Source organism: Roseisalinus antarcticus, from assembly GCF_900172355.1.
Taxonomy (GTDB): domain Bacteria; phylum Pseudomonadota; class Alphaproteobacteria; order Rhodobacterales; family Rhodobacteraceae; genus Oceanicola; species Oceanicola antarcticus_A.
The window spans coordinates 1-54,030 of the sequence record NZ_FWFZ01000004.1 but is presented as its reverse complement, the minus strand read 5'-3'; the positions used below and the strand labels follow the sequence as shown (position 1 = coordinate 54,030).

General features: G+C 66.3%; 55 protein-coding genes and 1 tRNA gene (1 of these 56 only partly in view). 22 read left to right on the top strand and 34 right to left on the bottom strand.

What is annotated here, in order from left to right; genetic code table 11:
* A protein-coding gene (mutS, locus tag ROA7023_RS05310) for a DNA mismatch repair protein MutS (RefSeq protein ID WP_085877981.1) crosses the window boundary here: on the top strand, positions 1-1,335 show its 3' portion. It extends 1,311 nt beyond the left edge of the window; 1,335 of the gene's 2,646 nt are visible here — the last part of the coding sequence; its start codon lies beyond the left edge, outside the window; the stop codon is at positions 1,333-1,335.
* A 34-nt stretch (positions 1,336-1,369) separates the two neighbouring features.
* Here mutS and ROA7023_RS05305 read toward each other — a convergent pair whose 3' ends face one another.
* Together ROA7023_RS05305 and hrcA are read right to left on the bottom strand one after the other, a co-directional pair.
* Complete coding sequence (locus ROA7023_RS05305) at positions 1,370-1,948, bottom strand: nucleotide exchange factor GrpE (protein WP_085877980.1); 579 nt, start codon at positions 1,946-1,948, stop codon at positions 1,370-1,372.
* Positions 1,949-1,960: 12 nt separating this feature from the next.
* The gene (gene hrcA / locus ROA7023_RS05300) at positions 1,961-3,004 is read right to left on the bottom strand and encodes a heat-inducible transcriptional repressor HrcA (RefSeq protein ID WP_200812460.1); all 1,044 of its coding nucleotides are present in this window, start codon (positions 3,002-3,004) and stop codon (positions 1,961-1,963) included.
* Between the two features lie 143 nt (positions 3,005-3,147).
* Between hrcA and rph the strand changes: the two genes are divergently transcribed.
* From rph to hemW, 3 genes are read left to right on the top strand one after another with little or no spacing between them, the layout of a single operon-like run.
* Positions 3,148-3,858: a ribonuclease PH gene (gene rph / locus ROA7023_RS05295; RefSeq protein ID WP_085877978.1), complete on the top strand. Its 711-nt coding sequence runs from the start codon at positions 3,148-3,150 to the stop codon at positions 3,856-3,858.
* Positions 3,858-4,466 carry an RdgB/HAM1 family non-canonical purine NTP pyrophosphatase gene (gene rdgB / locus ROA7023_RS05290; protein ID WP_085877977.1) on the top strand — a complete coding sequence of 203 codons (609 nt, stop codon included), beginning with the start codon at positions 3,858-3,860 and terminating at the stop codon, positions 4,464-4,466. Before rph ends, rdgB begins: the two co-directional genes overlap by 1 nt.
* Entirely contained in the window at positions 4,444-5,610 is a 1,167-nt protein-coding gene (gene hemW, locus ROA7023_RS05285) for a radical SAM family heme chaperone HemW (protein WP_234992041.1), read from the top strand. Before rdgB ends, hemW begins: the two co-directional genes overlap by 23 nt.
* Here hemW and ROA7023_RS05280 read toward each other — a convergent pair.
* Genes ROA7023_RS05280 through rho form a run of 6 tightly spaced genes read right to left on the bottom strand, consistent with a single transcriptional unit; the run spans position 5,607 to position 12,390 of the window.
* Positions 5,607-6,506 (bottom strand): ParB/RepB/Spo0J family partition protein, encoded by a 900-nt coding sequence (locus tag ROA7023_RS05280; protein WP_085877976.1) that lies wholly within the window; start codon positions 6,504-6,506, stop codon positions 5,607-5,609. The two genes, hemW and ROA7023_RS05280, sit on opposite strands and share 4 nt — an antisense overlap.
* Before the next feature lie 16 nt (positions 6,507-6,522).
* Positions 6,523-7,320: a ParA family protein gene (locus ROA7023_RS05275; RefSeq protein ID WP_085877975.1), complete on the bottom strand. Its 798-nt coding sequence runs from the start codon at positions 7,318-7,320 to the stop codon at positions 6,523-6,525.
* The gene (rsmG, locus tag ROA7023_RS05270; RefSeq protein ID WP_085877974.1) at positions 7,313-7,921 is read right to left on the bottom strand and encodes a 16S rRNA (guanine(527)-N(7))-methyltransferase RsmG; all 609 of its coding nucleotides are present in this window, start codon (positions 7,919-7,921) and stop codon (positions 7,313-7,315) included. The genes ROA7023_RS05275 and rsmG overlap by 8 nt, the downstream gene beginning before the upstream one ends.
* An 8-nt stretch (positions 7,922-7,929) precedes the next feature.
* A complete protein-coding gene (mnmG, locus tag ROA7023_RS05265; RefSeq protein WP_085877973.1) occupies positions 7,930-9,804 on the bottom strand; it encodes a tRNA uridine-5-carboxymethylaminomethyl(34) synthesis enzyme MnmG in 1,875 nt (624 codons plus the stop codon).
* Positions 9,805-9,806: 2 nt separating this feature from the next.
* On the bottom strand, positions 9,807-11,087 hold the full coding sequence (gene mnmE, locus ROA7023_RS05260) for a tRNA uridine-5-carboxymethylaminomethyl(34) synthesis GTPase MnmE (protein WP_085877972.1): 1,281 nt from the start codon (positions 11,085-11,087) through the stop codon (positions 9,807-9,809).
* Between the two features lie 28 nt (positions 11,088-11,115).
* Positions 11,116-12,390: a transcription termination factor Rho gene (rho, locus tag ROA7023_RS05255; protein ID WP_085877971.1), complete on the bottom strand. Its 1,275-nt coding sequence runs from the start codon at positions 12,388-12,390 to the stop codon at positions 11,116-11,118.
* 521 nt (positions 12,391-12,911) lie between these two features.
* On the opposite strand from rho, the gene ROA7023_RS05250 reads away from it, so the two are divergent.
* Genes ROA7023_RS05250 through dnaQ form a run of 4 tightly spaced genes read left to right on the top strand, consistent with a single transcriptional unit; the run spans position 12,912 to position 15,625 of the window.
* The gene (locus tag ROA7023_RS05250) at positions 12,912-13,511 is read left to right on the top strand and encodes a Maf family protein (RefSeq protein ID WP_085877970.1); all 600 of its coding nucleotides are present in this window, start codon (positions 12,912-12,914) and stop codon (positions 13,509-13,511) included.
* Entirely contained in the window at positions 13,508-14,341 is an 834-nt protein-coding gene (locus tag ROA7023_RS05245) for a shikimate dehydrogenase (protein WP_085877969.1), read from the top strand. The genes ROA7023_RS05250 and ROA7023_RS05245 overlap by 4 nt, the downstream gene beginning before the upstream one ends.
* On the top strand, positions 14,338-14,940 hold the full coding sequence (gene coaE, locus ROA7023_RS05240) for a dephospho-CoA kinase (RefSeq protein WP_085877968.1): 603 nt from the start codon (positions 14,338-14,340) through the stop codon (positions 14,938-14,940). Before ROA7023_RS05245 ends, coaE begins: the two co-directional genes overlap by 4 nt.
* Positions 14,933-15,625, top strand: coding sequence for a DNA polymerase III subunit epsilon (dnaQ, locus tag ROA7023_RS05235; protein ID WP_085877967.1), 693 nt, complete (start codon positions 14,933-14,935; stop codon positions 15,623-15,625). Before coaE ends, dnaQ begins: the two co-directional genes overlap by 8 nt.
* Positions 15,626-15,628: 3 nt before the next feature.
* Here dnaQ and secB read toward each other — a convergent pair whose 3' ends face one another.
* Positions 15,629-16,177, bottom strand: coding sequence for a protein-export chaperone SecB (secB, locus tag ROA7023_RS05230; protein ID WP_085877966.1), 549 nt, complete (start codon positions 16,175-16,177; stop codon positions 15,629-15,631).
* 77 nt (positions 16,178-16,254) lie between these two features.
* Entirely contained in the window at positions 16,255-16,743 is a 489-nt protein-coding gene (locus ROA7023_RS05225) for an FxsA family protein (RefSeq protein ID WP_085877965.1), read from the bottom strand.
* A 128-nt stretch (positions 16,744-16,871) separates the two neighbouring features.
* On the opposite strand from ROA7023_RS05225, the gene ROA7023_RS05220 reads away from it, so the two are divergent.
* The 3 genes from ROA7023_RS05220 to ROA7023_RS05210 are packed head-to-tail and all read left to right on the top strand — an operon-like array spanning position 16,872 to position 19,167.
* Positions 16,872-17,534, top strand: a complete 663-nt coding sequence (locus tag ROA7023_RS05220) for a Tim44/TimA family putative adaptor protein (protein ID WP_085877964.1) — start codon at positions 16,872-16,874, stop codon at positions 17,532-17,534.
* Positions 17,531-18,559, top strand: a complete 1,029-nt coding sequence (mltA, locus tag ROA7023_RS05215) for a murein transglycosylase A (protein ID WP_234992040.1) — start codon at positions 17,531-17,533, stop codon at positions 18,557-18,559. The genes ROA7023_RS05220 and mltA overlap by 4 nt, the downstream gene beginning before the upstream one ends.
* Positions 18,556-19,167 (top strand): Smr/MutS family protein, encoded by a 612-nt coding sequence (locus ROA7023_RS05210; RefSeq protein WP_234992039.1) that lies wholly within the window; start codon positions 18,556-18,558, stop codon positions 19,165-19,167. The genes mltA and ROA7023_RS05210 overlap by 4 nt, the downstream gene beginning before the upstream one ends.
* Here ROA7023_RS05210 and ROA7023_RS05205 read toward each other — a convergent pair.
* Genes ROA7023_RS05205 through hslV form a run of 3 tightly spaced genes read right to left on the bottom strand, consistent with a single transcriptional unit; the run spans position 19,150 to position 22,302 of the window.
* Positions 19,150-20,373, bottom strand: a complete 1,224-nt coding sequence (locus ROA7023_RS05205; protein WP_085877962.1) for an MFS transporter — start codon at positions 20,371-20,373, stop codon at positions 19,150-19,152. The two genes, ROA7023_RS05210 and ROA7023_RS05205, sit on opposite strands and share 18 nt — an antisense overlap.
* 45 nt (positions 20,374-20,418) lie before the next feature.
* On the bottom strand, positions 20,419-21,723 hold the full coding sequence (hslU, locus tag ROA7023_RS05200) for an ATP-dependent protease ATPase subunit HslU (protein WP_085877961.1): 1,305 nt from the start codon (positions 21,721-21,723) through the stop codon (positions 20,419-20,421).
* 18 nt (positions 21,724-21,741) lie between these two features.
* The gene (hslV, locus tag ROA7023_RS05195; RefSeq protein ID WP_085877960.1) at positions 21,742-22,302 is read right to left on the bottom strand and encodes an ATP-dependent protease subunit HslV; all 561 of its coding nucleotides are present in this window, start codon (positions 22,300-22,302) and stop codon (positions 21,742-21,744) included.
* A gap of 84 nt (positions 22,303-22,386) precedes the next feature.
* Between hslV and ROA7023_RS05190 the strand changes: the two genes are divergently transcribed.
* Positions 22,387-23,292 (top strand): hypothetical protein, encoded by a 906-nt coding sequence (locus ROA7023_RS05190; protein WP_085877959.1) that lies wholly within the window; start codon positions 22,387-22,389, stop codon positions 23,290-23,292.
* 72 nt (positions 23,293-23,364) lie between these two features.
* Here ROA7023_RS05190 and trxA read toward each other — a convergent pair whose 3' ends face one another.
* From trxA to regB, 8 genes are all read right to left on the bottom strand, one after another.
* On the bottom strand, positions 23,365-23,685 hold the full coding sequence (gene trxA / locus ROA7023_RS05185; RefSeq protein ID WP_085877958.1) for a thioredoxin: 321 nt from the start codon (positions 23,683-23,685) through the stop codon (positions 23,365-23,367).
* 59 nt (positions 23,686-23,744) lie between these two features.
* Entirely contained in the window at positions 23,745-27,077 is a 3,333-nt protein-coding gene (gene addA / locus ROA7023_RS05180) for a double-strand break repair helicase AddA (protein ID WP_085877957.1), read from the bottom strand.
* The gene (gene addB, locus ROA7023_RS05175; RefSeq protein WP_085877956.1) at positions 27,074-30,004 is read right to left on the bottom strand and encodes a double-strand break repair protein AddB; all 2,931 of its coding nucleotides are present in this window, start codon (positions 30,002-30,004) and stop codon (positions 27,074-27,076) included. Before addB ends, addA begins: the two co-directional genes overlap by 4 nt.
* Positions 30,001-30,678: a nucleotidyltransferase family protein gene (locus tag ROA7023_RS05170; protein ID WP_085877955.1), complete on the bottom strand. Its 678-nt coding sequence runs from the start codon at positions 30,676-30,678 to the stop codon at positions 30,001-30,003. Before ROA7023_RS05170 ends, addB begins: the two co-directional genes overlap by 4 nt.
* Positions 30,669-31,634, bottom strand: a complete 966-nt coding sequence (locus ROA7023_RS05165) for an aminoglycoside phosphotransferase family protein (RefSeq protein ID WP_143535450.1) — start codon at positions 31,632-31,634, stop codon at positions 30,669-30,671. Before ROA7023_RS05165 ends, ROA7023_RS05170 begins: the two co-directional genes overlap by 10 nt.
* A complete protein-coding gene (gene tsaE / locus ROA7023_RS05160) occupies positions 31,627-32,109 on the bottom strand; it encodes a tRNA (adenosine(37)-N6)-threonylcarbamoyltransferase complex ATPase subunit type 1 TsaE (protein ID WP_085877954.1) in 483 nt (160 codons plus the stop codon). Before tsaE ends, ROA7023_RS05165 begins: the two co-directional genes overlap by 8 nt.
* Positions 32,110-32,159: 50 nt before the next feature.
* On the bottom strand, positions 32,160-33,782 hold the full coding sequence (locus tag ROA7023_RS05155) for a PAS-domain containing protein (protein WP_085877953.1): 1,623 nt from the start codon (positions 33,780-33,782) through the stop codon (positions 32,160-32,162).
* A 96-nt stretch (positions 33,783-33,878) separates the two neighbouring features.
* Positions 33,879-35,267, bottom strand: a complete 1,389-nt coding sequence (gene regB / locus ROA7023_RS05150) for a sensor histidine kinase RegB (protein WP_085877952.1) — start codon at positions 35,265-35,267, stop codon at positions 33,879-33,881.
* A 76-nt stretch (positions 35,268-35,343) separates the two neighbouring features.
* Here regB and ROA7023_RS05145 point away from each other — a divergent pair, with 76 nt between their 5' ends.
* Together ROA7023_RS05145 and ROA7023_RS05140 are read left to right on the top strand one after the other, a co-directional pair.
* The gene (locus ROA7023_RS05145) at positions 35,344-35,964 is read left to right on the top strand and encodes an SCO family protein (RefSeq protein ID WP_085878151.1); all 621 of its coding nucleotides are present in this window, start codon (positions 35,344-35,346) and stop codon (positions 35,962-35,964) included.
* A 72-nt stretch (positions 35,965-36,036) separates the two neighbouring features.
* Positions 36,037-36,588 carry an ActR/PrrA/RegA family redox response regulator transcription factor gene (locus tag ROA7023_RS05140; RefSeq protein WP_085877951.1) on the top strand — a complete coding sequence of 184 codons (552 nt, stop codon included), beginning with the start codon at positions 36,037-36,039 and terminating at the stop codon, positions 36,586-36,588.
* 101 nt (positions 36,589-36,689) lie between these two features.
* On the opposite strand, the gene ROA7023_RS05135 is transcribed toward ROA7023_RS05140, so the two are convergent.
* Positions 36,690-37,565, bottom strand: a complete 876-nt coding sequence (locus tag ROA7023_RS05135) for a LysR family transcriptional regulator (protein WP_085877950.1) — start codon at positions 37,563-37,565, stop codon at positions 36,690-36,692.
* Positions 37,566-37,666: 101 nt separating this feature from the next.
* Between ROA7023_RS05135 and ROA7023_RS24360 the strand changes: the two genes are divergently transcribed.
* Positions 37,667-38,071 (top strand): hypothetical protein, encoded by a 405-nt coding sequence (locus ROA7023_RS24360; RefSeq protein ID WP_159458446.1) that lies wholly within the window; start codon positions 37,667-37,669, stop codon positions 38,069-38,071.
* 73 nt (positions 38,072-38,144) lie between these two features.
* Here ROA7023_RS24360 and ROA7023_RS05130 read toward each other — a convergent pair whose 3' ends face one another.
* The gene (locus ROA7023_RS05130; protein ID WP_085878150.1) at positions 38,145-38,735 is read right to left on the bottom strand and encodes an HD domain-containing protein; all 591 of its coding nucleotides are present in this window, start codon (positions 38,733-38,735) and stop codon (positions 38,145-38,147) included.
* Positions 38,736-38,908: 173 nt separating this feature from the next.
* On the opposite strand from ROA7023_RS05130, the gene ROA7023_RS05125 reads away from it, so the two are divergent.
* The 3 genes from ROA7023_RS05125 (at position 38,909) to ROA7023_RS05115 (ending at position 41,190) form a co-directional block, all read left to right on the top strand.
* Complete coding sequence (locus tag ROA7023_RS05125; RefSeq protein WP_143535449.1) at positions 38,909-39,124, top strand: hypothetical protein; 216 nt, start codon at positions 38,909-38,911, stop codon at positions 39,122-39,124.
* 171 nt (positions 39,125-39,295) lie between these two features.
* Positions 39,296-40,684: an adenosylhomocysteinase gene (gene ahcY, locus ROA7023_RS05120; protein ID WP_085877948.1), complete on the top strand. Its 1,389-nt coding sequence runs from the start codon at positions 39,296-39,298 to the stop codon at positions 40,682-40,684.
* Between the two features lie 164 nt (positions 40,685-40,848).
* Positions 40,849-41,190, top strand: coding sequence for a DUF2853 family protein (locus ROA7023_RS05115; RefSeq protein WP_085877947.1), 342 nt, complete (start codon positions 40,849-40,851; stop codon positions 41,188-41,190).
* Between the two features lie 213 nt (positions 41,191-41,403).
* On the opposite strand, the gene ROA7023_RS05110 is transcribed toward ROA7023_RS05115, so the two are convergent.
* From ROA7023_RS05110 to tsaD, 4 genes are read right to left on the bottom strand one after another with little or no spacing between them, the layout of a single operon-like run.
* Entirely contained in the window at positions 41,404-41,799 is a 396-nt protein-coding gene (locus ROA7023_RS05110) for a DUF1761 domain-containing protein (RefSeq protein WP_085877946.1), read from the bottom strand.
* Between the two features lie 34 nt (positions 41,800-41,833).
* Entirely contained in the window at positions 41,834-42,256 is a 423-nt protein-coding gene (locus tag ROA7023_RS05105) for an EVE domain-containing protein (protein WP_085877945.1), read from the bottom strand.
* On the bottom strand, positions 42,256-43,212 hold the full coding sequence (locus tag ROA7023_RS05100; protein WP_085877944.1) for an NAD(P)H-dependent glycerol-3-phosphate dehydrogenase: 957 nt from the start codon (positions 43,210-43,212) through the stop codon (positions 42,256-42,258). Before ROA7023_RS05100 ends, ROA7023_RS05105 begins: the two co-directional genes overlap by 1 nt.
* Positions 43,209-44,291 carry a tRNA (adenosine(37)-N6)-threonylcarbamoyltransferase complex transferase subunit TsaD gene (gene tsaD / locus ROA7023_RS05095; protein ID WP_085877943.1) on the bottom strand — a complete coding sequence of 361 codons (1,083 nt, stop codon included), beginning with the start codon at positions 44,289-44,291 and terminating at the stop codon, positions 43,209-43,211. The genes ROA7023_RS05100 and tsaD overlap by 4 nt, the downstream gene beginning before the upstream one ends.
* Positions 44,292-44,357: 66 nt before the next feature.
* On the opposite strand from tsaD, the gene ROA7023_RS05090 reads away from it, so the two are divergent.
* From ROA7023_RS05090 to ROA7023_RS05080, 3 genes are read left to right on the top strand one after another with little or no spacing between them, the layout of a single operon-like run.
* Positions 44,358-45,083 carry a uroporphyrinogen-III synthase gene (locus tag ROA7023_RS05090; RefSeq protein WP_085877942.1) on the top strand — a complete coding sequence of 242 codons (726 nt, stop codon included), beginning with the start codon at positions 44,358-44,360 and terminating at the stop codon, positions 45,081-45,083.
* A gap of 54 nt (positions 45,084-45,137) precedes the next feature.
* Entirely contained in the window at positions 45,138-46,451 is a 1,314-nt protein-coding gene (locus ROA7023_RS05085; protein ID WP_085877941.1) for a COG4223 family protein, read from the top strand.
* 10 nt (positions 46,452-46,461) lie between these two features.
* A complete protein-coding gene (locus ROA7023_RS05080) occupies positions 46,462-47,907 on the top strand; it encodes a heme biosynthesis protein HemY (protein WP_085877940.1) in 1,446 nt (481 codons plus the stop codon).
* A gap of 194 nt (positions 47,908-48,101) precedes the next feature.
* Here the strand turns inward: ROA7023_RS05080 and socB are convergent, their stop codons facing one another.
* The 4 genes from socB to ROA7023_RS05060 all read right to left on the bottom strand — a co-directional run bounded on the left by socB (position 48,102) and on the right by ROA7023_RS05060 (position 50,059).
* Complete coding sequence (socB, locus tag ROA7023_RS05075; RefSeq protein WP_085877939.1) at positions 48,102-48,734, bottom strand: type VI toxin-antitoxin system SocB family DNA replication inhibitor toxin; 633 nt, start codon at positions 48,732-48,734, stop codon at positions 48,102-48,104.
* 61 nt (positions 48,735-48,795) lie between these two features.
* A complete protein-coding gene (socA, locus tag ROA7023_RS05070) occupies positions 48,796-49,344 on the bottom strand; it encodes a type VI toxin-antitoxin system SocA family antitoxin (protein WP_085877938.1) in 549 nt (182 codons plus the stop codon).
* Between the two features lie 81 nt (positions 49,345-49,425).
* Positions 49,426-49,501: transfer RNA gene (locus ROA7023_RS05065), tRNA-Thr, on the bottom strand.
* A gap of 48 nt (positions 49,502-49,549) precedes the next feature.
* The gene (locus tag ROA7023_RS05060) at positions 49,550-50,059 is read right to left on the bottom strand and encodes a hypothetical protein (protein WP_085877937.1); all 510 of its coding nucleotides are present in this window, start codon (positions 50,057-50,059) and stop codon (positions 49,550-49,552) included.
* A 230-nt stretch (positions 50,060-50,289) separates the two neighbouring features.
* On the opposite strand from ROA7023_RS05060, the gene ROA7023_RS05055 reads away from it, so the two are divergent.
* Entirely contained in the window at positions 50,290-51,291 is a 1,002-nt protein-coding gene (locus tag ROA7023_RS05055; protein WP_085877936.1) for a DNA cytosine methyltransferase, read from the top strand.
* Here the strand turns inward: ROA7023_RS05055 and ROA7023_RS05050 are convergent.
* The 3 genes from ROA7023_RS05050 to ROA7023_RS05040 all read right to left on the bottom strand — a co-directional run bounded on the left by ROA7023_RS05050 (position 51,268) and on the right by ROA7023_RS05040 (position 53,848).
* On the bottom strand, positions 51,268-52,074 hold the full coding sequence (locus ROA7023_RS05050; RefSeq protein WP_085877935.1) for a hypothetical protein: 807 nt from the start codon (positions 52,072-52,074) through the stop codon (positions 51,268-51,270). The two genes, ROA7023_RS05055 and ROA7023_RS05050, sit on opposite strands and share 24 nt — an antisense overlap.
* A gap of 395 nt (positions 52,075-52,469) precedes the next feature.
* Positions 52,470-53,177 (bottom strand): hypothetical protein, encoded by a 708-nt coding sequence (locus ROA7023_RS05045; protein WP_143535447.1) that lies wholly within the window; start codon positions 53,175-53,177, stop codon positions 52,470-52,472.
* Complete coding sequence (locus ROA7023_RS05040) at positions 53,174-53,848, bottom strand: terminase large subunit (RefSeq protein WP_085877933.1); 675 nt, start codon at positions 53,846-53,848, stop codon at positions 53,174-53,176. Before ROA7023_RS05040 ends, ROA7023_RS05045 begins: the two co-directional genes overlap by 4 nt.
* Positions 53,849-54,030: the final 182 nt, after the last annotated feature.

Sequence of the window (54,030 nt, the reverse complement as noted above, 5' to 3'; positions counted from 1 at the left end):
GACGAGGAGCTCGACGACGCGCGGCGCCTGCGGGACGAGGGCCGCTCGGTCATTGCCGGGATGCAGGCAGGGTTCGTCGCGGACACCGGCATCCAGAGCCTCAAGATCAAGCACAACAACGTGCTGGGCTACTTCATTGAAGTGACCGCGACCCATGCCGACAAGATGCACGGGTCCGAGCAGTTCATCCATCGGCAGACGACCGCGAACCAGGTGCGGTTCACGACCGTGGAACTCTCGGAGCTGGAGACGCGGATCCTGAACGCGGGGTCGCGGGCGCTCGAAATCGAAAAGCGGCTCTATTCCGCCTTGCGAGAGGCCATCCTGGCCGAAGCCCCCCGGCTTATGGCGCTGGCGCGCGGTCTGGCGGAGATCGACGTCGCCATGGGCCTCGCCGATCTGGCGCGACAGCGGGATTGGTGCCGGCCACTTCTCGACGACAGCCGTGCGTTCGGCGTGGCCGGCGGGCGGCATCCGGTCGTCGAAGAGGCGCTGCGCAGCTCGGGCGCGGCTTTCGTCGCCAACGATTGCGACCTCACCGACGCCCCCGTGCATCTGCTGACAGGCCCGAACATGGCGGGCAAATCGACCTATCTTCGGCAGAACGCGCTGATCGCCGTGCTGGCGCAGATGGGCGCCTGGGTGCCGGCCGAGACAGCGCACCTGGGCATCGTCAGCCAGCTTTTCAGCCGGGTCGGCGCGTCCGACGATCTGGCGCGGGGAAGGTCGACCTTCATGGTCGAGATGGTCGAGACCGCCGCGATCCTGAACCAGGCCGACGACCGTGCGCTGGTGATCCTCGACGAGATCGGGCGCGGGACGGCGACCTATGACGGCCTGTCCATCGCCTGGGCGACGCTGGAACATCTGCACGCGGTCAACCGCTGCCGGGCGCTCTTTGCGACCCATTACCACGAGATGGCCGCGCTGGCCGGCAAGCTGGACGGAGTCGAGAACGCCACGGTCGCGGTCAAGGAATGGGACGGCGACGTGGTCTTCCTGCACGAGGTGCGGCGCGGGACGGCGGACCGGTCCTATGGCGTGCAGGTCGCCCGGTTGGCGGGGCTGCCGTCGTCGGTCGTAGAGCGCGCCCGCGTCGTGCTGGAGGCGCTCGAGAAGGGAGAGCGGGAGGGCGGCGGATCCCGGGCGGCGGTCATCGACGATCTGCCGCTTTTCGCCGCGGCACCCCCGCCGGCGCCGGCCCGGTCACACGTGAAACCCTCAGGGGTCGAGGAGCGGCTGAGCGAGGTGCTGCCCGACGAACTGTCCCCGCGCGAGGCGCTGGAGCTGATCTATGAGCTGAAAGCGGTGTCGCGCGGGGAAGGTGCGCATTGAACGCGCACCGTTCGGGTCATGGCAGATGACGGGCTCAGGAAGCCGGGGTTGAGCTGACGCCAACCTGCGCGGGACGCAGCAGACGATCGTGAAGCATGAACCCGGTGGCCGCGACCTGGATGATGTCGCCGGCCTTGGTGCCGGGCAGGGGCGCCTCGAACATCGCCTGGTGCTGCTGCGGGTCGAATCGGTCGCCGACTTCGGGGGCAATGGGCTCGATCCCGTGCTTCTTGAAGACGTTCAGAAGCTCTCTCATGGTCAGCTCGACACCTTCGAGCAGCGCCTTGGAGACCTCCTTGGTCTCGTCATTCGCGGTCTCAAGCGCCCGGGCCAGGTTGTCGTAGACCGGCAGCATGTCGCGGGCCATCTTCGAGCCGCCGTAGGTCTCGGCCTCGCGGCGGTCACGCTCGGCGCGCTTGCGGGTGTTCTCGGCATCGGCGAGGGCACGGACGAAACGGTCCTTCATCTCGTCGCGCTCGGCCCGCAGGGCCTCGAGCTCTTCGGAGGGCTCCGGTGTCTCGGACTCATAGACCTCGTCGGCGGCCTCGCTGTCGCCGCGCAGCTCGGCGGCCACTTCGTCCATGAAATCCTGCTCGCTCTTGGGCTTGGCCATTCTCTACTTCCTTCAACTCCGGTCGGAAATCAGGCGACCGACCAGCTGTGCTGTATAATCCACGATGGGCACGATCCGCCCATAATTCAGACGGGTCGGGCCGATGACGCCAACGGCGCCGATGATCTTACGGTCAGCGTTCATATAGGGACTCACCACCAGAGAGGAACCCGAAAGTGAGAAAAGCTTGTTCTCTGACCCGATGAAAATGCGCACGCCTTCGCCCTCATCGGCCAGTTCGAGGAAATCCGCGATGTCCCGCTTGCGCTCCAGGTCGTCGAACAGCTCGCGGATGCGGTCGAGGTCCTCTGCGGGGCCGCCTTCGGACAACAGGTTGCCGCGACCGCGGACGATCAGGCGCTCTGTCGATTCGCCCTTGTCCTCCCAGAGGATCGTGCCGGATTCGACCAGCTCGGCGGCCAGGCTGTCGATTTGCTGACGCCGCGTGGTGATCTCGCGTTGCATGATCCCGCCGAGCTCGGACAGGGTGCGGCCCTCGGCCAGCGAATTCACGAAATTCGCCGCTTCGCGCATGGAGGAGGGGGTCTGACCCGGAGGCGGGGTGAAGACACGGTTTTCCACGTGGCCGTCGGCAAAGACCAGCACCACGAGAGCGCGGTCGGCGGCGAGGGACACGAATTCGATATGCTTGACCGCGGCCTCGTGCTTGGGCGCAAGGACCAGGCTCGCCCCGCGCGTGACCCCCGAGAGCGCGTTGCCGATACTGTCGAGCATGCTGCCCACGTCGTTGCGGTTGCTGCCCATGGTCTCGTCGATCTTGGCGCGGTCAGCGCCGTCGAGATCGCCGACCTCCAACAGGCCGTCCACGAACATCCTCAGGCCAAGCTCTGTCGGGATGCGGCCGGCGCTGACATGGGGCGAGCCGAGCAGGCCGAGGTATTCGAGATCCTGCATCACGTTGCGGATCGTCGCGGCCGAGACCTTTTCGGTCATGGTCCGGGTCAGCGTGCGCGAGCCGACGGGCGCTCCGCTGTCCAGATAGCTTTCGACCACCCGGCGAAACACCTCGCGGGAGCGTTCATTCATCTCGTTCATCAGGGCGCCTCTGTCGGCCAAGGTCTTTGGTCCTCCGCGAGAAAGCGGGCCAATTAAAACCACGTGATGGCGGAGGTCAATCGGGGTTGGAAAAGCAGGGGGCCGGGATTAGGGGTGGATCGCCAAGACATCAGGAGAACACCATGCGGCCATCTGGGCGTGCCCTCGACGAAATGAGACCGGTGAGCATCGAGACCGGTGTGACGAAACATGCCGAGGGATCCTGCCTGATCCGGGTCGGGGACACCCACGTGCTGTGCACCGCGAGCATCGAGGATCGGCCTCCGCCGTTCCTCAAAGGCACCGGGCTGGGATGGGTCACCGCGGAATACGGAATGCTGCCCAGATCCACCGGAAGCCGGATGCGGCGCGAGGCAACGGCTGGCAAGCAAGGTGGAAGAACGGTTGAAATTCAACGTCTTATAGGTCGATCCCTGCGGGCTGGCGTGGACCGGGTCGCGCTTGGCGAACGCCAGATCACCGTCGATTGCGACGTGTTGCAGGCGGATGGCGGGACACGCTGCGCCTCTATCACCGGCGGCTGGGTGGCCCTGCGTCTGGCGGTCAACGCGCTGATGAAAGCCGGAGACGTCCGGACCAACCCGCTTGGCGTGCCGGTGTCGGCGGTCAGCTGCGGGCTTTATGCCGGTCAGCCGGTGCTCGATCTGGATTATCCCGAGGACAGCGAGGCCGGCGTCGATGGCAATTTCGTGATGTCCGGTGAGCGCATGATCGAGGTTCAGATGTCGGCCGAGGGCGCGACCTTCTCGCGGACCGAGATGGAAACCCTGCTGGGCCTGGCCGAAAAGGGCGTGGCGGAGCTGTCGGCGGCGCAGTTGGCGGCGGTGGCCTGATGCGCCGGCTCGAGGGCGGCAGGCTCGTCGTGGCGACCCACAATACCGGCAAGCTCGAGGAGATCGCGGCGCTGCTCGCGCCTTACGGGGTGACCCTGAGCTCCAACGCCGATCACCGCTTGCCCGAACCCGAGGAGACGGAAGAGACCTTTGCCGGCAACGCCCGGATCAAGGCTCACGCCGCCACGCAGGCGACCGGCCTGCCGGCCTTGGCCGATGACAGCGGGATCACGATCGACGGTCTTGGCGGCCGGCCGGGTGTTCACACCGCTGACTGGGCGGAGACCGCGGAGGGGCGCGATTTCGCCATGGCCATGACCCGGGTCTGGACCGAGCTGGAAGCGGCGACCGCGCCAGAGCCGCGAGGCGCACAGTTTCGCTGCACCCTGGTGATGGCCTGGCCCGACGGCCATGACGAGGTTTTCGAGGGCACTGTTCCCGGTCGCATTGTATGGCCAATGCGGGGCGAATTCGGCCATGGCTATGACCCGATCTTTCGGCCCGACGGATATGACGTGACCTTTGGTGAAATGGATCGCTGGGAGAAGAACCGGATCAGCCACCGGGGGCGGGCCTTCGAGGCGCTTGTCGCTGGGTGCTTTGCCTGAGGATCTCGAGACCGGGGGCTTTGGCCTCTATGTGCATTGGCCATTCTGCCAGGCCAAATGCCCGTATTGCGACTTCAACTCCCACGTCGTGGGGGGCGTCGATCAAGGCCGCTGGGCCCGGGCGCTGACCTCTGAGATCGTGCGCTATGCCCAGGAGACCGGCCCGCGGATCCTGCGGTCGATCTTCTTCGGCGGCGGCACACCGAGCCTGATGCTGCCCGAAACGGTCGAGGCCATCGTCGGCGCGGCACGGCAAGCCTGGCCGGCGGCGAATGACATGGAGGTGACGCTGGAGGCGAATCCGACCTCCGTCGAGGCCGGTCGTTTCGTCGGGTATCGGGATGCCGGAGTGACGCGGGTGTCCCTGGGCGTGCAGGCGATGAACGACCCCGACCTGCGGCGTCTGGGCCGGATGCATAGTGCCGCGGAGGCTATTGCAGCCTATGAACTGGCTCGCAAGGAATTCGGGCGGGTGAGTTTCGACCTGATCTATGCACGACAGGATCAGACGCCCGAGGCCTGGCGGTCGGAGCTCGGGCAGGCCCTGAGCCTCGCGGTGGATCACCTGTCTCTGTACCAGTTGACGATCGAGGAGGGGACGGCGTTTGGCGACAGATACGCGGCCGGAAAGCTGCGCGGATTGCCCGACGAGGACAGGTCCGTTGCGCTGTGGGAGATCACGCAGGAGCAGTGCGAGGCGGCGGGGATGCCCGGCTACGAAGTCTCTAACCATGCCCGAAACGGGGCCGAGAGCCTGCACAACCTGATCTATTGGCGCTATGGCGACTACGTCGGGGTCGGGCCGGGCGCACATGGCCGTCTGTCCGTCGCAGGCCGGAAACTGGCCACGGAAGCGGTCCGGGCTCCCGGCGCATGGATTGCGCAGGTCGAGGCTACGGGATCGGGAGATAGCCTGCGCGATCCACTATCGCTGGAGGATCAGCGAACAGAGGCCCTCTTGATGGGGCTGCGCCTGCGGGAAGGTGTCTCTCTGCCCCGGCTGGCGAGACTGGGGTGGGACGCGGCGCTTGCCGAACCCCTGATCGAGGAGGGCTGGTTGCTTCGTCGGGGCGACCGCCTGCTGATCACCGCGCAGGGGTGGCCCGTGCTGAATGCTGTTCTTCGCCGGCTTCTGTCGGACTAGCCTCCCGACAAGACGCGCAGCAGGTCGTCGAGCTGCCCGAGGTTGCTGTAGCGGATCGTCAGGCTGCCGCCATCGGTGCCCGGCTTGTGGTCGATACTGACCCCCATCTTGAGCGAGGCGGCGAGTTCGGCCTCAATCTGGCGGGTGTCGGCGTCTTTCTCCGAGGCGGGGCCGCGGGATTTGCCCGCTGAGACGCTGGAGTCGGACTTCTGCGCCTTCGCCAGCTTTTCGGCCGCGCGAACGGAGAGCCCGTCCCGCACGATCTTGTTGGCGATGGATTCCGCGTGTTCCTGCCCGACCAGTGTCCGGGCGTGGCCGGAGCTGAGACGGCCCTCGACCATCAGGCGCTGAACCGACTCGGGCAGCGTCAGCAGGCGAAGCTGGTTTGCGATGTGGCTGCGGCTCTTGCCGAGGGCGCTGGCGAGTTGGTCCTGAGTGTGGCCGAATCGGTCCATCAACTGGCGGTAACCCGCAGCCTCGTCCACCGGGTTGAGGTCGGCCCGCTGGATGTTCTCGATGATCGCGACTTCCAACACCTCGGTGTCATTGAACTCGCGCACGATCACGGGCACGTCGTGCAACTGCACCTGCTGGGAGGCACGCCAGCGGCGCTCGCCGGCGACGATTTCGTAGTCGCCCTCGGTCACGGGGGAGGGGCGGACGATGAGCGGCTGGATGACACCCTTTTCGGCGATGGAGGCGGCAAGCTCCGACAGGGCGTCAGGATTGAAACTGCGGCGCGGCTGGTTCGGGTTCGGGTGGATGCGCTCGATCGGGACCCGGAGATCCGCCCGGCGGGTGGCGTCCGGTGCAGCCTCGGCGCTGGTGCTGACATCCGCCATCAGAGCGGAAAGGCCTCTACCCAGGCCTCGGGTCTTGGGGCGTGTCTCGGTCATGGACCTGTCCTCTCGTTCAAACGTCTCTGGCGATCAGCTCGGCCGCCAGGGCGCGGTAGGCCTGGGCGCCGCGGCTGGATGGGTCATAGTCGAGCACCGGCATCGCGAAAGAGGGGGCTTCGGACAGGCGCACGTTGCGGGGTATGACGGTTTGAAACACCAGCTCTCCAAGGTTTTCGCGGGCGTCTTCCTCGACCTGCAGGGCAAGATTGTTGCGCTTGTCGTGCATAGTGAGGGCGACGCCCTCGATCCGCAAGCCGGGGTTCGCCTTCTCGCGCACATTGCGGATCGTCAGCATCAGCTGCGAAAGCCCTTCCAGGGCGAAGAATTCGCTTTGCAACGGCACAAGTACGGAATGCGCGGCCACCAGGGCGTTCACGGTCAACAGGTTCAGGGAAGGCGGGCAATCGATCAGGATGTAATCGAAGGCCAGGCGATCCATCGCGGGCTGGCGCAAGGCATCGTGGAGCAGATGGCTGCGTTTTTCATTGGCAATCAGCTCGATATCGGCAGAGCTGAGGTCGGTTGTGGCCGGAATGATCCAGAGGTTCTCGACTTCGGTGTCCTGGGCCACATCGGCGGGCGCGGCGTCACCCATCAGGATGTCATAGGTCGAGGAGTCTCGGTCGTCCTGCTCGATCCCCAGCCCGGTGGAGGCGTTGCCCTGCGGGTCGATATCCACGATCAGGACATGCTTGTTGGACCGGGCGAGGGCGGCCCCGAGGTTGATTGCCGTCGTCGTCTTGCCCACGCCGCCCTTCTGGTTGGCGATAGCAATGATCCGGGGACCGGGGGGCCTTGTCGGGTCAGACACGTGTGATCCTTTCAATCCTTAGAACTGCCGCTTCTGGGTCGGTCATACTGCGGGTTTCGGTCATGGCAAAGTCCCAGTCTCGCCGGGCGGCTGAAATTTCCTCGGCGCGGTTGCGACCCTTGAGGAAAAGCGCCGTCCCGTCGGCAGAGAGATGCCGGCATGCGTGTGAGAGCAAGTCGGGAAGAGAGGCAAGGGCGCGGGCGCTGACAATGGGGGCATTCAGGGGCTCCAACTCCTCGATTCTTGCAGTGTGGGTGGTGACGGGGAGGTCGAGCTCTCGGGTGGCGGTGCGCAGAAAGGTGGCCTTGCGCTGATCGCTCTCGACCAGATCCATATGGGCGTCGGGCATCTTCTCCTGGCGCAGGATCGCGATGACCAGACCGGGGAAGCCGCCGCCGCTGCCAAGATCGGCCCAGTGGGTATGGGGCGGGGCGATGCTGAAAAGCTGCGCGGAATCGAGGATGTGGCGGGTCCAGATGTCGGCGACGCTCGCCGGGGCGATCAGGTTGATCCGTTTGGTCCATTTGCGGACAAGCGTTTCCAGCTTCACCAGCTTCGCCCGTGTTTCACGTGAAACATCGAGGCCGGGCAGGGGGGGCATCGTTGCGCTCACGAGCTTTTGGCCAGTTGCCCACGCCGGATCCGGGCCAGAACGATCAGCAGCGCGGCCGGAGTCATCCCGTCGATCCGGGCGGCCTGGCCGATGGTCCCCGGGCGGGCTTGCGACAGTTTGCTCGCCAGTTCGGTCGAAAGTCCTTGAATCGTCTCATAACGCAGATCGTCGGGGATCACCTGCGCCTCGTCCCGCTTCAGCGCCGCGACGTCCTTCTCCTGCCGCTGGATGTAGTGGGCATAGAGCGCATCGCGCTTCAACTGGTCCCGGATCGGCGGTGCGATGACCGAAAGCTCTGGCGCGAGGCCAAGCAGCGCGTCGAAGTCGAAGTCCGACAGGGCCAGCGCCTCTGCCCCGGTCCGGGCAGGTCCATCCTTGTTCAGCTTCGCCCCGGTCGCCGAGATGTCGCGGGCAGAGAGCTGAACATCGGCGAGTTGCGCTCGGCCGGCCTCCAACGCCTCGGCCTTCGCCGAATAGGCGGCCCAACGCGCGTCGCCGACACAACCGACCTCTCGCCCGAACGTGGTCAGCCGCTGGTCCGCATTGTCCGCCCGCAAGGACAGACGGAACTCCGCGCGGGATGTGAACATCCGGTAGGGTTCGGTCACGCCCCGCGTCACCAGATCGTCAACCATGACGCCGATGTAAGACGTGGCGCGGCTGAAGGTGATCCGATCCCGGCCAAGGGACAGCGCAGCGGCGTTCAAGCCGGCAACCAGCCCCTGCGCCGCAGCCTCTTCATAGCCCGTGGTGCCGTTGATCTGACCGGCAAGGAATAGACCCGGGGCGTCCCGCAACTCCAGCGTCATCCGCAGTGCACGGGGATCGACGTAATCATACTCGATGGCATAGCCCGGCTGCAGAATCGTCGCGTCTTCAAGGCCGACGATGGAATGGACATAGGCCTCCTGCACATCCGCCGGCAAGGACGTCGAAATGCCGTTGGGATAGACCGTGTCGTCGTCCAGCCCCTCCGGCTCCAGAAAGATCTGGTGCGAGGCCTTGTCCGCGAAGCGCACCACCTTGTCCTCGATGGAGGGGCAATAGCGCGGGCCGACGCCATCGATATGGCCGCCGTACATCGCGGACCGCCCAAGGTTGTCGCGGATGATTGCGTGGGTCGCGTCGTTCGTATGCGTGATCCCGCAGGAGATCTGGCGGGCCGCCGCCTTTTCCGACAGGAACGAGAACAGCGTCGGCTCATCGTCGCCCGGCTGCATCTCCAGCTTGGTCCAGTCGATGGTCCGCCCGTCGAGCCTGGGCGGCGTTCCCGTTTTCAGGCGCCCGAGGGGCAGCCCCAGATCGTCGATCCGTTCAGCAAGCCGCACCGCTGGCGATTCGCCCATGCGCCCACCCGGACGCGACTGGTCGCCGATATGGATCACGCCGCGAAGGAAAGTCCCCGTCGTCAGCACAACGGCATTCGCGGTCACCAGGGACCCGTCCGCCAGGACCACCCCGCCGATACGCCCCTTGTCATCGATCAGGTCCGTGGCTTCGCCCACCAGCACGTCCAGATCCGACTGCGCATCGGTCATCGCCTGCATCGCCTGACGGTAGAGCTTCCGGTCCGCCTGCGCCCGCGGCCCCTGCACGGCCGGGCCCTTCTTGCGGTTCAACAGCCGGAACTGGATCCCGGAGAGGTCCGCGACCCGCCCCATAACCCCGTCGAACGCGTCGATCTCGCGCACCAGATGGCCTTTCCCGAGGCCTCCAATGGCCGGGTTGCAGGACATGACGCCAATCGTATCCGGCCGGAGGGTCACCAGCGCCACGCGGGCCTGCGCCCGCGCCGCCGCATGGGCGGCCTCGGTGCCCGCATGCCCACCACCGATCACGATGACATCATAGTCGTGTTTCACGTGAAACATCCTCATTTGCCAATACAGAAGCTCGAGAAGATCTCGTCGAGCACATGCTCCACGTCAACCCGTCCCACCAGGGAATCGATCGCTCGCAACCCGTCCCGCAACCGTTCCGCCAGCAGATCCGGCTGCAACGCCAACTCGTCCATGCGCTCCAGCACTTCGCCAAGCGCCTCGGTCGCCTGTTCTATGCCCAGCCGGTGTCGCTCTCGAATCGCAACGCCGGTCCCGGTCGACATGGGTTCCAGCCGCTCCGTGATCGCTGACACAAGCCGGTCGACCCCTGCGCCCGTCAACCCTGAGACACTCAGCTCCGCGACCTCACCCAGATCGGCCTTCGCCCCAACCACAAGATCGGACGGCGCAACATCCATCAACGGCTCATCACCCGGACCAACCAGATGAATCCGTAGATCCGCGGCCGCCGCCCGCGCCTTCGCCCGCTCGATCCCGATCCGCTCCACCTTGTCGCCGGAGATCCGCAGCCCCGCCGTATCCAGAATCGTCACGGGCAGCCCGCCCAGGTCCATCTGCACCTCGATCACATCCCGCGTTGTGCCTGCCACATCAGAGGTGATCGCGGCCTCCCGCCCGGCCAATGCATTCAGCAAGGTCGATTTCCCGACGTTCGGCGCCCCCAGGATGGCAACCTCGAACCCGTCCCGGATCCGCTCGGCCGCGTGAACCCCCGCGCTCTCCCGCAGCAATTCATCGCGAACCCCGATCAACAGCTCCATGACTTCCGGGCCCACGTCCACGGGTACATCCTCGTCGGCGAAATCGATCGTCGCCTCGATCAGTGCCAGCGCCCGAACCAGCCGCCCGCGCCAGTTTTCGGCCCGCGCCCCCAGCGCACCAGACAGGGCGCGCACGGCTTGCCGCCGCTGCATCTCGGTCTCCGCGTCGATCAGGTCAGCCAGCGCCTCGACCTGCGACAGGTCCAGCCGCCCGTTCTCGAACGCCCTGTGTGTAAACTCGCCCGCCTGCGCCGGCCGCAGTCCGTCGATCGTCCCCAATGCACCCAGAACAGAGGTAATCACCGCGATACTGCCGTGCAGATGTAATTCGACGACGCTCTCTCCGGTAAAGCTCCTGCCTTCCGGAAATGTAAGCACCAGCGCCTCGTCGATCAGCTCCCCGTGCCAGGTCAGCCGTCTCAGCGTCCGGTCGAACGGCTCCAGCGCACCAGCCAGACGGCACCCGGCCCGCAACGCCTCCGGCCCCGAGATCCGGACAACTGCAACGCCGGCACGTCCCCGGGCCGTCGCGAGGGCAAAGATCGTGTCCATGGCTCTCCCACGACGCGGATGCGCCGCCTCAGGTGTTCATGGAATCGAAAAACTCGGAATTCGTCTTGGTCTGCTTGAGCTTCGACAGCAGGAACTCGATGGCATCCGTGGTGCCCATCGGGTTCAGGATCCGCCGCAGGACATAGGTCTTCTGCAGATCGACCTTGTCGACCAACAGCTCTTCCTTCCGGGTGCCGGACTTCAGGATATCCATCGCCGGGAACACCCGCTTGTCGGCAACCTTGCGGTCCAGAACGATCTCGGAGTTTCCGGTGCCCTTGAATTCCTCGAAGATGACCTCGTCCATCCGGGACCCTGTATCAATCAGCGCGGTGGCGATGATTGTCAGGGATCCGCCTTCCTCGATGTTTCGGGCGGCGCCGAAAAACCGCTTCGGACGCTGCAGCGCGTTGGCATCCACACCGCCGGTCAGCACCTTGCCCGAAGACGGCACCGTCGTGTTGAAGGCCCGCCCCAGACGGGTGATCGAATCCAGCAGGATGACCACGTCGCGCTTGTGCTCGACCAAGCGCTTGGCCTTCTCGATCACCATCTCCGACACGGCCACGTGACGGGTCGCCGGCTCGTCGAAGGTCGAGGACACGACCTCCCCCTTCACCGACCGCTGCATGTCCGTCACTTCTTCCGGCCGCTCGTCGATCAGCAGCACGATCAAGTAGCATTCGGGATGGTTCTTCTCGATCGAATTGGCGATGTTCTGCAGCAGCACCGTCTTGCCCGTCCGCGGCGGCGCCACGATCAGCGACCGCTGGCCCTTCCCGATCGGCGAGACCAGGTCGATGATCCGGGCGGAGCGATCGCGCGTAGCAGGCTCGTTCTCGATCTCCATCTTCAACCGCTCGTCGGGGTAAAGCGGCGTGAGGTTGTCGAAAGCAACCTTGTGCTTGGCCTTTTCGGGATCCTCGAAATTGATCGTCTCGACCGAGACCAGCGCGAAGTACCGCTCCGTATCCGACGGCTCCTGGATCACGCCCTCGACCGTATCCCCCGTCCGCAGCGAATATTGACGGATCATGTCGGGGCTGACGTAGATGTCGTCCGGGCCAGGCAGGTAGTTCGCTTCCGGCGACCGCAGGAAACCGAACCCGTCCTGCAGCACTTCCAGGACCCCGTCACCGCCGATCACCCATTCATCGTCCGCCCGCTCCTTGAGAATGGCGAACATCATGTCGCCCTTCCGCATGGTCGAGGCGTTCTCGATCTCCAGCTCTTCGGCCAGCGAAAGCAGATCCTTGGGGCTTTGCGCCTTCAGATCCGCAAGGTTCAGTCGGTCTTGGGACATATATTTCTTCCGGGGCAGCACCCCGCGGGGCGGCCAGCTTGTTCTATCGGTGGAAGGTCTTGACCCGGACGGGTCGAACCTCACTTAGGCGGTCCTCGGATCGCTGTCAATTCCAAGCCTCGGGGCCCTCGATCCGCCCCGGATGCATCTTCAATCCATTTAAGAGAATCTTAGGATTGTAGTGGATAGGGGCGGTGGACAACTCCGCTTTCCCAGATTCTCCACCTGATTACCCACAGCCGCAGCGGGCGCTTGGCCGCAGATTTCGTCTGCCAAACCTCAGTAAAAACTATTAATTACAAAATGTTAACTATGAAACCCGGGAGACTGAACCAACTGCTTTACCCTTGACTCTCGCGACCCCCGCCAACTGTCCACAAGGCCGACTTGTCCTTTGCCCCCGTGGATCAGCTGTGGCACTTTCCCCGGACTCTTCCGCCGGGTCGCCGCCGCCTGTGGTCAACGGTCAAACGGCGGATCCTGTCCCACGTTCCTCCCGACCAAGTTCACAGGTTATCAACATGGCCGAACCGATCATTCTGGCGTCCGGCTCTGACATTCGGGCAACACTGCTGCGCAACGCCGGGCTCGAATTCGACATCCAGGTGCCCCGGATCGACGAATCATCCGTCCGCGCCAGCCTCGAGGACGAAGGCGCCCCGCCGCGCGACATTGCCGATACCCTGGCAGAGCTGAAGGCTGCCAAGATTTCCGCCCGCAACCCCGGTGCGCTCGTAATCGGCTGCGACCAGGTGCTCGACCACAAGGGCAACTGCCTGTCCAAGCCCGAAACCCCCGAGGCGGCAAAAGAGCAACTGCGCGGGCTTTCGGGCGATCGCCACATGCTGCTGTCGGCCGTGGTGATGTATCAGGACAACCGTCCGCTCTGGCGGCATGTGGGGCAGGTCCGGCTTGCGATGCGTCCCCTGAGCGAGGCCTATCTCGACGCCTATGTCGCCCGCAACTGGCAGAGCATTCGCCACGCCGTCGGCGCCTACAAGCTGGAGGAAGAGGGGGTGCGCCTTTTCACCCAGGTCCAGGGGGATTATTTCACCGTTCTCGGCCTGCCCCTTCTCGAAGTCTTGTCTTACCTCAGCCTACGCGGAACACTGCCCACATGAGCGACGCGAAAATACCCCTGGCCGGGGTGATCGGGCACCCGATCGCCCATTCCAAAAGCCCCCGCTTGCACAAGCACTGGCTGCGCCAATACGGCCTGCCGGGCGATTACGTCCCGCTGGATGTCGCCGAAAAGAACCTGGCCACGGTTGTCCGCGCTCTGCCCAAGGCCGGCTTCGTGGGGGCGAACGTCACGATCCCGCACAAGGTCAACGTCCTGCAGCTCGCCGACCAGATCTCGGACCGGGCGATCCTGATCGGGGCGGCCAACACATTGATTTTCTTGCCGGATGGTCGGATCCACGCGGACAATACCGATGGCTATGGCTTTCTTGCGAACCTGCGCCAGGGGGCGCCGGACTGGCAGCCGCAAGCCGGGCCGGCCGCGATCCTCGGGGCCGGGGGTGCGGCCCGCGCCGTGGTGTCCTCGCTGCTCGATGCCCAGGTCCCCGAGATCCTGATCTCCAACCGCACCCGGCCCAAGGCCGAGGCGCTGAGATCCGAATTCGGGGCCCGGCTGCGGGTCGTGGACTGGGTCCATGCGGGCAACATGCTCGAAGAGGCCGCGACCGTGGTCAATACGACCTCGCTGGGCATGCAGGGCGCGGCAGAGCTGCGGGTCCCGCTCGACGGGTTGCAGTCCGGGGCGGTCGTGACCGACCTGGTCTACGCCCCCGTTGACACCCGCTTCCTGCAGGTGGCCCGGCAGATGGGTTGCGTCACGGTGGACGGGCTCGGCATGTTGCTGCACCAGGCCGTCCCGGCGTTCGAGCGTTGGTTCGGAACCCGGCCCGAGGTGACAGAGGCAACAAGACAGGCGGTGCTGGCATGAGTGACCGGAAATGGGCGCTTGGCCTCACGGGGTCGATCGGGATGGGCAAATCCACCACGGCGCAGATGTTCCGCGACGAGGGCATCGCCGTCTGGGATGCCGATGCGGCGGTGCACAGGCTCTATGACCAGGGCGGTCCGGCGGCGAGCCTGATCGGCCACGAGTTTCCCGAAGCGGTGGTGAACGGCGCTGTTTCACGGCCCGCGCTCAAGCGCCTGATCGCGCGGGATCCCGACATCTTGAAACGGATCGAAGAGCTCGTGCATCCCTTGGTCTCTGCCGACAGGCACGCGTTTCTGGCGGACACGACGTCGGACATCGTCGTTTTCGACATCCCGCTGCTGTTCGAGACCGGGGTCCAGGACGAATTCGATTCCGTTCTCGTCGTCACGGTGCCGTTGGACATTCAAAAGAAACGGGTGGTGTCGCGCCCCGAGATGACAGAGGCGCATTTCCAGGCGATCCTGCGGCGCCAGATGACCGATGCGGAGAAACGCCGCCGGGCCGATCACGTGATCGAGACCCTGACCCTCGACGTGGCCCGCCGGGAGGTTCAGGATCTGGTTGCCGTGCTGAGAGAGAAACTTGCCCATGCGTGAAATCGTTCTGGATACCGAGACCACGGGTTTCGAACCCGAAGAGGGCGACCGCGTCGTCGAGATCGGTGCGGTGGAGCTGAACGGCCACGTGCCGACGGGCCGGACCTATCACCAATACATCAACCCCGAACGCTCCATGCCGCAGGGCGCGTTCGAGGTGCACGGCCTGGGCGACGAATTTCTGGCCGACAAGCCGGTCTTCAAGGTCGTGGGGCAGGGGCTTCTCGATTTCATCGGGGACGCGAAGCTGGTGATCCACAATGCCGCCTTCGACATGAAGTTTCTGAACGCAGAGCTCAAATGGGCTGGCCTGCAGGGCATCGCCAATGACCGGGCGGTGGATACGCTGGCCATCGCGCGGCGGCGGTTTCCGGGGTCGCCGGCATCGCTCGACGCGCTCTGCCGACGGTTCGGCATCGACAATTCCTCCCGCACGCTGCACGGCGCCCTGCTCGACAGCGAAATCCTCGCCGAGGTCTATCTGGAGCTGATCGGCGGCCGTCAGCCCGACTTTGCCTTGGGGCAATCGCAGGACAGGTCCGGTGACGGGAGCGGCGCCGAAAGCTGGCGCCCCCGCCCGCGGCCGGAGCCCTTGCCGCCGCGGATCACGCAAGAAGAAGCCGCCGCCCATGAGGCCTTCGTGAAGGCGATGGGCGACGGCGCGCTCTGGTCCAAATTCGCCTGACGCTCAGGCGATGGTGTCGTTCCCGGAGGCATCGCCGTTGGTGGCCGCGGCCTGCTGGCTGGTGCGGCGGGCGATTTCCTGGCGGTAGAGGGCGAGGAAGTCGATCGTCTCGAGGTTCAGCGGCGGAAAGCCGCCGTCACGGGTCAGGTCGCTGACGATCCGGCGCACGAACGGGAAGGTCTGGCGCGGGCATTCGATCAGCAGGTAGGGGTGCAGCTGGGCCTCGGGCACGCCCTCGATCAGGAAGATGCCGGAATATTCCAGCTCCAGCACGAAGAGCATGTCGCCCTTGTCCTTCGTCTTCGACGTGATGTTGAGCTTGGTGACCACTTCATACTGGTTGTCCTGCGTCCGCTTCTTGGCGTCGAGGTTCACCTGCACCTGGATCTCCGGCTGCACTTCGCCGGTCACGCCCTTCTGGGCCATGATGTTTTCGAAGGACATGTCCCGCACATACTGGCCGAGGATGCGCTGGGTGATCTGCGGTTGCTGTTGGGTCGGCTGGTCTGGGTTGGGCGCGTCTGCGCCTGCGTTGGACGTCTCGTCGGACATTTGAAAAGGGCTCCGGTGACTATTTTATCGGCTGTTACCTATCAGGCGGCCCCGAGGGTCACAATCCCAAGAGCCGCTCAGTGCTTCGTCCATTCCGAGGGGCGGTGCGTGGGGTTCTTGGGCGGGGTGACCTCTTCGAACTCGCCGTCGATGACCCGGTCGCCGTGGGGGCGGCGCGGCTGTTGGCCGGCCGGGGTGCCGCCATAGCTGAAGGATTGCACGTTGATCCGCTTGCGCAGCGCCTCGAAGGCGGTGCGCCGGACGCCGGGGATCAGCAGGGCAAAGCCCACCGCGTCGGTGAAAAAGCCCGGCGTCAGCAACAACGCCCCGGAAAACAGGATCATCGCCCCGTGGACCAGCGGTTCCGACGGGTCGTCGAGATTGTTCAGCGAGGCCTTCAGCCGCCCGAGCTCTGCCGCGCCCTGGCTGCGGACCAGCCAGCTTCCCAGAATCGCGGTGGCCAGCACGATGGCGAGCGTCGGCCAGAGGCCGATGAAGCCGCCCACCTGGATGAACAGCGCGATTTCCAGCAGCGGAACCGCGATAAAGATGGCGAGTAGCCTCATGGCGCACCTCATATCGTTGCATAACCTGTGACCTGTTGCCCCCGTTTGGTGGACAGGCACCCTTGCCGACCTTACATAATGAGCGATAAGCGATTTCGCCAACATTGCCGGACCAAGAGGCCCAACATATGAATTCTCCGATCATCCAGCTCCTCGTTCTCGCAGGGATCGCCGTGTTCCTGATCCTGCGTCTGCGCAGTGTCCTGGGCACGCGGGAGGGATTCGAAAAACCCAAGGTGACTGAGAGCGAGACGGCCAAGAGCCGCAAGCGCCCGGATTTCGAGGTGATCGAGGGCGGGCCCGACCGTGACATAACCGAAAACGTGCCCGAGGGCAGCGACGCGGCCAAGGCGCTGGCCGCGATGAAACGGGCCGAGCCGTCGTTCGGCGTGTCCGACTTCCTCGGCGGGGCGCGCGGGGCCTATGAGTGGATCCTGATGGCCTTCGAGAACGGCGATCTTTCCGAGATCAAGCCGTTCCTGTCCGACGACGTCTACGAGGTCTTTGCGGAGGTCGTGGAAGAGCGCAAAGCCAAGGGCCTGACGGTCAAGGCGACCTTTGTCGGCCTGTCCGAAATCGCGCTGAAGGACGCCGAATTCGACGAGACGACCCGCGAGGCCGAGCTTTCGGTGCGGTTCACCGGTGAAATCACCTCGGTCGTCCACGACAGCGCCGGCGACGTGGTCGAGGGGTCTTCGACCGAGATAAAGCGCCAGCGCGACGTCTGGACCTTCGCGCGGACCATGGGCGAGAACGATCCCAACTGGGTGCTCGTCGCCACGGGCGAATGAGGCTTGGGCGGGGTCTTGCCCTTGCGGCGGCGCTGAGTGTCACCGGCGCCATGGCCGAGACCACGCATACGATCCTGTCCTTCGACCAGCTTGAGGGATGGGCCGAAGATGACCACGCCGCGGCGCTGCAGGTCTTCCGCTCAACCTGCATCGACTTCGACGATCCGGACTGGGCGACGCTCTGCGACCTCGCCGAGGTCGCCGGGAACGCCCGCGCCTATTTCGAGATGTTCTTCAAGCCAATCCTGATCGAGGACGGCCAAGACGGGCTGTTCACCGGCTACTTCGAGCCCGAGCTGCGTGGCGCGCGCCAGCCGGACGGCCGCTACCGCTATGCCGTCTACGGCCTGCCGCCGGAAATCGGCAGCGACCCCTGGCTGACGCGCCGCGAGATCGAAGAGGGCGGGGCCCTGCTGGAACGGGGCCTCGAGATCGCCTGGGTCGCCAACCCGGTCGACCTGTTCTTTCTGCAGATCCAGGGATCGGGCCGGATCCGGCTGACCGACGGAACCACGATCCGCGTGGGATATGGCGGCACCAACGGGCGACCCTATACCTCCATCGGGGAAGAGCTGGTGCGCAAGGGCATATATCAGCCGCACGAGGTCTCGGCCGATGTCATCCGCTCCTGGGTCCGTCGCAACCCGGTGGACGGGCGGGAGCTGCTCTGGACCAACGATTCCTACGTCTTCTTCCGCGAGGTGAGCGAGGTGCCCTCGGATCGCGGCCCGCTTGGCGCGATGAACCGGTCGATCACCGCGCTGCGGTCGATCGCGGTGGACCCGGCCTTCGTCCCGCTGGGCGCCCCGGTCTGGATCGAGAAGCGGGGCGCCGAGCCGATGAACCGCCTGATGGTTGCCCAGGACACGGGCAGCGCCATCAAGGGGGCGCAGCGGTCGGACATCTTCTATGGCACAGGCCCCCGTGCCGGCCGCCGCGCGGGCCGTATCCGCGATGCCGGGCGGATCGTCGTCCTGCTGCCGATCCAGCGGGCCTATGCCATGCTGCCCGAGACGTTGGAGTGAGCCGGAAGCGCCGACATGTCAGCGCGGAGGAACGGGCGCTTTGGGATCAGGTCGCTCGGCAGGCCGATCCCATGCACAGGCGCAGGCCCGATCCTGCGCCCTCGTCCCCCACCCCAAGAACGCCCCAGCGCACACTGACCCGGCCGGAGGACCCGCCCGCGCCCCGGCGGATCGAGAAATTCGAGGTGGGCGCCCGGGTCGATCACAGCCGGGATCACGACCTCATGGCCGGCCTGTCGGAGCAGATGGCGAAAGCCGCCGTCCGGATGGACCGCAAGACCCACACAAGGCTCAAACGCGGCAAGCTGCGCCCCGAGGCGCGGATCGACCTGCACGGCATGACGCTGGATGCGGCGCATCCCGCGCTGATGAATTTCATCCTCTCGGCCCATGCCGACGGCAAGCGGCTGGTCCTGGTCATCACCGGCAAGGGCAAGCACCGGGACGAACCCGGCCCGATCCCGCAAAGGCTCGGCGTGCTGCGCCACCAGGTGCCGCAATGGCTTCGGATGGCGCCGCTGGTGGGGGCGGTTCTGGATGTGACGCCGGCCCACGCAAGCCATGGCGGGCAGGGGGCCTATTACGTCTATCTACGCCGGCGCCGGTAGGGCCGTCCGGGCCCGGACCACGCCGATGACGGAGCAGAGCCCCGCAAAGGCGAAATAGACCGCGATGGCCAGCATCTGCTGCGGAAAATCAATGCCCCAGTCGATCAGGAACCCGGTCACCCCCGGCCCGATGGCCGAGCCGAGCACCATGATCGCGGTCGAGGCCGCCTTGATCGAGCCAAGGTGCCGCGTGCCGAAATACTCCGCCCAGAAGGCGCCCGGCACGGTGGATTGCATCCCCTGACCCAGCGCGAAGACCATCAGCCCCAGCGCGGCGAAGGCAATGCTCTGGGCATAGGACAGAAGGACGAAGCCAACGGCGAAGGGTAGCATGTAGATCAGCACGACGCGGCCCACGCCCAGCCGGTCGATCGCCTGCCCGCTGGCGAAATTCGCCATGATCAGGGTGACGGTGAACAGCGGCAAGAGAGAGACCCATTCGGACAATTCCCAACCCTTGACCTCGGCCATGTGGACCTGCTGGAAGAACAGCGCCGTGCCCCAGGCCGGCGGTCCCAGAAGCGCGGGCACCATCAGCCAGAACAACGGGTGCCGCAGCACCTCGGGCCGGCTCCAGTGCCGGCCGTTCATCCCCGCGACCGAGGTTTCCTTGGCCAGCGACTGGGGCGTCCTCTCCAGCCGGAGCAATATCAGCAGGACCGGCAGGGTCATCACGATCATCCCGGCTGCGACGACCCACAGCGACCGCCAGTCGAATGCCGCCATCAGTGCGACGAAGACCACCGGCAGAAGCGCCTGCCCGATCGCGATTCCCATGGACGAGATCGACAGCGCCGTGCCCCGGTTGCCCACGAACCAGCGGGCCATGGCGACGACGGCGAGGTGGCTCATCATGCCCTGGCCCGCGAGGCGCAGCGCGAAGATCACGAAGATCAGCACCAGCGGCGAGGGCACCGCCGCCATCGCAAGACAGGCGAGGGCCAGCGTCGGCATGACGATCAGCACCAGCTGACGCACCCGGAAGATGTCGGTGAGCATGCCCGACCAGATCATGATCACCGCCGAGACCGTTGTCCCGATGGTATAGATCCCGCCCCAGGCGCCATGCGACAGCCCGAATTCTCCCCTTATCTCGCCCGCGAAGATCGAGATGAAATAGGTCTGCCCGTAGGACGACGTAAAGGCCAGCAGCATGCCGGCCAGAAGGAAAGCGGCGTTTGCACGCACGAATCCGAGAAGTTGCATGGCCGCTTATTCTGCCTTTCTACGGCAGAAGAAAAGCCCGCAATTCTATAGCACGTAGCGGCTCAGATCGGTGGACCGCGTCAGCTCTCCCAGGTGCGTTTCGACGAAATCCGCATCGACCGTCACCGCCTCTCCGGCGCGGTCGGGCGCGTTGAACGACAGCTCCTCGAACACCCGTTCCATGACGGTATAGAGCCTGCGGGCGCCGATATTCTCGATGCTTTCGTTGACCTCCGCGGCGATCTTGGCAAGCGCGGCGATCCCCTCGTCGGTGAAGGTGACGGTGACCTCTTCGGTCGCCATCAGCGCGGTATATTGCCGGGTCAGGGCGTTGTCGGTCTCGGTCAGGATTCGGACGAAATCGCCCTCTGTCAGGGCCCGAAGATTGACGCGGATCGGCAGGCGTCCCTGCAACTCCGGCAGCAGGTCCGAGGGCTTGGCGATGTGGAACGCGCCCGAGGCGATGAACAGGATGTGGTCGGTCTTGATCGCGCCGTGCTTGGTCGAGACGGTCGTGCCCTCGATCAGCGGCAGCAGGTCGCGCTGCACACCCTCGCGGCTGACATCGGCGCCGCGGGCGTCGGCGTTGCGGCAGACCTTGTCGATCTCGTCGAGGAAGACGATGCCGTTCTGCTCCACCGATTCCATGGCGGCCTTGGTCACCGTCTCGTCGTCCAGCAGCTTGTCCGCCTCGTCGGCGATCAACACGCCATAGCTTTCGGCCACCGTCATCCGCTTCTTGACCGTGCGCTGGCCGAAGGCCTTGCCGAAGAGATCGCCCAGGTTCATGCCGCCGGGCATCATCCCCGGCTGGCCCGGAATCTCCATCCCCATCGGGTTCGAGGTGTCGGCCACCTCAAGCTCGATCATTGTGGAGTCCAGCTCGCCCGATTTCAGTTTCTTGCGAAACATCTCGCGGGTTCCCGCCCGGGCGTCCTCGCCGGCGACGGCCGAGATCACACGCTCCTGGGCGGCCTCGTGGGCCCTTTGCTTGACGTCCTCGCGCATCAGTTCGCGGGTCTGAAAGATCGCGGCGTCGACCAGGTCGCGGATGATCTGCTCCACGTCGCGGCCGACATAGCCGACCTCGGTGAACTTCGTGGCCTCGATCTTGATGAATGGCGCCCGCGCAAGCTTGGCCAGTCGGCGGGAGATCTCGGTCTTGCCGACGCCCGTTGGCCCGATCATCAGGATATTCTTGGGATAGACCTCGTCGCGCAGCTCGGGGCCAAGCTGCTTGCGCCGCCAGCGGTTGCGCAGGGCCACAGATACGGCGCGTTTCGCCTCGTTCTGGCCGATGATGAAGCGGTCGAGCTCCGAGACGATTTCGCGGGGAGTGAGGTCAGTCATGTCGGTCCTTCGGGGGGGTCACGATGCGGACAGCGTTTCCACTGTCAGGTTGCCGTTGGTGTAGACGCAGATGTCGGCGGCGATGGCCATGGCGCGGCGGGCGATGTCTTCGGCGGACAGGCCGGTGTCCATCATCGCCCGGCCCGCGGCGAGCGCGAAATTGCCGCCCGATCCGATGGCGGTCACGTCATGCTCGGGTTCCAGCACGTCGCCCGCGCCGGTGATGACGAAAAGGTCCTTGCCGTCGGACACGATCAGGAACGCCTCGAGCTTTTGCAGATACTTGTCGGTGCGCCAGTCCTTGGCGAGCTCGACACTGGCCCGTTGCAGCTGGCCGGGCGTCGCCTCCAGCTTCTTCTCCAGCCGTTCGAGCAGGGTGAAGGCGTCGGCGGTGGATCCGGCGAAGCCCGCGATCACGTCGGTGCCGCCGGGCGAGAGCCTGCGCACCTTGCGGGCGGTGCCCTTGATGATCGTGGGCCCAAGGCTGACCTGCCCGTCGCCTGCGATCACCACCTGCCCGTCCTTGCGGACCGCCACGATCGTGGTGCCGTGCCAGCCGGGAAAGTGATCTTCAGCCATGTCGCGTCTCCGTTCCGTTTGCCCCCATATGGCGGTCGGATCCCCGATGGACAAGTCAGAGCGCCGAGAGGTAGCGTCCGGTCCATGCCGCGCGAGCTTGTCACATTCTACCTCGAGGACGGTTTGCGGCAGAACGCCGAGGCCGGGCGGCACCGGTTCATCGGGCTCATGGCGGGGGTTCTCCGGGGCGCGGGGCTTACAGTCGCATATGCGCCGGACACGCCGGTCGAACGGGCCCTTGCGGGGGCGCGTCCCGGCCGGGCGATGTTTCACATGGCCGATCCGCCGGGGCCCTCGGGGCTGACCTTCCGGCGGGTCTATCACTACCCGTTCTGGCAGATCGAGCGTCGCGCGGCCCGGTGGGACTGGGACGTGGCGCGGGCGGCGTTCGCGCCCCCGGCGAAACCGGGCGGGGCGCGGCGGTTCTATCGGTTCTGGCAGCGGCACCTCTTTGGCGACGCGCCGGCGCGGGCCCGGCGCGACCCGCTGGTTTACGTGCCTTTGCAAGGGCTTCTACGGGAAAAGCGGTCGTTCCAGACGTGCTCGCCGCTTGACATGCTGCGCCATGTTCTGGACCAGGTGCCCGACCACGAGGTCCTCGTCGGGCTGCACCCCAAAGAGACCTATTCCAGGGCCGACCGCGCCGCGCTCGCCGCGCTGTCCGTTCCACGGATGCGGATCGTCACCGGCGGGATGGAACAGGCGCTTGAGCGTTGCGATTTCGTGGTGACGCAGAATTCCTCCGCGGCGTTCAACGGATATTTCTTCGGCAAGCCTGCGGTGCTGTTCGCCGGGATCGACTTTCACCACATCGCCGCGAACGTCGCGACCCTGGGGGTGGACGGCGCGTTCGAGGCCGTCCGGCAGATGCGGCCCGATTACGCGGGCTATCTCTGGTGGTTCTGGCAGCGCATGTCGATCAACGCCGGGCGTGAGGATGCCGAAGAGCAGATCCGCGCCCGGTTGTATGCGCTGGGCTGGCCGGCCTGATGTCCCGTCACAAACGCCGGCCACGAAAAAGGGCGCCCGAAGGCGCCCTTTCCGTCTCAAATCTCGGCGGGATCAGATCGACTCGGTGATCCAGCCCTGAAGCGCGGCCTTGGGGGCGGCGCCGGCGCGGTTGGACACGACCTCGCCGTCCTTGAAGATGAACAGCGCCGGAATGCCGCGAACGCCCATCTGCGCGGGCGAGTTCGGATTCTCGTCGACATTGACCTTCACGATCTTGATCTTGCCGTCCATCTCGGCCGAGATCTCTTCGAGCGCGGGGCCGATCTGTTTGCAGGGGCCGCACCACTCCGCCCAGAAATCCACGACCACCGGGATCGAGGATTGGCGGACTTCGGTATCGAATGTGTCGTCGGTGACAGCAACGGTTGCCATTTGGTCTCTCCTGAGCCGCTATATGTTGGAGCGGAACGTAGGGATGGGGGCAGACGCGGTCAAGGTGCCGGCGTGCGGAGAATAGCGGCATTGATCAGCGCGTCTGGCAGCTCCATCAGCGTGGCGGTCGCGGTCCAGAGGATCGCGGTCCGCACGTCGCGGTCCGGGTAGATCTGCCGCAGCGCCAGCGCATAGGCGCCCATCTGGCGCAACAACGCCTCGGGCGTGTCCTCGGGGCGGGCGGGCACAGCGCGGTTGGTCTTGAAGTCTACGGCCAGCACCGTGTCGCCTACGACAAGCCGGTCGATGATCCCGTGAATCCGCCCGATCTGATCGAGTTCCGCCGTAACAGAGACTTCTGCCAGGGCGTCCGGCGCAAAGACGGGGGCGAGCGCGGGCGCGGTCAGCACACGGGTGGCGTCGGGCAGATGCTCGGTGGCGCCGAGGGCCTCGGCCATGGCGGGCCAGTCTGTTCGAGGCCGCCCGGCGAGATGTTCGAGAAGCGCGTGGATCGCCGTGCCCCGGTCCTTTGCCTCCTCCGACAGGTCGCTGTCGGTCTCGCCGAGCAGCACTTTCGCGCCACCAAGGTCCGAGGGCGACCGTGTCTTTCGCACCTCAGCCGTGCGCGGCCTGTCGAAGCTCGGCGGTATGGCCGTCCGTCTGCGCGGCACCTCCGGCGACACGAGGGGCAATCCCGACCAATCGCCGCTTGCCAGCCGCAGGCCGTCGCCGTCGGGCAGGTTCAGCGGGACGGCGCCGAGCGCGCCCAGCGCATGGTTCACGGCCTGATACCAGCTGTCCTGCCGATCCTTGCCGGGATCGCCCGCGTTGCAGACGATCAGCCATTTCTCGGCCCGCGTCAGGGCCACGTACAACAGCCGCCGACGTTCGCGGTCCTGGGCCTCGACAAGGCTCTGTTTCACCACCGAAAGGGCCTCGGGCAGCTTGTCGGCCGGGGGCGCCCAGGCGAGCGTGTCCTCCAGTGGCCAGATCGCCCGGCGCAACTCCCGCCTGCGGGGGGTCGTGTCGGGCAGGATCACGATCGGCGCCTCCAGCCCCTTGGCTCCGTGGACGGTCATCACCCGGATCCGGTCGCCCTGGGCGTCCATCTGGCGTTTGACCTCGATCTCCTCGGTCTCCATCCAGCCGAGAAAGCCGGTCAGACTGGGCACGTCGGATTGTTCGTAGGCCAGGGACTGCGCCAGAAGCGCGTCGATCCCGTCCTCGGCCTCCTCTCCCAGGCGCGCGATCAGCCGGCGGCGTCCGTCGTGGCGGATCAGGATCCGGGCCAGCAGGTCGTAGGGCCGGAAGAAATCGGCGCGGTCCCGCAGGTCCCGCAGGATCGCACGGGTCTCGGGGTGCGCGGTGCCGTCGCGCAGGCCCTGCCACAGGACCCCGGTGCGTCCGTTGGCGAGGGTAAAGAGCTCTTGCTCGGACCAGCCGAACAGCGGCGATTTCAGCGCGGCGGCGAGCGACAGGTCGTCGTCGGGCAGCGCCAGGAACCGCAGCAGCGCGGCCAGGTCGCGCACCGCAAGCTCCGCCCCGACCTTGAGCCTGTCGCGCCCGGCGATGGGCAGCCCCCGCGCCTTGCACGCGCGTATGATCTCTCCGAAAAGACGCGAGCGGCGCTGCACCAGGATCAGGAAATCCCCGGGCCGGATCGGCCGCCGGATCAGGGCGCCGTCGACCTCGTCGGGGATCGTCTCGCCCGATTCCGGGTGAGTCAGAGACTGGATGGTCTCGGCGATCCGGTCCGCCAGCCGCACGTCGTGGTGTTGTTCGCCGACGCGGTCGACCGGGGTGTACCAGGGCGTGTCGTCGTCGTCGGGGCCGGCTTTCCCGATCGAGGGCCAAAGATCGGCACGCCCGGGGAGCGTCGACTTGAAGGGTCGGTGGAACACGTCCCGCTCCAGCCCCTCGGCCATTTCGCCGGTGAAGGTGGCATCGACAAGCGACAGGATCGCCCCGGCCGAGCGGAAGGAGAATTCCAGCGGCAATTCGTGCAGCCTGCCGCCGCCGTGCGCGACCTTGGCGTCGAAGAGCTTGCGCATGTCGTCGAACGCGTCGGCATCGGCGCCCTGGAACGAATAGATCGATTGTTTCTTGTCCCCCACCACGAACAGCGTGCGCGGCCGGTCGCCATGCGCCCCCTCGCCGGAATTCATCTCTTCGGTCAGCCGCTCGATGACCGCCCATTGGCCGGGCGAGGTGTCCTGCGCCTCGTCCACCAGGATATGGTCGATGCCGCCGTCCAGCCGGAACAGAACCCATTGCGCCAGGGCGCGGTCGTCGAGCAACGCCCGCGTGTTGTTGATCAGATCGTCGAAATCCAGCGCCCCCTTCGCCCGTTTGCGGGCCTCGTAGGCGGTGATGAAGGCGTGGCCGAATTGCAGAAGGTCGGCCCCCCGGTCGAAGGCGTTGCGGGCATGTACCCAGGGCCGCAGATCGGCCGTCGCATCCATGATGTCGTCGATGTCCTCGGCAAGTTCCGGATGCGCCTTGCGGGTCGCGGCAGTGGGGAATTTTCCCGTTTTCGAGCCGAACGGGTCCTTGGCGGACTTGCCGAACAGGAACAGCTCGCAGAACAGGTCGAACACCTCCGGATCGAGACTGTTTCGGCCCAGAACGGGTTTCAGCTTGTCCGCGGCCCGTTGGTCCATCGTCGATCCCGCGGCGCAGGCTTCGTGCAACATGCTCAAGAGGGTGTTCAGGTCCGAGGGATAGACCTCCTCCATCACGGCCGCGATGGTCGTGGTCGGATCGACACCCAGCAGCGCGGCCAGCTTCGCGGTGTCGGGCGGCGTGGACAACGCCCGGGCATGGCCGGTCAGCTCTTTCAGAAACGGCTCTATCTCGGCCCCGGTGAAATGCGCGGCGAAACGGTCCAGCAGGGCGGGCTGACGCTCCGCGATCTCGTCCAGCACCTCCGCGCGAAGCAGGTCGGCGGAGCGATCCTCCATCTCGGCAAAGCGGGGCGAGACGCCGGCCTCCAGCGGAAAGCGGCGCAGGACACCGGCGCAGAAGGCATGGATCGTCTGGATCTTGAGGCCGCCCGGCGTCTCGATCGCGCGGGCAAAGAGCCGGCGGGCAAAGCCAAGCTCGTCCGGCTGTTCGGCGCCCAGGCGGTCAAGCTCCTCGCGCAGCGGCCCCGCGTCCATCATCGCCCAGGCGCCGAGGCGCCGGAACAGGCGGTTCTGCATTTCGGACGCCGCGGCCTTGGTGAAGGTCAGGCACAGGATGTTCTGTGGATCGACCCCCTGCAGCAGCAGCCGTGCCACCCGGTCGGTCAGCACGCGGGTCTTGCCCGATCCCGCATTGGCCGACAGCCAGGTAGAGTTGCGCGGATCGGCAGCGTCGACCTGCCGTTGGGTCGCCTCGTCGCCGGGGCTCATGTCAGGTCCTCCGGCGTGAAATGCGTGGCCACGTCCCACTCGCCGAAACGGGCGAGGTGGTCATAATCGCCGGGCTCGGTGTCGCGGTACGCGGTCAGGCGGGCCGGATAGCCCTTGGCCGGGTCGGTCCAGACCGTCATGAATGCCAGGAACTGCTGCCAAGCCACGTCCGGGGACGTTTCCTCCAGCGGGGCGTCGACGATCTTCGGCGTGCCGCCCAGGCCGATGAACCGGGCCAGCGCGGTGTCCGCGCGGCCGATCTCTCTGAACCCTCCGCGTGACGTCATCGCGGCCTCCAGCAGAAGCTGCTTGTCGAATTTCTGCTGCTGCTTCTCGCTGGGCGGCGTGCCGGTCTTGTAATCATATAGGATCACCCGCCCGTCCGGCATCCGGTCGATGCGGTCGGCCTTGCCCTTGAGCGTAAGTCTGGGCGTCGCAATCTCGATCTCGGCCCAGGTCTCGAAGGCTTCGGGCGTGGCGATGGCGCGGCGCTCGACCTCTGTCTGCAGAAAGAAGCCGGCCACCCGCGCCATTCGCGCCGCCCAGAGCCTGCGATGGGCGGGCCAGGGGCAGGCGGCGGCCAGCGCGGCTTCCGTCGCGGCCATAAGGGCGGCATGGGCGCCGGCGTCGGCGGGGTCCGGGCCGTCCTTGACGAAGGCCTCAAGCGCATCGTGCAGGATCGTGCCCCGCAACGGCGCGTCGGGCGCGGGCACCAGCGGGTCGAGCACACGCAGGCCAAGCACCCGTTTGGCGTAGACCGCGTAGGGGTCTCGGATCAGCGTCTGCACCTCGGTGACCGAGATCTGGGTCGGCCGTTTGTCCACCGGCGGCCGGGGCGCGGGGCGGATTGCGGCAGGAACAGTCTCTGTCGGCGCGGACATCGCGGCGGCCTGCGCGACCCAGGTCTCTCCGCGCCGGCGCATGTCGTCGAGGGCCTGGGGGCCGTGGGTCTCGATCAGCCCGCCCAACAGGTTGGTCAGGCGGTTGAGCCAGCGCGAGGGCACGGTCTCGGCATCATCCGACCGGCGGGCGCGGCTGATCCAGACTTCGGCCCCGGCGACCGCTTGCTGAAAGTCATGGGCGGACAGGCCGATCCGCCGTTCGGGCAGTGTCAGCCCGGCCTCCGCCCGCATCTTGCGGTTCAGCCAGGGGTCGGGCTGGGGGTTTTCGGGCCAGGTGCCGTCGTTCAGCCCGCCGAGGATAACCAGGTCCGCGCCCTGGACCCGCGATTCCAGCGTGCCCCAGATCAGGACGCGCGGGTCGCCGGTATCCGGGTTGCGGACCTCTTGGGTTTGAAGCGTGCCGGCGAACAGTGTTGCGTAATCGTCGGGGGTGAGCGGCCCGGCGGCGTCGCCATGGGTGGCAAGTTCGGTCATCAGGGTCCGCGCCTCGCGCCCGGCGACCTCTTCCCAGAGGGGCCCGCTGCCAGATTGCCCGGCCGACAACGCCTCTGCCAGCGCAAGATGGTGGGCGAGATGGGCGGAGACGGGGCCGTTGCCGGGGCGCGGCCGATCCAGCAGCGGGGCGAGCCAGGCGGCCCAGGCGGCCTGCTCCGGCGTCGCCTTTTCAAGCATGCCCCAGGCCAGAACGGCCGCGCCGTCCGGATGCGCCGGCCCGTTGCGCCGCAGGTGAAGCTCGAAGGCGCGCGTGGCCAGCAGGTGCCGGTTGCGCCCCGCGCCGCCATGGCAAAGCGGGTGTTTCAGCAGCGCCAGAAGGTCGGCCGCCGAGACCCGGCCGCTCAGCAACCCAAGGACCTGCCGCAGAAAGCGGCCCGGCGGCGACAGGGGCAGGGGCTGGCCCGCGCTGTCGTCGGGAACGATATCCCACCGGTCCAGCGCGGCCGCCACCTGCCGCGTCAGCATCCGGTCCGGCGTGATGAGCGCGGCGGTCTGCCCCCGCTCTATCGCTGCCCGCAGGCCCAGCGCGATGGTCTCCGCCTCGGCCCGGGGCGAGGGGGCCTCGATCAGGGTCAGGCCAAGCGTCGCCGTGCGCAGATCGCCAAGCGCCGGACCCTCGTCCAGCCAGGCATCGGTCACCGGCGCCGGCCGCATCGCCAGCGAGACCAGCCGGTTGCGGGCGGGCTGCGCCGGGGCGACGTCGGTCCAGCGCATGACGTCGCGGGGCTGGATCTCCAGCGCGTCCAGCAGGCGCTTGAAGCGGAATTGCGGGTGGTCCTCGGCCTCCATCGCCGTGTCCATACCGGCCCAGACGCCGGCCGGCAGGTCGAAGTCGAACCCGGGCAGGACCAGCGCCCCCTGCGGCAGGCGCGCCACCGCCTGCATCAGCAGCGCCGTGGACCCGCGCGAGGCGGTGGAGCCCGCGACGATCACCGGCGTATCGGGCGGATCGTGGCGCCACAGCTCGGTCAGCGCCTCGGCCCTTTCCCGCAGACGGCGGCCTGGGCCGGGGGCGATGCCCTCGGCCATGAAGCCCTCGACGATCTGCAGGAACTGCAGCGCCGTTTGCCAGTGCTCGGACTGGTCCGTCCCGTCGAGCCCGGCGAGCGTGCCCGGCGCGACCCCTTCGACCTCCATCTCGTCGAGCAGGGCGGCCAGGCTCTCGGCCAGGTCGTGCAGCGCGGCGCGGGGCGCGATGTCGGGCACGCTGTCCAGAAGCGCCGCGACAAGCCGCATGATCTGGAACCGGCGGGCCATGGGGGCGGCGGGCGGCGGGGCGCCGGCCACCGGATCCTCGGCCAGGTCCGTGACCAGCCGCATCCGCGGCAGAAGCGTGGCCGGCCCCCTGTCCCAGACGTTGCGCAGGTAGCGCTGCATTCGGGCAGTGTTCACGTAGAGCTCTATGCGGGCGCGTTTTTCCGGCGGCAGATGGGCCGCGCGGGCGGTCAGGCCGCGCACCAGCTCTGCGCCGAAATCGACGCCGGGAGGCAGGCCGAAGACCCGGGGCCCGCGCTGATCGTCGAATATCATGTCAGCGTCTCCGCGATTGGTATGCTGTCCGGCCGGCCCACGTCGCACCACCGGCCCGGATAGGCCAGGCCGAAGATCGTGCCCCGGTCGATCATCCGGTCCCAGACGCGGCGCATCGAGAACACGTCCCCGTCGATGCCGTCCAGCGTCGCGGGGGCGACGATCTGCGCGCCTGTATAGACCGGCCCGGGCCCGTAGGCGAGGCGGCCGGCCGGATCGAATGTGAAATCTCCCGCTCCGGCGTGGCCCAGCGCCGCCTCGCGCGGGACGCAGAGCAACAGCGCCTCCATCCGGTCCGGCGCCCAATGGTCCCGCAGCAGGGCGAAGGGGTTCGGCCCGCGCCAGACCGCATCGGTGTTCATGGTAAAGACAGGCCCGGGCCCCAGCAACGGGAGGGCCTTGCGCAGCCCCCCGCCGGTGTCGAGCAGCCGGTCACGCTCGTCCGAGAGGGCGATGTCGCGGCCCTGAAGGTGCGCTGCGATCATGTCCGCGAGGTAATGCGCGTTGACCACCTTGCGCCCGATCCCCGCGGCCTCGGCCAGCGACAGCGCATGATCCAGCAGGGTGGTGCCGCCCACTCGTACCAGCGGCTTGGGCCGGGTATCGGTGAGCGGCCGCATCCGGGTGCCCAGCCCGGCGGCGAAGAACAGCGCGGCCTCCGGTGTCACGCCCATGCGGGGGGCTTTTCGATCAGCGGCAGGGCGAGGGGGCGCAGCCCGGCGGCTGCGGGATGGTCGAGGTGCCGGGCCAGCAGGTGGCGCAGCCGTGGCAGAAAGGCGAGGTAGCGGCGCTTGCCGTCGCGCTGCACCAGCCGGGCGAAGATCCCCAGGATCCGCAGGTTGCGTTGCAGCGACAGCACGGCGCGGGCGGCGGCGAGCGCCTCGGGGTCGGTCCCCGTCCGCGCGACGAAACGCTGCAGCGCCGCCGCCTCGGCCGGGGCAGAGACCGCGCGGCGCACGTCGTCCAGCAGCGAGGCGACATCATAGGCGGGGGGCGCGAGGAAGGCGTCCTGGAAATCGAGCAGGCCGACACGGTCCAGCCCTCTGCGCTCCGGCCGCCAGATCAGGTTCTCGGCGTGGAAATCGCGCAGGGACAGGACCTCGGGCGCCCCGGCATGGGCTTCCAGCATCCGGGCGGTTTCGTCGGTGATGGCGCGGGCGGCCGCCGGATTGATATCGCCGTGCCAGTCAAGAAGAGGCTCCAGCATCGCCGCCCCGGTTTCGGGGTCGAGGCGGGCCAGGCCCTCCGGCGCGGGGTGGCTTTGGAGCACGGCCAGCGCCTCGGCGGCGGCCTCATAGATCGGGACCTCGGCCGCGGGCGCGGCCTCGATGGCGCCGGCGGCCTGGTCGGGGCCCAGGTCCTCGAGGATCAGCAGGCCGGCCTGCGCATCGGCATGGTGAATGGCCGGCGCGGCCAGGCCGAGGCTGTGCAGGTGGTCCGCGATCCGCAGGAACGGGCGGACATCCTCGCCGGCCTCGGGGGGCGCGTCCATCAGGATGCGCGAGATCCCGCCCCGGCGGAGCCGTTCGTAGCGGCGGCGGGAGGCGTCCACAGGCAGCGGCTCTCGCAGCCAGTCGCCATGTCCGGTGCGCTGGAGGAAGCGGGCGACGAGATCGGGGCGCTCAGGCAAGGATTCGCTCCAGCCGCGGGCGCCAGCCGGGTGGTCCGTGAAAGGTCACCTCGTGGCCGCGGTCCAGCGCCGCGAAATCTAGGCGCAGCGCTTCGGGCGGTGTCAGGTCGCCAAGGCGGTCGGGCCATTCCACCAGGCAGATCGCGTCCGTGAACGCCTCTTCCAGGCCCAGTTCGACAGCCTCGCCGGGGCCGGTCAGGCGGTAAAGATCTGCATGCCAGATCTCGCAGGCCGGGGCCCTCGGCTTGGCGGGCGCGTCATAGGTCTGGACCAGGGTGAAGGTCGGCGAGGGCACGTCCTCGGGGCGGCCCAGCCTGGCCTGGATCAGGGCGCGGGCGAAGGCGGTCTTGCCGGCCCCGATCGCGCCCGAGAGCAGCAGCACGTCGCCGGGCCCGAGCACCGGCGCAAAACGGGCGCCGAGATCGTCGGTCGCATCGGGCGAAGCGAGGTGGATGGGTCCGGCAAGCCTGAGCATGTCGGCAGACTAGGCCCTGCCTGCAGCGCCGCAAGCGGAATTCGCACCCGTCAGGCGGTGGCGGCGACGGGCCGCGGCGCGGGCAGCAGCGGGCGCAGTTCGGCCTCGTCCTGGGGGTGGCTGAAGGCGACCATCGTGGCCCCTGCGGCAAGCGGTACGACGCGGAATAGCACCAGCCGGCCGTCGTCCCGGCGCACCCGGCCTGTCCAGGGCCGACGCTCCTCGCCGGAGGCGGCGCTGCTGCGGATGTCGGCCCACAGGTCGCTCGGCACACAGCTCGCCTTCCATCGCTCGATCTCGCCGCGCAGCCGGTGTTCGCGCAGGGACAGGGTCGCGCCCGCAAGGCCCCCGGCGGCGTCCGTCGCGGTCTCGTCATGCCGGGGCCAGAGCTCTTCGTAGGCGGCGTTGGCCATGGTGAGCGTGCCCGAGGGGCTGAACACCGCGATCCCCTCGTCGAGGGAATCGAACACCGCGGTCGCCGTCTCGATCTGGCTGCGGAACCGGCGGGTCAGGGACATTTCGGCGGTGATGTCTTCCATCAGGAAGGCGATGGCGCCGTCGGGATGGGGTCGCCCGGTGACGCGGTAGGTCTGCCCGCCGGGCAGCATCCAGGTCTCGCAATAGGTGCCGTCGGCGGCCTCGGCCTCCAGCGCGGCGATCTCCTCGCGCCAGTTGCGGTAGTTGCGCGGCTCGGGCAGCATCCTCTGTTCGCGCAGCCGATCGAGGAAAGAGTGGATCAGCGGCCGCGTCGCCAGAAAGTCCACGGGCAGGCCCGTAAGCTCCATCAGCGAGGGGTTGAACATGACCAGCCGTCGCTGACGGTCGAAGATCGCAAGGCCGATGGCGAGATCGGCGAAGGTCTTGGCCAGGGTCTGGACGAAGTTGCGCTGGGCCACCTCGGCCCGCACCACGGCGCCGGCATCGGCGGCAAAATGAACGGAGCCGGGACCGCGGCGGACTGTCGTGATGTCGAACCAGAGCTCTTCATCCGCCTCGGGCAGCGCGACCGGCACACGCCGTTGATCGGTGTCCCCCTGGTCGGGGGGCGCGTCGAGGGTGCCGAAGATCTGGCCCGGCGGCCAGGCCCCGGGATCTGCCGCCGCCATGCTGCCGGACAGCCGGGCGTCGAGGTCGAGGTAGGCCCTGTTGGCCCAGGTGATCTCTCCGTGGCCGTTTTGGTGCCAGATCAGCTGTGGCGAATCCTCGCCCATGGCGCGCAGCGATTCGAGCTCCTGCTCAAGCTCGGAGACGGCGAGCGCACTTATCCCAGGGGCCCGTGCGCCGATATCGCTGTGCAGGGTCAGGCGCAGGAAGCCCTCCCAGTATTCCGCTTCCACCCATTCCGGGCCGTCGTCGGCGGGGATGGTGATGATCCCCTCGCCCTCGATCGTGTCGAGCACCTGCCGCAGGTTGCCGAACCGGGCCGAGAGCGCCCGTATCAACGTCTCGCGGTCGGGCGTGTGGCCGTCGCGCCGGGGCAGCAGGGCATGTGCGGCCGGTGTCGCATCCTCCAGGTGGTCGCCGTCCAGAAGGAAGGTGATCGAACCTTCCGCCTCGCGCAGCAATTGTCGGGCGACGGAGCGGCCATACCGTGATTCGCGGTTCACCAGATAAACGGCAACTACACAGGCGAGCAGCGGTAGTCCAAGGGCGATCAGGTTCTGAACGGTCATCGCGATCCCTCATGATTGACCCTCCGACCATGGACAAGATTGGTTAATCAGCCGTTAAACCGGGATAAATCGCGCGGAAGGCCGCTGATCGCGCGGTCAGGCGACGAAGGGGCGGTTCTCGCCCAGGGCCTCGGCCTCTCCGGCCTTGCCGGCTTCGAGCGCGGCGCGCGGCCAGACGACCCGCACGATCGCCCCGCCCAGCCGCCCGCGCCGGCGGCCCGGCCCGCCGCCGTTGGCGAACGAGATCCGTGCCCCGGACCGCTCCAGCAGGGTCTTGGCGATGAAGAGGCCGAGACCCATGCCCTCGTATCCCGGGCGGCGGCCGCGATTCTCGCCGCCGCGCCTGCGGCCTACGAACGGATCGCCGATCCGGCCGATCAGCTGCGGTGGAAATCCCGCGCCGTCGTCGGCGATGCGGACCTTCACCTCGTCCTGGGACCAGGTGAGATGGACGCTGACCTCGCCATGGGCGAAATCCACCGCGTTCTGAACCAGGTTGCGCAGCCCGTGGATGACCTCGGGACGCCGGAAGATGATGGGCTGTCCCGTGCCGGTGCCGGATTCGGGGTGGGCCTCGATCACGATGGTCTTGCCGCGATTGGCGTGGGGTTCGGCCGCCTCGCGCACGACGACCTCCAGCGGGGCGCGCTTCAGGTGCATGTCGTCCTTCCCCGCCCGGCCCATGGAGCGCAGGATGTCGCGGCAGCGGTCGGCCTGCTGGCGGATCAGCCGGGCGTCGTCCTGAAGCTCGGGCATGCCGTCGAGCTCTTCGGTCAGTTCGGAGGAGACCAGGGTGATCGTGGCCAGCGGGGTGCCGAGTTCATGCGCCGCCGCGGCCACGACGCCGCCCAGATCGGTCAGCTTCTGCTCGCGGGCCAGGGCCAGCTGCGTCGCCAGCAACGCGTCGCCCATGATGTGCATCTCGTTGGTGACCTGCCGCGCGTAGAGCGCGAGAAACACCGCGCCGATCACAAGGCTGAGCCAGAAGCCGAAGTTGAAGAGGTCGGGCAGCACCAGGACCGTGTTGTCGGCCGAGCGCAGGGGCAGGTAGAATTGCGTGAGCGCGGTGACGATCGCGATGGCCAGCCCGCCCAGCGCGAGGGTGGAGCGCAGGTGCAGCACGGTGGCCGAAATCGTCACCGGCGCGAGCATCAGCAGCGCGAAGGGGTTGTTCAGCCCGCCGGTCAGATACAGCAGCAGCCCCAGCTGCAGGATGTCGAACACCATCATCAGCGTGGCCTGACGCTCCGACAGGCGCTGGTTCTCGGGAAAGACGAAGGTCGAGAACAGGTTGGCGAGGACCGAGGCGCCGATGGTCATGGCCGCGAGACCGACCTCGACCCGGAGCCCGAAGGCCTCGGCCGCGACGATCAGCGCGATGGTCTGCCCGGCGATGGCAATCCAGCGCAGGACGACCAGGGTGCGCAGGCGCACCCAGTTCGACCGCTCATGGTCGCGGAACATTTCGAATTCGGTCACGTCCATGTGCGGCAATTGCTCCTTTTGCACCCGGGCAGGACAAGGGTATGTCTCGCGGCGAACCGGATCAATGGAGGCCCGCATGGGGAAGAGACACATCGTTCTTGGAACGGCTGCCGTGGCGCTGCTGGCGCTGGGCGGCGCCTGGGGTTGGATGGCCTGGTCGGAGCGGTCGGCCTCCTTGGGCGATTGCACCGTGGGCCGGGTCGCCGGCGGCGCCATCGGCGGGCCCTTCGAGCTGGTCGACGAGACCGGCGAGACGGTGACCAGCGAAGAGATCATCACCGAGCCGACGCTGGTCTATTTCGGCTATACCTTCTGCCCCGACGTCTGTCCGCTGGACGCGATGCGCAACGGGCAGGCCATCGACATCCTGACCTCGCGCGGGGTCGAGGCGAGATCCGTCTTCATCTCGGTGGACCCCAGGCGGGACACGCCCGAGGTGGTGGACGCATTCACCGACAATTTCCACGAGGAGATGATCGGGCTGACCGGCACGCCCGAGCAGGTCGACGCGGCGGCGAAGGCCTACCGCGTTAGCTACGAGGTGCCGGCGGACCCCGAGGACGACTTCTACCTGGTGAGCCACACGGTGCTGACCTACCTGATGCTGCCCGAGCGGGGCTTCGTAGATTTCTTCCGCCGGGACGCCACCCCCGAACAGGTGGCCGACACGGTGCAATGCGTGGCCGAGGCGGTCTGAGCGCGGTCCGAATTGACCGGGGGCATGGTGCAAACTAGTTAGTTCACCAGATGGGGCCGAGGATGAACGCCGGTGGACGCAAACGTATTGGAACTTGGGGACGACAAATCCCTGCTTTTGGTCGATGACGACGAGCCGTTTCTGCGGCGCCTCGCGAAAGCCATGGAGAAGCGCGGGTTCTCGGTCGAGACCGCCGAGACCGTGGCCGGCGGCCGGGCGATCGCCACGGCGCGGCCGCCCGCCTATGCGGTGATCGACCTGCGGCTGGAGGACGGCAACGGGCTCGACGTGGTCGAGGCGCTGCGCGAGCGCCGGCCGGACAGCCGGATCGTCGTGCTGACCGGCTATGGCGCCATTGCGACGGCCGTGGCCGCGGTGAAGATGGGCGCGACGGATTACCTGTCGAAGCCGGCCGACGCCACCGACGTGACCAACGCGCTGCTGGCCGGGACCGATGCCCTGCCGCCGCCGCCCGAGAACCCGATGTCCGCGGACCGGGTCCGGTGGGAGCATATCCAGCGGGTCTACGAGCTTTGCGACCGGAACGTGTCGGAGACCGCGCGGCGGCTGAGCATGCATCGCCGGACCCTGCAGCGGATCCTCGCCAAGCGCAGCCCCCGCTGATTTCCAAGAATCTGCGCGCCTGTTCGGGACCTGCCCGGCTTGTTTGGCCGGGCTGCCTCCGGCGGGGATATTGCGAGGCAATGAAGACCTGAGGCCGCGAGTCAGGTTCGGGCCTCGTCCTTCAACCAGCTAATGAAGATATCCCGCGCCGGCAGCAGCGTGCCGGGCCGTGTCACCACGTGATAGGCCAGTGCGCTGCCTTCCTCGGCGCAGAGCTTCAGCAGCGTGCCGGCCGCGACCTCGTCGGCGACGATCGGAGCGGGCAGGATGGCGATGCCGAGCCCGGCCTTGGCGGCCTCCCGGGTGAGCTGCGCGGTGTCGAAGGTCAGCACCCGTTCGCTGTCGAGATCGAGGCCGTTGGCCCGGGCCCAGAGCCGTTCCTCGCTGCGGATCGTGTCGACCAGCCAGGTCTCTCCGGTCAGCTCCGACAGGTTGTCGGGGGAGAGGTGGCCGTAGCGGCCCGGTGCGCCGACCGCGACGTGCCCGGCGGGGACCAGCGGCATGCTGTCGACGCCGGACCAGGGGCCGCGGCCGTAGCGGATCGCGATGTCCATGCCCTCTGCCCGCAGGTCGACGAGCCTGTTGGAGGGGATCAGCTCCAGCGGGACATCCGGGTGCCGGGCCCAGAACCGGCCGATTCGGGGCATCAGCCAGTTGGCCGCGAAGGAGGGTGTCAGCGCCACCCGCAGGGCGCGGGCGCTGCCCCGGTCGAGCAGGTCGCGGGTGGCGGTGCCGATCAGGCCGAAGGCTTCGCCGAGCGCATGGGCCAGCGGCTGGCCCTCGGGGGTGAGCGTCATCGCGTTGCCCGAGCGCCGCATCAGGGGCTGCGAGAAGTGATCCTCCAGCGCGCGGACATGCTGCGCCACGGCGGCATGGGTTACGTTCAGATCCCGCGCGGCGGCCGAAAAGCTGCCGTGGCGGGCCGCGGCCTCGAACGCGCGGAGAGCCTTGAGCGAGGGGATGTCGCGCCAGTTCATGCTGTAAGTCGACCTAACATGTTGCAAGTCTTCCTGACTCGCCCCGTCGATGCAAGTGTCATAGCTATGGGACAACGAAACGAACGCGGGAGGATTGGCCCATGACGGAGAGACTGGACGCGCGGAACGCCGGCATGACCCCTCCGGCATCGATGGAAAGCCTGTGTCCGTTGACCCGGACCGATGTCATCCATCGCGCGGACGCCGATTTGCGACATATCAGGGCCGGCGGACGACACCGGCACCCCCATTGCACCGGGCACCGGGCACCGGGCGTTCGGCGGATGCCGACTCCTCGGCCTGTAACACTGACATGCAACACTGACTTGAAAGATGACCACATCATGATGGGCATTTTCTCGGACACGTTCCGCACCGCAACCCGCACCGAAGCGACCCCGCAGACCCGGACCCCCGGTGGGCGGGCGCCGGTTTCCACCAGCAAGGCGACGGGCGCGGAGATCGGCCGACTGCGCCGGGCCATGATCCGGGCCGGCCTGCTCTGAACCAGATCCCGGGGGAGGGGGCGCCGCCCCCTTTTCCCCGGGTGCCGAGAGCCGGGGGCGGCGGCCCCCGGGCCTAGAGCGCTGCCATCAACGCCGCGTGGCGGCCGGTATAGTCGGCGCGTACCTGGAGCGGCGGGCGCAGGCGGATCCGGCAGGATTCGATCAATGCAGTCTCGGGCCGGCCGAAGAAACGGGTCGCCTCCGCCTCCGAGAATCCGGCGATGCGGGTCGCCTCGAGCCAGGCGGAGACCTTGTCCGCCCGCTTGATCTGCCGCTTGACCGTTTTCGGCACCTCCGACGGCAGGCCGAAGCGCAGGTGGATCGCCGCCATCAGACGATCGTCGAGTGCGCCGTAGCCGGGCCCGACGGCGGCCTTCACCGGCGAGATCATGTCGCCGATCACGTATTCCGGCGCATCGTGCAGCAGCGCGGCCAGCCGCCATTTCACCGGGGCGCCGGGCACCTGGCGGCCGAAGATCTCTTCGACCAGCAGGGAATGTTCCGCGACGGAATAGGCGTAATCGCCCTGAGTCTGGCCGTTCCAGCGGGCGACGAAGGCGAGGCCATGGGCGATGTCCTCGATCTCTATGTCCACCGGCGTCGGGTCCAGCAGGTCGAGCCTGCGGCCCGAGAGCATCCTTTGCCAGGCGCGTGGCTGCTTCATGTCGATCAACTCCGAGGCAAACCGCCCAACTGATGTGCATTCTTGCGCTTGCGGTCCGATGTGAGCGCCAACAGGCGCCCGCGTGACCGGATCCTGCGTTTATTCACCACATGTCGAGGGAGGCCAAGCAACCAGCGGGCCGCCGGCCCGCCCCAGACCCCGGGGAGACGAGAATGGCAACCAGGACGATGATGACGGCCGCGGCCATGGGGCTGGCCCTGTCCACTCCGGCCCTTGCGCAGAACAACCTCTGTCTTCCGCGCGAGGTGCTGGTGAGCCCCCTGGCCGAAAGCTACTCCGAAGAGCTTCCGGGGCGGGGCATGCGACAGGAGTCGAGCATCTTCGAAGTGTTCAGAAACGAGGACGGCGGCAGCTGGACGATCCTGTAGACCTTTCCGAACGGCGTGTCCTGCGTGATGGCGGCGGGCGAGGTCTGGCTCGACGACGGGGCCGAGGGTCTGCAGCCCGCCGGGGTCGAGGGCTGACAGTGATTGTTGTTCTGGTAGGGCCATCCTGCTAAGGCCCGTCGCAACCAGAGATACAGTGTCAGGAGCGCCGGAATGGCAAAGGATTACATCGTCAAGGACATCGCCCTTGCGGGCTACGGCCGCAAGGAGCTCGACATCGCCGAAACGGAGATGCCGGGGCTGATGGCGCTGCGCGAGGAATACGGCGAGAGCAAGCCGCTGAAAGGCGCCCGGATCGTCGGCTCGCTGCACATGACGATCCAGACCGCCGCGCTGATCGAGACGCTGGTCGCGCTGGGCGCCGACGTCCGCTGGGCGTCGTGCAACATCTTCTCCACCCAGGATCACGCGGCGGCGGTGATCGCCGACGCCGGCATCCCGGTCTTCGCGATCAAGGGCCAGTCGCTGGCCGAGCATTGGGACTACCTCGACCGCTCGTTCCAGTTCACGGACGGGCCGAACATGATCCTCGACGATGGCGGCGACGCGACGCTCTACGTTCTTTTCGGGGCGCGGATGGAGGCGGGCGAAGACATGATCTCTGTCCCGACGTCGGAAGAGGAAGAGGTCATCAAGGCCCAGATCAAGAAGCGGATGGCCGAAAGCCCGGGCTGGTTCACCAGGATGCGCGACCAGATCAAGGGCGTGTCCGAGGAGACGACGACCGGCGTGCATCGCCTGTATGAGCTTGTGCGCGATGGTCAGCTGCCGTTCCCCGCGATCAACGTCAACGACAGCGTGACCAAGTCGAAGTTCGACAACAAGTACGGCTGCAAGGAAAGCCTGGTCGACGGGATCCGCCGCGCCACCGACACGATGATGGCCGGCAAGGTCGCGGTGGTCTGCGGCTATGGCGATGTGGGCAAGGGATCGGCGGCCTCGCTGCGCGGCGCGGGCGCTCGCGTCAAGGTGACCGAGGTCGATCCGATCTGTGCGCTTCAGGCGGCGATGGACGGGTTCGAGGTCGTGGTGCTGGAGGACGTGATCGACACGGCCGACATCTTCATCACCACCACCGGCAACAAGGACGTCGTCCGCATTGATCACATGCGCCAGATGAAGGACATGGCGATCGTCGGCAACATTGGCCATTTCGACAACGAGATCCAGGTGGCGGCCCTCAAGAACCACAAGTGGACCAACATCAAGGAACAGGTGGACATGATCGAGATGCCGTCCGGCAATCGCATCATCCTGCTGTCCGAAGGCCGCCTGCTGAACCTCGGCAACGCCACCGGCCACCCGTCCTTCGTGATGTCCGCGTCGTTCACCAACCAGGTGCTGGCGCAGATCGAGCTGTGGACCAAGGGCGCGGAATATTCCAACCAGGTCTACATCCTGCCCAAGCATCTCGATGAAAAGGTCGCGCGGCTGCACCTTGCTCGGATCGGTGTGAAGCTCACCGAGCTGAACCCCGAGCAGGCCGCCTATATCGGCGTCACGCCCGAAGGCCCGTTCAAGCCCGAGCACTACCGCTACTGACCCCCGTGACCCCGGTCCCGCCGCACAGTCGGGGCCGGCACCGGCGGCGCCACCCTGAACGGGGCGCCGCCGGTTTCCTTTTGACCTTCAATGTTTCGTGACACTAACATCCCGCTAGCGGGAAGGCGCCAGGGGCGCCGCACACAGGGCTGGGAGGCCAGATCATGGGCAAGAGAGACGACCTTATCCTTCAATACGCCGAGGATCTTCGGACCAAATGCGGGATGGAGCCGGACATGGACCTGCTGCGAAAGGTCACGATCGGGTGCGGCCCCTCGATCTATGATGCCGATGCCGCGACGGTCGCCGGAAGCCAGCCGAAAGAGCTCGAAACCGTCAAGAACAACTTCCTCGTCAAGAAACTGGGCCTCTCGGACGGGCCCGAGCTGATGGATGCCATCAACCAGGTGATCGAGACCTACGGCAAGTCGGAGCGGAACAAGTATCGCCCCGTGGTTTATTACATGCTGACCAAGCATTTCGGCAGAGAGTCGATCTACGGCTGAGGGTCCGAGTCAATCTGAGTCGAATACCGCGCATTTCGGGTTTGCTTTGGCGGGCCAGATCGGTGCAGCTCAAATCACCACGTCTTCCTGGATCGAGCGGATGGACCGGACGAGTGGGAAAAGGAGAAGACCTTCGGGGGTGAGCGGGGACGCTTGTGGGAAAGCGTCCCCGGACCCTCATGGCTCTCCGGCGCCGTGCCATCAAGCCAGGCCTCAGAACAGCGTCAGAACCAGCCCGACGATGGTGCATCCGAAGGTGGCATAGCCGCTGTCGATCAACGACAGCTTCATCGGGCGCATGGCGTAGCCGTTGTTCAGGACTATCCAGGGGCTGATGAAGAAGGCCCCGATGCCGAAACCCGCGACCAGGCCCTCGCCGAGTGTGTCGATGGCGGACAGCGCAAAGATGTGCCGCATCATGCCCGCGACGATCAGGATACAGACGAAGGACAGCACATAGGGCACCGGGGTGGACGCGTTGGCGGGCTGACCCTTGGCGTTCGTCGGCACGTTGGCCGCCGCCATCCAGGGCCCCGACAGCAGCCCGTACCACAGCGCCCCGAAGGCAAAGCCCGCGAAGGCTGCGACGATCACGTTCAGAAAACCCATCGGACACTCCATGTTTGAGCGTCACAATGTCGCATCAATCGGGACCTGTCTCCCCAATTTCACAGATCCTGCGCCATTCCGCCTCGGCCACGGGCTGAACGGACAGGCGCGTGTTGCGCACCAGGACCATGTCGCCCAGCGCAGCCTCGGCCTTGATCGCGTCCAGGGTGACGGGGCGGGTGAACGGCCGCACTGCCTTGATGTCCACGCAATCCCAGCGCGGGTCGTCGGTGGTGCTGTCGGGATGCGAGGCGGCGATGACCTCGACGATGCCGACCACCGATTTTTCCTTTTGCGAATGGTAGAAGAAGCCCCGGTCGCCCACCGCCATCTCGCGCATGAAATTGCGGGCCTGGTAGTTGCGGACGCCGTTCCATTCCTCGCCCGCGTCCCCGCGCGCGACCTGATCGTCCCAGCCCCAGGCCGAGGGTTCGGATTTGAAGAGCCAATAGCGCATCATTCCTCCTTGAGTGGACGCGAAAGAAGCTGGCCGAGGCCGGCGGCGACCTCGATCCGCCCGCCCACCACCTCCGCCACCAGCGTCGTGATCGGCATGTCGACCCCCTCGCGGCGGGCAAGGTGGGCGACGGCCTCGGCCGTCCTGACGCCCTCGACGGTGGCGCCGGCGTCGAACGCCTCCCCCCGCCCCAGGGCCAGGCCGAAGCGGTAGTTGCGCGACAGATCCGAGGTGCAGGTCAGCGTCAGGTCACCAAAGCCCGAAAGCCCCATGAGCGTGGCGGGATCGGCGCCCAGATGGGCGGCGAGGCGCTGCATCTCGGCGAAGCCACGGGTCATCAGGGCGGCCCGGGCGCTGGCCCCGTAGCCCTTTCCGATGCAGGCGCCGCTGGCGATGGCGATGACGTTCTTCAGCGCCCCGCCCAGTTCCGCGCCCAGCGTATCGGTGGTGCGATAGAGCCGCAGGTTGCCGGTCGTCAGGTCGCGTTGCAGCCGGTGGCCCGCCCCTTCGTCGGCGCAGGCGATGGTCAGGGCGGTGGGCAGGCCCCGGGCAATGTCGGCGGCAAAGCTCGGCCCGGTGAGGATCGCCGGGGTGGCCCCCGGCAGGATGGCGCCGATTGTGCTGGCCGCGCCCGTCAGCGTCGCAAGGTCGATGCCCTTGCAGCAGGCCACCAGCGCCTTGCCGTCGAGGGCGTCGCGGTTGGCCTCCAGGAAGCCCCGGATCGTCTGCGCGGGCATGGCGAGCAGGACGGTATCGGCAAGAGCGACGGCGGCCATCTCGGCGGTGATGTCGATGCCGGCGGGCAGCGTGACGCCTGGCAGATAGGCGGTCTCCCGGCGCTCACGCATCCGGGCCGACGCCGCCGCGTCACGCGCCCAGAGCGTGACCGGGCCGTTCGAGGCGAGCGATATGGCCAGCGCGGTCCCGAAGGCGCCGGCCCCGGCGACGGCGATCATGCCTTGGCCCCCTTCTTGCCGGAGCCGAGCAGCGCCGGCGCCCGGTCGTCCAGCGGCCAGCGCGGCCGGGCGGCGAGCGTCATCCCGTCGCGATGTCCCAGCCGCAGGCGTTCGCCCCCGGCATAGGCGATCATCGCGGCATTGTCGGTGCAAAGCGCGAGCGGCGGGGCGACGAAATGCGTCTCTGTTCCGGCGCAAAGCGTCTGCAACGCCGCGCGGATCGGGCCGTTCGCCGCGACCCCGCCGGCGACGGCGAGGGTGCGGATGGCGGGGCGCTCTGCGTCGTAGAGGGCGATGGCGCGGCGGCTCTTCTCGGCCAGGATGTCGGTGACGGCGGCCTGGAACCCGGCGCAAAGGTCGGCCCGGTCCCGTTCGGTCAGCCCGCCTTTCTCCGCGATCACCGCGTCGCGGGTCCGCAGCAGCGCGGTCTTGAGGCCGGAAAAGCTCATGTCGCACCCCGGGCGATCCAGCAGCGGTCGGGGCAGACGGAACCGCCCGGGGTCGCCCGCCCGGGCGCAACGCTCCACCTGCGGGCCGCCGGGCTGGGGCAGGGCGAGCAGGCGGGCGGTCTTGTCGAAAGCCTCGCCCGGCGCGTCGTCGATCGTGCCGCCGAGCCGGGTGAAGGCCTCGGGTCCGCGCACCAGCAGAAACTGGCAATGGCCCCCCGACACCAGCAGCAGCAGGTAGGGAAAGGGCACATCGTCGGTCAGCCGGGGCGTCAGTGCATGGCCGGCCAGGTGGTTGACCCCGATCAGCGGCTTGCCGGTCGCCGCCGCCAGGCCCTTGGCGCACATGACCCCAGCCAGCACGCCGCCGATCAGTCCGGGCCCGGCGGTGACGGCGATGGCGTCGATCGCCGACAGCGGCACGCCGGCCTCCGCCAGCGCCTGTTCGACGCCGATGTCGACCTTCTCGGCATGGGCGCGGGCGGCGATCTCGGGCACGACCCCGCCGAAGGCCGCGTGCAGGTCGGTCTGGCCCAGAACGACGTTCGACAGGATCTCGCGGCCGCGCAGCACCGCAGCGGCGGTGTCGTCGCAGCTTGATTCGATACCGAGGATCAGCGGGTCGGTCTGCATGGGGCGCGGTTGCTCTTGGGGCAGACCCGAGTAACACTCGCCCCCTGTCGCGACAATGGGTTGCCGATGACCGCCGAGCCGATCCTGCTTCTGACCCGCCCCTCCGCCGCGTCCCTGCGATTCGGCGCCGATGTCGTGGATCTTGTGGGCCGACCGGTCCCCAGGATCCTGTCGCCGCTTCTGGGCATCGTGCCGCTGGGGGTAAGCCTGCCGGCGCAGATCGGCGGGCTGGTCCTGACCTCGGCCCAGGGCGCGGAGGCGGCGGCAAGGCTCGGGGTGGCGGCCGGGACGCCAGCCTGGTGCGTCGGCGACCGGACGGCCGAGGCGGCGACCGAGGGGGGGTTTGACGCGGCCTCTGCCGGGGGCGACGCGGACGCGCTCTATGCAAGGCTCATCGGGGCCGCGCCGCCCCTGCCGCTGCTCCACCTTCGGGGCCGGCACAGCCGCGGGGACCTTGCGGCGCGGCTTACGGCCGCCGGGCTGGAGACGGTGGAACGGGTGGCCTACGACCAGATCGCCGTGCCCCCGACCCCCGAGGCGCAGGCGGCGCTCGCGGGCACGGCGCCCGTCGTCGTCCCGCTCTTTTCGCCCCGGACCGCGGAAATCTTCGCCGATGCGGGCCCGTTCGCCGCCTCGATCCACGCGATCTGCATCAGCCGGGCGGCCGCCGAGGCGCTCTCCGGACTCATCTGTGCCCAATGCGTGATCGCTGACCGGCCGGACGGCGCCGCAATGGCCGCGTTGACCTGCGCGACGCTGGTGGCGACAATGGACGGGCACGGCGCCGCTTGAGACCCTCGGTCGTGCGGGCTAGGCTGCGTCAAAGGTCCGGGCCGGGCCGAAATATTGGGAGAGGTCGCGGACGTGGCGAAGGAAGAGATACCGGAAACTGCCGGGAAACAAACCGACAAGGCGCCGCCGGAGGCCGTCGACATGACGCTGGCCGAGCCGTCCCTTGCCGAGACACCCCAGACACCGCCGGACCCCGAGCCGGCGACGACGCCTGAATCGAGCGCCCCGCCGATCCTCGACCCCGCGCCCGTAGCCAGCCCGGCACCGCCGCCCGCGTCGGCCTCTGCGCCACCGGCCAAGCGCGGCGGCTTCCTGCCGCTGGTGCTGGGCGGGGTGGTCGCCGGGGCGATCGGCTATGGCCTTGCCTTCGTGCAGGACCAACAGGGCGGGGGCGGCACCGACGTCGCCGCCGAGCTTGCCGCGCGGGACGCGACCATCGCCGAGCTGCAATCCCGTCTGTCCAACCTCGAGGGCACAACGGCCGATCTTGCCGACGGCCCCGACATCGGCCCGCTGCAATCGGAGGTGGAGGCCGCCTCGACCGCCGCGGCCGAGGCCAGTGGCAGCGTCGCGGGTCTGCGCGATGACCTCACCGCGTCGATCGACGCGCTGGGCGAAGACGTCTCGGGCTTCGAGGATCGGCTGACCAATCTCGAACAGCGCCCCGAGGCCGACGGCAGCCTGTCGACGGAGGCCATCGACGCCTATGAGCGCGAAATCGCGGGCCTGCGCGAAGAGACGGCCCAGGCGGTGGACGATCTGACCTCGCGCGTCTCGAGCGTCGAAGACGGCTTCGAAGAGCTGCGGGCGGAAATCACCGACGGTCTCGCGGCAGTGCGCGCCGAGGCCGCCGCGGTCGAGACCCAGTCAGAAGCGGCCGCGACCGCCGCCGAGGCCCGCGCGGCCCTGTCCGGCATCCGGTCCGGCGTCGAGAGCGGCGTGCCCTATGCCGACGCGATGGAGACCTTCGTGCAGATCGGCGCCGCCGAGGCGCCCGAGGTCCTGGCCGCGAATGCCGACGGCGGCGTGCCGAGCGTGGCGACCCTGCGCGCCGAGTTCCCCGACGCCGCCCGCGAGGCGCTTGCCACGGTGCGCTCGGAAAACGAGGGCGGCGGCATGGGCGGCTTCTTCCAGCGTCAGTTCAATGTCCGCTCGGTCGAGCCGCGCGAAGGCGACAGCGCCGATGCGGTCCTCTCCCGGGCCGAGGCCGCGGTGGCGGAGGGGCGTCTGCAGGACGCGCTTGCCGAGATCGAGACCCTGCCCGATGGGGCGAAAGAGGCCCTGTCCGGCTGGACCGAGGCCGCAACCACCCGTGTCGAGGCGCTGGCCGCTGTCGATACGCTCACCCAAATGCTTACGGCGAACTGAGGCGGAATAGATGCTCTGGTCCCTGATCAAAATCCTGGCCTTCGTTGCCGCCGTCATGGCGCTGACCTGGGGTGCTATCCTTCTGCTTGAGGTCCAAGCAGGCGCAACCATCACCATGGGCGGCTACGAGATCACGCTGACCGCCCTGCAGATGACCATCGCGGCCATTGTGCTGGTGGTGCTGGTCTGGCTGTTCTTCAAGCTGGTCGGCCTGCTGGTCGCGACGTTCAAGTTCCTGAACGGGGACGAGACAGCGATCTCGCGATACTTTTCACGCAGCCGCGAACGGCGGGGCTATGACGCGCTGGCGGACGGGATGCTGGCGCTGGCTTCCGGCGACGGTCAGCTTGCGCTGGTCAAGGCGGAACGGGCGAACAAGTATCTGGAACGGCCAGAGCTGACGAACCTGCTGGCCAGCCAGGCCGCCGAGATGACCGGCGACAAGCGCAAGGCGGAACAGACCTACAAGGCGCTGCTGACCGACGACCGCACCCGCTTTGTCGGGGTGCGCGGCCTGATGAAGCAGAAGCTGGAGGCCGGCGATACCGAGACCGCGCTGAAGCTGGCCGAGAAGGCCTTTGCCCTGCGGCCGCGGAACGACGAGGTGTCCGACACGCTCCTGCGGCTTCAGGCCGACGAGGAGGATTGGTCCGGTGCGCGGCTGACGCTCGGCGCCAAGCTGCGCAGCGGGTCGATGCCGCGCGACGTGCACAAGCGGCGCGACGGTGTGCTGGCCCTGTCCGAGGCGCGCGAGAAGATGGCCGAGGGCAACGAAAGCGCCGCCCGCGATGGCGCGATCGAGGCCAACCGGCTGTCGCCCGACCTGATTCCTGCAGCCGTCATGGCGGCGCGGGCGTATATCGACCAGGGCAGCCCCCGCGCCGCGGCCCGGGTCCTGAAGAAGGCCTGGGACAGCCACCCCCATCCCGACCTCGCGGCGGCCTTTGCCGAGATCAAGCCGGACGAGATCCCGACGGTGCGCCTCAAGCGGTTCCGCGAGCTGACCGGCCGGCAGGCGGACCACCCGGAATCGAAGATGCTGATGACGGAGCTTCACGTCGCCGCCGAGCAATTCCCCGAGGCGCGCCGTGCGCTGGGCGATCTGGTCGACACAGACCCGACCGCCCGTGTCTTGACCCTGATGGCGGCGATCGAGCGCGGCGAGGGCAAGGACGAGTCGGTCGTCCGCGGCTGGCTGGCCAAGGCTCTGACCGCGCCGCGCGGGCCGCAGTGGATCTGCGACAATTGCCACAACATCACCAAGGACTGGGCGCCGGTCTGCCCCAACTGCAAGAGCTTCGACACGCTCAGCTGGAAGCGCCCGCCCGAATCCGAGGTGGCCATGCCGCGCGGCACCGAGATGCTTCCGCTGATCGTCGGACGGCTGGAGGACAAGACCGTCGAGGCCGAGGATGCCGATGTCGTCGACGCCGAGGTCTCCGAGCGCGAGAGGTAGGAAAAGCGGGAAAATATCCCTTTCCCGTATGGTTTGCCGGTGCTAATAGCCCGGCGTGGCCGCTGTAGCTCAGCTGGTAGAGCACGTCATTCGTAATGAGTGCTCTACACGATCTTTTTCATAACGTCATCAAGACTTTAGGTGTTTTCGAGAATCTCGTTTTCGAGAATGTTTCGAGAATTTGCAGATGCGGCTTAGATCAGTGGCCCAGTGCCCGTCGCCCGACCACGTTCTGCACGTTCCCGCTCTTCAAGCACTTCACGCCACATCTCGTAGGTCGACGCGACCATCTTTTCGAGTTCGTCGAGCGGATGAAGATCAACACCCGTATCAGTGAACAGTCGAGCCGCACGACGGTCTCCATCAGGATCGGCAAACTTCACGATACCAAGGCGCACGTCGGCAAAGTCCTCGTCAGCCGCCCGGATGCGCTCGTGCATCATAGAGAAGGCGAAGCGCATCCCCGCAGCGTTCAGGCCGCGGGCGCGGCGAGGTTCGATGAAGACCGCATGTGCCTGCTCGTCTATTGCAAGGATCATCGGCAACCAGAATGTCACCTTGCGTCCGACTCCCATCGACAGTGGGAAGAATTCATGTTTCCGGCCCATAACGCGCCCGGATGCGGCGAAGTCATGCAAGCCACGCGCAACGCGCTTGTTGTGGACCCGCTCAATCTCGGAACGGCACCGCTTGTCCAATTCAGTTTCGATCACCGACCAAGGCGTCGGCGATGCGGACCCAAAAGCTAGACCCGGCTGGATATTGAAAATATCATCGAAGCAGGACCGCAGGGGATTATAGGAGAACGGCGGACGCCCACCTTTCATCTGCTCTAAGCTCTAGCGCTTCATGTCGTCGGGCTGAGGCGCAATCCGAGCGAGGTCGATGTCAGGTAATAGGCGTATCGTCACTTGGCGGTTCTCCTGCACGAGGACTTGCGTTGAGGGACACCTTATGGTGTTGGAATCGGTCTAGGATAACATTATCCGGTATCCGCATTCCAAAAGCAACGTCTGTTCTCGATTTGTCCACCACGAATGACCACGGCGAGTCCTTTGCATGGGAGAGGTCAACAAGCCGTCCAGCAGGCATTGGCCCGAAATGGCGCACCACATCGGAGACAAGATCGACGACCGCTATGTCGTCGGGTTTGGGCAAATCACGGGTCTGGCCTGTAAGCGGGTCTTGCTTCACCGCGCGGACTGCAATCGGTTCTGAGCCGTTCTGTTTGAACGCCCGATAGACAGCAGGGTGCACGGGACCATACTGCCACGCCTCGAAGTAGCCAGAGACAAGCGGACCTTTGCCTTTCTTGAGATGGATGCCATGAGCGAAGTAGAGCAGCTTTTGCAGAGCTAGGTTGCTGATCTTGAATCCGCGCCGATCCGCCTCATCCAGCATGAGGTTCGCTATTGCTCTTGGATCATATGCGGTCATAGCATCATTCTCGCGGCCTCATGTTCTTACTTTGTTCGCTCAATTATGCACGATGTGTGGGTGATTTGGCAAGGTAGCCAATGGTGCCCCATGACGGACTCGAACCGCCGACCTTGTCCTTACGAAGGACCTGCTCTACCAGCTGAGCTAATGGGGCTACGCGACCGTCCGTCTAACCGCAACAGACGGCCCGATCAAGCCAGATTCAGAAGGGAATCTCGTCATAATCGTCATGGATAATGAAGCTGGCCAGAGACGCGTCTCCAGCGGTCTCGCAGTTCTCCAAGTCTCCGATGAAAAACCAATCGCCACGCTTGCGGTTCAGCGACTTCGGAATGGCGCGTAGGTTCCACGGCACATGCAATCCAGAGATCACCTGTTCACCAGCCTTGTTCTTGCCGAACAGTTGAACGATGTGATCGACCTCATGCGGGATGCCGGTCGCCATGTGCATCGCCTCTGCTGCCTCGTAGATCGCGAGGATTTGCTTCTTGTCCTCTGTAGTCAACCAAGGCGGCGCGGCTTTCCCGGCACGCACCATCGCGGATTCATACGTCCGCTTCACCTTGTTGCGGTGGAAGTAACGCTGATCTTTGGTTGGTAACGCTTCAACCCACGCTTCCCAGTCGACCCTGCGCTGGGCCAGATAGGCCGCTGTCTCGCGTTCGGCCTCGGCGGCTTCATCTGCGATCCCGCAATTATTTTGATCGAGCATGTCTGCTCCTTTCTGCTGATCGGCATCGGAAATCCACAAGGAGCCGACACCGGAGGGTGGCTTCCTTTCAGACAATCAGCAGTGAGCGGATTGGGGGACAGATTCGGAACAGGCCCTGTCCAACGATCAGCCGCTTACATCGCCAGTCGGCTTGAGTCAAGACTCCGAGCGTGTCATTGTTGCGCAAGCGTGTTGACGGGAGATTCACCCTCACACTATAAGTTCCTGAAATGTTTGCGGGAGATAGTGATTTGAGCCTAACAAGCATCGACCTGTTTTGTGGGGCCGGAGGGTTGACCCTCGGGCTTGAGAACGCAGGGTTCCTGTCGGTGATGGGCCTCGATACAAACCGTGACGCGATGGCGACCTACCGAAAGGCATTTCCAGATGCTGAGGCTGTAGAGGGTTCAATCGCAGGCTATGATTTCGGACAGTGGCGCGGCGTCGATCTCGTCGCAGGCGGGCCTCCTTGTCAGCCCTTCTCGAACGGAGGAAAGCGGTTGGCGGCGAAAGACAACCGCGACATGATCCCTGAGTTCGCGCGGGCGGTGAATACCATCATGCCGCGCGCCTTCATCATGGAAAACGTCGCAGGGTTACTTGCCCCTCGCAATCGAGAATACATGGCAGAAATCCTGTCACTGTTTTCCGACCGATACACGATTCTGCCGCCACGCCTGATTAACGCGGCTGACTACGGCGTGCCGCAAAAGCGAATGAGAATTGTTCTGATTGGGTTGCTCAAAGGTAGCATCGACTTCCCAGCGCCCACGCATTTGCCCGGTCGCTATGTCACGTCTGGCTCCGTGCTGCGACGTGGCGAGACACAAGGATATTCGAACCCGTCGAAGATTGTCTATGCTCGCAGACCCGACCTGCGCCCAAGCCCCTATGCAGGGCAACTATTCAATGGCGGAGGACGCGCGATCAACCTCGATCTACCGGCACCAACAATTCTCGCATCCGCCGGTGGCAACAAGACTCACTTCATCGACGAATTGCACGCGGTGATTCCTTATCACAAGCATCTGTGGGATGGAGGCAAGCCCCGGTCTGGCGAATTGGAAGGTGGGCGACGCATAACGATTCTCGAATCCGCGATGTTGCAGACATTCCCGACTGAAATGGAATTCGCTGGGTCACGCAGTTCTCAATACACCCAAATCGGCAACGCCGTGCCTCCACGATTGGCCGAGGTGATAGGTGCGTCAGTCGCCCGTGCGCTCAACTAGGTTTGCTGCCACAAGCCGCCGCACCAGTTCGTTCACCCGCTCCGTGTCCGGCTGATACCTGTCGAGATACTCATAGAAGCGCAGCAAGGCCTCTGCCCGCTGAGGCCGCGTCAGAACCGCTGTAATCACCTCGACTGTCTGTCGCACATCGAGCACCGCCACATCCTCAGCCAGTTGGTTCAGGCGTTCACTAACGGCTGCGCGCTCACCTTCGGGTCGATTTGCGACGATGTGAAGCCGAGACAGATCGTTGTCCCGAATTGCTTTTGACGCCCCGTCGATCTTGGTTGCCCAGTTGTTGGCTGTGATCTCGAATGCCTCAATTACCCGGCTACCCGTCGCGATCTGCACGTCGCCAGCGGCAAACGAACTACGATCCGACGCGTTCAGGCTCTTTGTCTCAACTCGCACTTGGTCTGCCGCGTGACTTGCGACCATGGTGTGCAGAAGTGCTGCAAAAGCAAACTGTTCATAGGCCCCACCGGAAGGAGTGGCTAGGAGGTCGAGCAGCAGGCCGGTTGTCCGGGCAAAAGTGAGCGCGCTCCTATTCAATTCGGGCATTGGTAAGACTGGGCGGGCGGTTGCGGCAACGGCAGCGCAGGCGAAGTTCAAAGCAGCTTCCCTTTCACCTTGACTCGCGCCAGTGGCCCAGTTCAGCAGGCGGTCGAATTCTGCGACATTCCCACGCGCGAGGCGATCAGTGTTCTTCGCGATGTTTTGGTAGGCGTCTTTGACAGAAGTGATGTGTCGTTCCGACAGGAAAACACCGAGTTGCTGCGCCATACCGCGTCCCCCCTCGGGACGAAGTGTCAGGTCTAGGTTTTCATCGGCCAAGCCATAACCAAGTTGTATGAGCACACCGTCCCGGTAACTGATGCGCCGGTCGGCAAGGACGCTTTCAAGGTCCGCAACAACGTCGGGCGGTAAGCCAGCGCGTGCATCGTTTATCGCCGTTGTTCCGGCGGCTGGGTCAGCAATGAACCCGTCAACTAATTCAAAAACGCGGTCGCGCGCATCGGTGCTTGTGGTAATGCACCGACTTTATCCCGATTTCACAATGGGAAGCGAGTGCTTCGTGCATGGCAATAAGCGGGGCAGCGACACGTTGTAGCGACGCGCAGGCGTCAGCATAGGTGAAAAAGTCAGACACCACCCACAGCCTCAGCAGCGCCGCGCTGTCAGCCCCAGTAGCCTTGCAGCTTGCTGAAGGACATTGTGCGGTTTTCGAGATGTGTGGTTTTCAGGTAGGCGAGCGCAAGCGCGATTGCGCGATCAGCATGGTGGCCCTTGCCCCCGCCCGCGAGGGTCAGATTGCCAGCAGACGTCGAGGTCAACTCGAAAGACCCGATTTCACGGTCGAGCAAGCCCCGGTCGGGAAGGTCTGACGCGATGGTCAGGTCGCCAGTCTCAAGGCCGGTCGCCATATTTTCCAGAAGCACGTTCTTCGAGCAGTTGACCGTCTTGCCCTTGATGTTGATCGAAGACCCGGCGGTCATGGTGACGGCCCAGTGTTCGACACCGGCTTGCGATAGTGTGCTGCTGAATGGGCCACCGAGGCCGCTTGCGTCAATAGCGAGATCCCAATGCGGAATCTGCGTGAGGCGGTTCACAAGGAAATCCGCAATGTCCATGTAGTCGGTCATCTTGACGGTTTCATGATGGACGACCGTTCGGCTGCGATGTCCAAGACGCTGCTCAAAGCCGCGACCTGTAAACTCGGGGTAGCACTCATCCCGGATCACGACGAGGGCCGTTGGATCATTGCGACCCAGATCGACGCCAACGCTGTGCCGCAGCCAGCCTTGAACATAGGTGCCGTAGGCGGCGGGATCGGCGTTCGATGGCAGCGTTACGGTGCCGTTCTTGTGGAAGGTCATATCACTCATGTCAGGCGCAATGCTCCTACATCTGGGTTGGTTGCGCGGGCCAGCACGTCATGCCCGATCAGCGGGACACCGGAGCCGACAAACTCGCAAAGGTATTCCCGGCGGAATGTCAGGTCCGACATATCCTGACGTTCCAATTCAACGAGATCGACGAGTTCTGGGATTTCGGTGTAGAGGCCCAAAACCTTTTCGTAGTCGTTCGGCTCCGTCCACCGATCATAGAAATAGCCCTCGCGCAGGTTCGGCGTGGACACGGTGATCAGCCGCCCGGTATCTTTCTTGCGCATCGGCAGTAGTGCCGTGATGGCATCAAGGTCCATGTAAGCCGCTTCCTCAAGCACCAATAGATCAGCGGTAAAGCCCCTCGCATTGTCGGTTGCCGGGATAGAGACGATGCGCCCGCGATGGTTCGGCGCGTTCACTTCCGTCTTGAGAAAATTGACGGTGGGCGCGAAGGGGTCAGCCTCCTTGAAGTCACGCACCCGCATTAGAAACTCGATACTTTGGCGCTGCGACGGGGCAGCAACTAGGACCGTCTGCCCACGCAGAAAGGCGTCCCACGCGATGCAAGCAATGGTCGTGCTTTTGCCCGTCTGACGCGAAGCCAAGCAGAGAAGGCGCTGGGCTGTTGAGGTCAGCAGTTTCCGTTGGAACCCGCGAGGTTCGCCCATTGCCGCCCTGAACCGTTCGACCTGATCAAGCGAAACGGACACGCCGCCGAGAAAGGAGATATGGTTGAAAGTTGGTGATGGCCCCTGAGGGGCGGCATATCATGGCGGTGCTGAAGCGCCGTCAATTCTCAAAGAGAAAGGGATATGCCACATGTCGAAATCTACCGTTGTTCCATTCGAGC

What these genes read in the sequence shown, in the direction of transcription:
- ROA7023_RS05305 (WP_085877980.1), bottom strand. Translation starts at nt 1,948, where the DNA reads ATGGCCAAGCCCAAGAGCGAGCAGGATTTCATGGACGAAGTGGCCGCC.
- hrcA (WP_200812460.1), bottom strand. Translation starts at nt 3,004, where the DNA reads ATGAACGAGATGAATGAACGCTCCCGCGAGGTGTTTCGCCGGGTGGTC.
- rph (WP_085877978.1), top strand. Translation starts at nt 3,148, where the DNA reads ATGCGGCCATCTGGGCGTGCCCTCGACGAAATGAGACCGGTGAGCATC.
- rdgB (WP_085877977.1), top strand. Translation starts at nt 3,858, where the DNA reads ATGCGCCGGCTCGAGGGCGGCAGGCTCGTCGTGGCGACCCACAATACC.
- ROA7023_RS05280 (WP_085877976.1), bottom strand. Translation starts at nt 6,506, where the DNA reads ATGACCGAGACACGCCCCAAGACCCGAGGCCTGGGTAGAGGCCTTTCC.
- rsmG (WP_085877974.1), bottom strand. Translation starts at nt 7,921, where the DNA reads ATGCCCCCCCTGCCCGGCCTCGATGTTTCACGTGAAACACGGGCGAAG.
- mnmG (WP_085877973.1), bottom strand. Translation starts at nt 9,804, where the DNA reads ATGTTTCACGTGAAACACGACTATGATGTCATCGTGATCGGTGGTGGG.
- mnmE (WP_085877972.1), bottom strand. Translation starts at nt 11,087, where the DNA reads ATGGACACGATCTTTGCCCTCGCGACGGCCCGGGGACGTGCCGGCGTT.
- rho (WP_085877971.1), bottom strand. Translation starts at nt 12,390, where the DNA reads ATGTCCCAAGACCGACTGAACCTTGCGGATCTGAAGGCGCAAAGCCCC.
- ROA7023_RS05250 (WP_085877970.1), top strand. Translation starts at nt 12,912, where the DNA reads ATGGCCGAACCGATCATTCTGGCGTCCGGCTCTGACATTCGGGCAACA.
- ROA7023_RS05245 (WP_085877969.1), top strand. Translation starts at nt 13,508, where the DNA reads ATGAGCGACGCGAAAATACCCCTGGCCGGGGTGATCGGGCACCCGATC.
- coaE (WP_085877968.1), top strand. Translation starts at nt 14,338, where the DNA reads ATGAGTGACCGGAAATGGGCGCTTGGCCTCACGGGGTCGATCGGGATG.
- dnaQ (WP_085877967.1), top strand. Translation starts at nt 14,933, where the DNA reads ATGCGTGAAATCGTTCTGGATACCGAGACCACGGGTTTCGAACCCGAA.
- secB (WP_085877966.1), bottom strand. Translation starts at nt 16,177, where the DNA reads ATGTCCGACGAGACGTCCAACGCAGGCGCAGACGCGCCCAACCCAGAC.
- ROA7023_RS05225 (WP_085877965.1), bottom strand. Translation starts at nt 16,743, where the DNA reads ATGAGGCTACTCGCCATCTTTATCGCGGTTCCGCTGCTGGAAATCGCG.
- ROA7023_RS05220 (WP_085877964.1), top strand. Translation starts at nt 16,872, where the DNA reads ATGAATTCTCCGATCATCCAGCTCCTCGTTCTCGCAGGGATCGCCGTG.
- mltA (WP_234992040.1), top strand. Translation starts at nt 17,531, where the DNA reads ATGAGGCTTGGGCGGGGTCTTGCCCTTGCGGCGGCGCTGAGTGTCACC.
- ROA7023_RS05205 (WP_085877962.1), bottom strand. Translation starts at nt 20,373, where the DNA reads ATGCAACTTCTCGGATTCGTGCGTGCAAACGCCGCTTTCCTTCTGGCC.
- hslU (WP_085877961.1), bottom strand. Translation starts at nt 21,723, where the DNA reads ATGACTGACCTCACTCCCCGCGAAATCGTCTCGGAGCTCGACCGCTTC.
- hslV (WP_085877960.1), bottom strand. Translation starts at nt 22,302, where the DNA reads ATGGCTGAAGATCACTTTCCCGGCTGGCACGGCACCACGATCGTGGCG.
- ROA7023_RS05190 (WP_085877959.1), top strand. Translation starts at nt 22,387, where the DNA reads ATGCCGCGCGAGCTTGTCACATTCTACCTCGAGGACGGTTTGCGGCAG.
- trxA (WP_085877958.1), bottom strand. Translation starts at nt 23,685, where the DNA reads ATGGCAACCGTTGCTGTCACCGACGACACATTCGATACCGAAGTCCGC.
- addA (WP_085877957.1), bottom strand. Translation starts at nt 27,077, where the DNA reads ATGAGCCCCGGCGACGAGGCGACCCAACGGCAGGTCGACGCTGCCGAT.
- addB (WP_085877956.1), bottom strand. Translation starts at nt 30,004, where the DNA reads ATGATATTCGACGATCAGCGCGGGCCCCGGGTCTTCGGCCTGCCTCCC.
- ROA7023_RS05170 (WP_085877955.1), bottom strand. Translation starts at nt 30,678, where the DNA reads ATGGGCGTGACACCGGAGGCCGCGCTGTTCTTCGCCGCCGGGCTGGGC.
- tsaE (WP_085877954.1), bottom strand. Translation starts at nt 32,109, where the DNA reads ATGCTCAGGCTTGCCGGACCCATCCACCTCGCTTCGCCCGATGCGACC.
- ROA7023_RS05155 (WP_085877953.1), bottom strand. Translation starts at nt 33,782, where the DNA reads ATGACCGTTCAGAACCTGATCGCCCTTGGACTACCGCTGCTCGCCTGT.
- regB (WP_085877952.1), bottom strand. Translation starts at nt 35,267, where the DNA reads ATGGACGTGACCGAATTCGAAATGTTCCGCGACCATGAGCGGTCGAAC.
- ROA7023_RS05145 (WP_085878151.1), top strand. Translation starts at nt 35,344, where the DNA reads ATGGGGAAGAGACACATCGTTCTTGGAACGGCTGCCGTGGCGCTGCTG.
- ROA7023_RS05135 (WP_085877950.1), bottom strand. Translation starts at nt 37,565, where the DNA reads ATGAACTGGCGCGACATCCCCTCGCTCAAGGCTCTCCGCGCGTTCGAG.
- ROA7023_RS24360 (WP_159458446.1), top strand. Translation starts at nt 37,667, where the DNA reads ATGACGGAGAGACTGGACGCGCGGAACGCCGGCATGACCCCTCCGGCA.
- ROA7023_RS05130 (WP_085878150.1), bottom strand. Translation starts at nt 38,735, where the DNA reads ATGAAGCAGCCACGCGCCTGGCAAAGGATGCTCTCGGGCCGCAGGCTC.
- ROA7023_RS05125 (WP_143535449.1), top strand. Translation starts at nt 38,909, where the DNA reads ATGGCAACCAGGACGATGATGACGGCCGCGGCCATGGGGCTGGCCCTG.
- ahcY (WP_085877948.1), top strand. Translation starts at nt 39,296, where the DNA reads ATGGCAAAGGATTACATCGTCAAGGACATCGCCCTTGCGGGCTACGGC.
- ROA7023_RS05115 (WP_085877947.1), top strand. Translation starts at nt 40,849, where the DNA reads ATGGGCAAGAGAGACGACCTTATCCTTCAATACGCCGAGGATCTTCGG.
- ROA7023_RS05110 (WP_085877946.1), bottom strand. Translation starts at nt 41,799, where the DNA reads ATGGGTTTTCTGAACGTGATCGTCGCAGCCTTCGCGGGCTTTGCCTTC.
- ROA7023_RS05105 (WP_085877945.1), bottom strand. Translation starts at nt 42,256, where the DNA reads ATGCGCTATTGGCTCTTCAAATCCGAACCCTCGGCCTGGGGCTGGGAC.
- ROA7023_RS05100 (WP_085877944.1), bottom strand. Translation starts at nt 43,212, where the DNA reads ATGATCGCCGTCGCCGGGGCCGGCGCCTTCGGGACCGCGCTGGCCATA.
- tsaD (WP_085877943.1), bottom strand. Translation starts at nt 44,291, where the DNA reads ATGCAGACCGACCCGCTGATCCTCGGTATCGAATCAAGCTGCGACGAC.
- ROA7023_RS05090 (WP_085877942.1), top strand. Translation starts at nt 44,358, where the DNA reads ATGACCGCCGAGCCGATCCTGCTTCTGACCCGCCCCTCCGCCGCGTCC.
- ROA7023_RS05080 (WP_085877940.1), top strand. Translation starts at nt 46,462, where the DNA reads ATGCTCTGGTCCCTGATCAAAATCCTGGCCTTCGTTGCCGCCGTCATG.
- socB (WP_085877939.1), bottom strand. Translation starts at nt 48,734, where the DNA reads ATGAAAGGTGGGCGTCCGCCGTTCTCCTATAATCCCCTGCGGTCCTGC.
- socA (WP_085877938.1), bottom strand. Translation starts at nt 49,344, where the DNA reads ATGACCGCATATGATCCAAGAGCAATAGCGAACCTCATGCTGGATGAG.
- ROA7023_RS05060 (WP_085877937.1), bottom strand. Translation starts at nt 50,059, where the DNA reads ATGCTCGATCAAAATAATTGCGGGATCGCAGATGAAGCCGCCGAGGCC.
- ROA7023_RS05055 (WP_085877936.1), top strand. Translation starts at nt 50,290, where the DNA reads ATGTTTGCGGGAGATAGTGATTTGAGCCTAACAAGCATCGACCTGTTT.
- ROA7023_RS05050 (WP_085877935.1), bottom strand. Translation starts at nt 52,074, where the DNA reads ATGGCGCAGCAACTCGGTGTTTTCCTGTCGGAACGACACATCACTTCT.
- ROA7023_RS05045 (WP_143535447.1), bottom strand. Translation starts at nt 53,177, where the DNA reads ATGAGTGATATGACCTTCCACAAGAACGGCACCGTAACGCTGCCATCG.
- ROA7023_RS05040 (WP_085877933.1), bottom strand. Translation starts at nt 53,848, where the DNA reads ATGGGCGAACCTCGCGGGTTCCAACGGAAACTGCTGACCTCAACAGCC.